At 56.1% G+C, this 57,671-nt stretch carries 49 protein-coding genes (2 of these 49 only partly in view); 34 read left to right on the top strand and 15 right to left on the bottom strand.

All coding sequences use genetic code 11. From position 1 onward, the window contains the following. From trmJ to sseB, 11 genes are all read left to right on the top strand, one after another. Positions 1-689, top strand: partial view of a tRNA (cytosine(32)/uridine(32)-2'-O)-methyltransferase TrmJ gene (gene trmJ, locus EDF81_RS08125; RefSeq protein ID WP_123347564.1) — the 3' portion only. The gene continues 43 nt to the left of window position 1, outside the view; the window shows 689 of its 732 coding nt (coding positions 44-732); the start codon falls outside the window, past its left edge; its stop codon occupies positions 687-689. 161 nt (positions 690-850) lie between these two features. Continuing rightward, positions 851-1,342: a Fe-S cluster assembly transcriptional regulator IscR gene (iscR, locus tag EDF81_RS08120; RefSeq protein WP_123347563.1), complete on the top strand. Its 492-nt coding sequence runs from the start codon at positions 851-853 to the stop codon at positions 1,340-1,342. Between the two features lie 158 nt (positions 1,343-1,500). Next, positions 1,501-2,715, top strand: coding sequence for a cysteine desulfurase (gene iscS / locus EDF81_RS08115; protein ID WP_123347562.1), 1,215 nt, complete (start codon positions 1,501-1,503; stop codon positions 2,713-2,715). Positions 2,716-2,742: 27 nt separating this feature from the next. Continuing rightward, on the top strand, positions 2,743-3,129 hold the full coding sequence (iscU, locus tag EDF81_RS08110) for a Fe-S cluster assembly scaffold IscU (protein ID WP_123347561.1): 387 nt from the start codon (positions 2,743-2,745) through the stop codon (positions 3,127-3,129). Between the two features lie 13 nt (positions 3,130-3,142). After that, positions 3,143-3,466, top strand: a complete 324-nt coding sequence (gene iscA, locus EDF81_RS08105; protein ID WP_123347560.1) for an iron-sulfur cluster assembly protein IscA — start codon at positions 3,143-3,145, stop codon at positions 3,464-3,466. A gap of 74 nt (positions 3,467-3,540) precedes the next feature. Continuing rightward, positions 3,541-4,056 (top strand): co-chaperone HscB, encoded by a 516-nt coding sequence (gene hscB, locus EDF81_RS08100; protein WP_123347559.1) that lies wholly within the window; start codon positions 3,541-3,543, stop codon positions 4,054-4,056. Positions 4,057-4,074: 18 nt separating this feature from the next. Beyond that, positions 4,075-5,925, top strand: coding sequence for a Fe-S protein assembly chaperone HscA (hscA, locus tag EDF81_RS08095; protein WP_123347558.1), 1,851 nt, complete (start codon positions 4,075-4,077; stop codon positions 5,923-5,925). 1 nt (position 5,926) lies between these two features. After that, positions 5,927-6,262 (top strand): ISC system 2Fe-2S type ferredoxin, encoded by a 336-nt coding sequence (fdx, locus tag EDF81_RS08090; RefSeq protein ID WP_123347557.1) that lies wholly within the window; start codon positions 5,927-5,929, stop codon positions 6,260-6,262. Between the two features lie 11 nt (positions 6,263-6,273). Then, on the top strand, positions 6,274-6,474 hold the full coding sequence (iscX, locus tag EDF81_RS08085) for a Fe-S cluster assembly protein IscX (RefSeq protein ID WP_123347556.1): 201 nt from the start codon (positions 6,274-6,276) through the stop codon (positions 6,472-6,474). A gap of 61 nt (positions 6,475-6,535) precedes the next feature. Further along, positions 6,536-7,822 (top strand): aminopeptidase PepB, encoded by a 1,287-nt coding sequence (gene pepB, locus EDF81_RS08080; protein ID WP_123347555.1) that lies wholly within the window; start codon positions 6,536-6,538, stop codon positions 7,820-7,822. A 51-nt stretch (positions 7,823-7,873) separates the two neighbouring features. Beyond that, positions 7,874-8,650, top strand: a complete 777-nt coding sequence (gene sseB / locus EDF81_RS08075; RefSeq protein WP_123347554.1) for an enhanced serine sensitivity protein SseB — start codon at positions 7,874-7,876, stop codon at positions 8,648-8,650. Between the two features lie 18 nt (positions 8,651-8,668). Here sseB and EDF81_RS08070 read toward each other — a convergent pair whose 3' ends face one another. Both EDF81_RS08070 and sseA read right to left on the bottom strand, forming a co-directional pair. Continuing rightward, positions 8,669-9,442 (bottom strand): MurR/RpiR family transcriptional regulator, encoded by a 774-nt coding sequence (locus tag EDF81_RS08070; RefSeq protein WP_123347553.1) that lies wholly within the window; start codon positions 9,440-9,442, stop codon positions 8,669-8,671. Continuing rightward, positions 9,442-10,287 carry a 3-mercaptopyruvate sulfurtransferase gene (sseA, locus tag EDF81_RS08065; protein ID WP_123347552.1) on the bottom strand — a complete coding sequence of 282 codons (846 nt, stop codon included), beginning with the start codon at positions 10,285-10,287 and terminating at the stop codon, positions 9,442-9,444. The genes EDF81_RS08070 and sseA overlap by 1 nt, the downstream gene beginning before the upstream one ends. Positions 10,288-10,687: 400 nt before the next feature. On the opposite strand from sseA, the gene EDF81_RS08060 reads away from it, so the two are divergent. Beyond that, the gene (locus EDF81_RS08060) at positions 10,688-11,359 is read left to right on the top strand and encodes a hypothetical protein (RefSeq protein WP_123362928.1); all 672 of its coding nucleotides are present in this window, start codon (positions 10,688-10,690) and stop codon (positions 11,357-11,359) included. Between the two features lie 14 nt (positions 11,360-11,373). Here the strand turns inward: EDF81_RS08060 and EDF81_RS08055 are convergent, their stop codons facing one another. Together EDF81_RS08055 and EDF81_RS08050 are read right to left on the bottom strand one after the other, a co-directional pair. After that, complete coding sequence (locus EDF81_RS08055) at positions 11,374-12,738, bottom strand: 6-phospho-alpha-glucosidase (protein WP_123347550.1); 1,365 nt, start codon at positions 12,736-12,738, stop codon at positions 11,374-11,376. A gap of 11 nt (positions 12,739-12,749) precedes the next feature. Next, entirely contained in the window at positions 12,750-14,285 is a 1,536-nt protein-coding gene (locus EDF81_RS08050) for a PTS transporter subunit EIIC (protein WP_123347549.1), read from the bottom strand. 243 nt (positions 14,286-14,528) lie between these two features. Here EDF81_RS08050 and EDF81_RS08045 point away from each other — a divergent pair, with 243 nt between their 5' ends. The 10 genes from EDF81_RS08045 to der all read left to right on the top strand — a co-directional run bounded on the left by EDF81_RS08045 (position 14,529) and on the right by der (position 30,955). Beyond that, the gene (locus tag EDF81_RS08045; protein WP_123347548.1) at positions 14,529-19,475 is read left to right on the top strand and encodes an alpha-2-macroglobulin; all 4,947 of its coding nucleotides are present in this window, start codon (positions 14,529-14,531) and stop codon (positions 19,473-19,475) included. A gap of 1 nt (position 19,476) precedes the next feature. Beyond that, positions 19,477-21,801 carry a peptidoglycan glycosyltransferase PbpC gene (gene pbpC, locus EDF81_RS08040; RefSeq protein WP_123347547.1) on the top strand — a complete coding sequence of 775 codons (2,325 nt, stop codon included), beginning with the start codon at positions 19,477-19,479 and terminating at the stop codon, positions 21,799-21,801. A gap of 157 nt (positions 21,802-21,958) precedes the next feature. Continuing rightward, a complete protein-coding gene (gene ndk / locus EDF81_RS08035; protein ID WP_123347546.1) occupies positions 21,959-22,390 on the top strand; it encodes a nucleoside-diphosphate kinase in 432 nt (143 codons plus the stop codon). Between the two features lie 161 nt (positions 22,391-22,551). Then, on the top strand, positions 22,552-23,718 hold the full coding sequence (locus EDF81_RS08030; RefSeq protein WP_123347545.1) for a bifunctional tRNA (adenosine(37)-C2)-methyltransferase TrmG/ribosomal RNA large subunit methyltransferase RlmN: 1,167 nt from the start codon (positions 22,552-22,554) through the stop codon (positions 23,716-23,718). A 295-nt stretch (positions 23,719-24,013) separates the two neighbouring features. Next, positions 24,014-25,000: a cytoskeleton protein RodZ gene (rodZ, locus tag EDF81_RS08025; RefSeq protein ID WP_123347544.1), complete on the top strand. Its 987-nt coding sequence runs from the start codon at positions 24,014-24,016 to the stop codon at positions 24,998-25,000. 26 nt (positions 25,001-25,026) lie between these two features. After that, positions 25,027-26,145: a flavodoxin-dependent (E)-4-hydroxy-3-methylbut-2-enyl-diphosphate synthase gene (ispG, locus tag EDF81_RS08020; RefSeq protein ID WP_123347543.1), complete on the top strand. Its 1,119-nt coding sequence runs from the start codon at positions 25,027-25,029 to the stop codon at positions 26,143-26,145. A gap of 94 nt (positions 26,146-26,239) precedes the next feature. After that, positions 26,240-27,514: a histidine--tRNA ligase gene (gene hisS, locus EDF81_RS08015; protein ID WP_123347542.1), complete on the top strand. Its 1,275-nt coding sequence runs from the start codon at positions 26,240-26,242 to the stop codon at positions 27,512-27,514. Positions 27,515-27,548: 34 nt separating this feature from the next. Further along, positions 27,549-28,169 carry a YfgM family protein gene (locus EDF81_RS08010; RefSeq protein WP_123347541.1) on the top strand — a complete coding sequence of 207 codons (621 nt, stop codon included), beginning with the start codon at positions 27,549-27,551 and terminating at the stop codon, positions 28,167-28,169. Between the two features lie 10 nt (positions 28,170-28,179). Continuing rightward, entirely contained in the window at positions 28,180-29,358 is a 1,179-nt protein-coding gene (gene bamB / locus EDF81_RS08005) for an outer membrane protein assembly factor BamB (protein ID WP_123347540.1), read from the top strand. A gap of 118 nt (positions 29,359-29,476) precedes the next feature. Continuing rightward, positions 29,477-30,955 (top strand): ribosome biogenesis GTPase Der, encoded by a 1,479-nt coding sequence (gene der, locus EDF81_RS08000; protein ID WP_123347539.1) that lies wholly within the window; start codon positions 29,477-29,479, stop codon positions 30,953-30,955. A gap of 80 nt (positions 30,956-31,035) precedes the next feature. Here the strand turns inward: der and EDF81_RS07995 are convergent, their stop codons facing one another. After that, entirely contained in the window at positions 31,036-32,397 is a 1,362-nt protein-coding gene (locus EDF81_RS07995) for a YncE family protein (protein WP_123347538.1), read from the bottom strand. 379 nt (positions 32,398-32,776) lie between these two features. On the opposite strand from EDF81_RS07995, the gene EDF81_RS07990 reads away from it, so the two are divergent. Further along, a complete protein-coding gene (locus EDF81_RS07990) occupies positions 32,777-34,318 on the top strand; it encodes a peptide MFS transporter (protein ID WP_123347537.1) in 1,542 nt (513 codons plus the stop codon). Positions 34,319-34,376: 58 nt separating this feature from the next. After that, on the top strand, positions 34,377-34,598 hold the full coding sequence (locus tag EDF81_RS07985; protein WP_123347536.1) for a zinc ribbon domain-containing protein: 222 nt from the start codon (positions 34,377-34,379) through the stop codon (positions 34,596-34,598). Here the strand turns inward: EDF81_RS07985 and EDF81_RS07980 are convergent. The 3 genes from EDF81_RS07980 to xseA form a co-directional block, all read right to left on the bottom strand. Further along, the gene (locus EDF81_RS07980; protein WP_123347535.1) at positions 34,595-34,945 is read right to left on the bottom strand and encodes a protealysin inhibitor emfourin; all 351 of its coding nucleotides are present in this window, start codon (positions 34,943-34,945) and stop codon (positions 34,595-34,597) included. The two genes, EDF81_RS07985 and EDF81_RS07980, sit on opposite strands and share 4 nt — an antisense overlap. Further along, positions 34,946-35,971, bottom strand: a complete 1,026-nt coding sequence (locus tag EDF81_RS07975) for a M4 family metallopeptidase (RefSeq protein WP_123347534.1) — start codon at positions 35,969-35,971, stop codon at positions 34,946-34,948. A gap of 83 nt (positions 35,972-36,054) precedes the next feature. Beyond that, positions 36,055-37,428: an exodeoxyribonuclease VII large subunit gene (gene xseA / locus EDF81_RS07970; protein ID WP_123347533.1), complete on the bottom strand. Its 1,374-nt coding sequence runs from the start codon at positions 37,426-37,428 to the stop codon at positions 36,055-36,057. Between the two features lie 170 nt (positions 37,429-37,598). On the opposite strand from xseA, the gene guaB reads away from it, so the two are divergent. From guaB to EDF81_RS07945, 5 genes are all read left to right on the top strand, one after another. After that, a complete protein-coding gene (gene guaB / locus EDF81_RS07965) occupies positions 37,599-39,065 on the top strand; it encodes an IMP dehydrogenase (protein ID WP_123347532.1) in 1,467 nt (488 codons plus the stop codon). 69 nt (positions 39,066-39,134) lie between these two features. After that, on the top strand, positions 39,135-40,712 hold the full coding sequence (guaA, locus tag EDF81_RS07960) for a glutamine-hydrolyzing GMP synthase (RefSeq protein WP_123347531.1): 1,578 nt from the start codon (positions 39,135-39,137) through the stop codon (positions 40,710-40,712). Between the two features lie 326 nt (positions 40,713-41,038). Beyond that, positions 41,039-42,076 carry an SIR2 family protein gene (locus EDF81_RS07955; RefSeq protein ID WP_123347530.1) on the top strand — a complete coding sequence of 346 codons (1,038 nt, stop codon included), beginning with the start codon at positions 41,039-41,041 and terminating at the stop codon, positions 42,074-42,076. Then, complete coding sequence (locus tag EDF81_RS07950; RefSeq protein ID WP_123347529.1) at positions 42,073-43,818, top strand: ATP-binding protein; 1,746 nt, start codon at positions 42,073-42,075, stop codon at positions 43,816-43,818. The genes EDF81_RS07955 and EDF81_RS07950 overlap by 4 nt, the downstream gene beginning before the upstream one ends. A gap of 215 nt (positions 43,819-44,033) precedes the next feature. Continuing rightward, positions 44,034-44,993: a DUF6896 domain-containing protein gene (locus tag EDF81_RS07945; RefSeq protein WP_123347528.1), complete on the top strand. Its 960-nt coding sequence runs from the start codon at positions 44,034-44,036 to the stop codon at positions 44,991-44,993. A 146-nt stretch (positions 44,994-45,139) separates the two neighbouring features. Here EDF81_RS07945 and EDF81_RS07940 read toward each other — a convergent pair whose 3' ends face one another. Further along, positions 45,140-45,382, bottom strand: coding sequence for a helix-turn-helix transcriptional regulator (locus tag EDF81_RS07940; RefSeq protein WP_123347527.1), 243 nt, complete (start codon positions 45,380-45,382; stop codon positions 45,140-45,142). A 133-nt stretch (positions 45,383-45,515) separates the two neighbouring features. Here EDF81_RS07940 and EDF81_RS07935 point away from each other — a divergent pair, with 133 nt between their 5' ends. Both EDF81_RS07935 and EDF81_RS07930 read left to right on the top strand, forming a co-directional pair. After that, positions 45,516-45,782, top strand: a complete 267-nt coding sequence (locus tag EDF81_RS07935; RefSeq protein ID WP_123347526.1) for a helix-turn-helix domain-containing protein — start codon at positions 45,516-45,518, stop codon at positions 45,780-45,782. Positions 45,783-45,894: 112 nt separating this feature from the next. Continuing rightward, complete coding sequence (locus EDF81_RS07930; RefSeq protein ID WP_123347525.1) at positions 45,895-46,146, top strand: helix-turn-helix transcriptional regulator; 252 nt, start codon at positions 45,895-45,897, stop codon at positions 46,144-46,146. A gap of 504 nt (positions 46,147-46,650) precedes the next feature. On the opposite strand, the gene EDF81_RS07920 is transcribed toward EDF81_RS07930, so the two are convergent. Next, positions 46,651-47,592, bottom strand: a complete 942-nt coding sequence (locus EDF81_RS07920; protein ID WP_311316597.1) for a lysozyme inhibitor LprI family protein — start codon at positions 47,590-47,592, stop codon at positions 46,651-46,653. 53 nt (positions 47,593-47,645) lie between these two features. Further along, positions 47,646-48,506 (bottom strand): excinuclease Cho, encoded by an 861-nt coding sequence (cho, locus tag EDF81_RS07915; protein WP_123347522.1) that lies wholly within the window; start codon positions 48,504-48,506, stop codon positions 47,646-47,648. Positions 48,507-48,776: 270 nt separating this feature from the next. Between cho and EDF81_RS24050 the strand changes: the two genes are divergently transcribed. Beyond that, entirely contained in the window at positions 48,777-48,932 is a 156-nt protein-coding gene (locus tag EDF81_RS24050) for a hypothetical protein (RefSeq protein ID WP_184999474.1), read from the top strand. A 341-nt stretch (positions 48,933-49,273) separates the two neighbouring features. Further along, on the top strand, positions 49,274-50,818 hold the full coding sequence (locus tag EDF81_RS07910; protein WP_123347521.1) for a PAS domain-containing methyl-accepting chemotaxis protein: 1,545 nt from the start codon (positions 49,274-49,276) through the stop codon (positions 50,816-50,818). 123 nt (positions 50,819-50,941) lie between these two features. Here the strand turns inward: EDF81_RS07910 and EDF81_RS07905 are convergent, their stop codons facing one another. Continuing rightward, a complete protein-coding gene (locus tag EDF81_RS07905; RefSeq protein WP_123347520.1) occupies positions 50,942-51,139 on the bottom strand; it encodes a YfgG family protein in 198 nt (65 codons plus the stop codon). A gap of 332 nt (positions 51,140-51,471) precedes the next feature. Here EDF81_RS07905 and EDF81_RS07900 point away from each other — a divergent pair, with 332 nt between their 5' ends. Further along, positions 51,472-53,709: an EAL domain-containing protein gene (locus tag EDF81_RS07900; RefSeq protein ID WP_123347519.1), complete on the top strand. Its 2,238-nt coding sequence runs from the start codon at positions 51,472-51,474 to the stop codon at positions 53,707-53,709. 4 nt (positions 53,710-53,713) lie between these two features. On the opposite strand, the gene ppx is transcribed toward EDF81_RS07900, so the two are convergent. The 3 genes from ppx to purN form a co-directional block, all read right to left on the bottom strand. Then, positions 53,714-55,255 carry an exopolyphosphatase gene (ppx, locus tag EDF81_RS07895; protein ID WP_123347518.1) on the bottom strand — a complete coding sequence of 514 codons (1,542 nt, stop codon included), beginning with the start codon at positions 55,253-55,255 and terminating at the stop codon, positions 53,714-53,716. 3 nt (positions 55,256-55,258) lie between these two features. Further along, positions 55,259-57,319, bottom strand: coding sequence for a polyphosphate kinase 1 (gene ppk1, locus EDF81_RS07890; RefSeq protein WP_123347517.1), 2,061 nt, complete (start codon positions 57,317-57,319; stop codon positions 55,259-55,261). 208 nt (positions 57,320-57,527) lie between these two features. Beyond that, positions 57,528-57,671 carry the final stretch of a phosphoribosylglycinamide formyltransferase gene (gene purN / locus EDF81_RS07885; RefSeq protein ID WP_123347516.1) on the bottom strand. 498 nt of this gene lie beyond the right edge of the window, so 144 of the gene's 642 nt are visible here — the last part of the coding sequence; its start codon lies off the right edge, out of view; its stop codon occupies positions 57,528-57,530.

The raw sequence follows: 57,671 nt of genomic DNA, 5'->3' as shown, positions 1-57,671 counted from the left end.
CCGGCAATATGGGCTCCGTAGCCCGCGCCATGAAAACCATGGGCTTAACCAATCTGTGGCTGGTCAATCCGCTGGTCAAACCCGACTCCCAGGCTATCGCCCTGGCGGCCGGCGCCAGCGATGTGATCGGCAACGCGCAGATTGTCGATACCCTCGACGAAGCGCTGTCCGGCTGTAGTCTGGTGGTGGGCACCAGCGCTCGCTCCCGCACGCTGCCGTGGCCGATGCTGGACCCGCGTGAATGCGGTCTGAAAAGCATTGGCGAAGCCGAACACGCGCCGGTGGCGCTGGTCTTTGGCCGCGAGCGCGTTGGCCTGACCAACGACGAGCTGCAAAAGTGCCATTATCACGTCGCCATTGCCGCCAACCCGGAGTACAGCTCCCTGAACCTGGCGATGGCCGTGCAGGTGATTTCCTACGAAGTGCGGATGGCCTGGCTGGCGAAGCAGGAAGCCGCGGAGCCTGAGGCGGAACCCGAAGCGCCGTATCCGCTGGTGGACGATCTGGAACGTTTCTACGATCACCTCGAACAGACCCTGCTGACCAGCGGGTTTATCCGTGAAAACCATCCCGGGCAGGTGATGAACAGGCTGCGCCGTCTGTTTACCCGCGCTCGCCCTGAAAGCCAGGAGCTGAACATTCTGCGCGGTATGCTGGCCTCCATCGAGCAGCAGAAGAAGCCGCGTTAAGGCTGCCTCGAGCGAAACGGCACGCATTGCCAAATACCTGACTAAAACAGTCAAGTAAATAGTTGACCATTTTAGTCAGGAATGTCATCCTTGCTCTCGCTATGCAACACCTTTAATTAATATAAAACCCCGGACAGGGGCGCGTTGAGGTTAAGTAAGACATGAGACTGACATCTAAAGGGCGTTATGCCGTGACTGCCATGCTGGACGTTGCACTCAACTCCGAATCGGGTCCGGTGCCGTTGGCTGATATTTCTGAGCGACAGGGAATCTCGCTTTCCTATCTTGAGCAGCTGTTCTCTCGTTTACGTAAAAACGGCCTGGTTTCCAGCGTCCGTGGTCCTGGCGGTGGTTATCTGCTGGGCAAAGATGCGTCAAGCATCGCCGTAGGTGAAGTGATCAGCGCCGTTGACGAATCGGTAGACGCCACCCGCTGTCAGGGTAAAGGCGGATGCCAGGGCGGCGATAAGTGCCTGACCCACGCGCTGTGGCGCGATCTGAGCGACCGTCTGACCGGCTTCCTGAACAACATCACCCTCGGCGAACTGGTGAACAACCAGGAAGTGCTCGATGTATCAGACCGTCAGCAGTCCCATGAGACCCACCGCTCTACCCGCTCGCAGGACACGATTAACGTTAAGCTGCGCGCATAAGATTTACCCGCCCGATGCGAACAGACGCGTCGGGCGTTAATGACATTATAAAATAAAGATTTCAGAATCAGGCGAGGGCAAAGCCCCACCCGAGCGGTTGTACATCCAGCCGGACGCCTGATTCCTTGCATTTGAGTGATGTACGGAGTTTAAGAGCAATGAAATTACCGATCTATCTCGATTACTCCGCAACCACGCCGGCGGACCCGCGTGTTGCTGAGAAAATGATGCAGTGCCTGACCCTGGACGGGAACTTTGGTAACCCGGCCTCCCGCTCACACCGTTTCGGCTGGCAGGCGGAAGAGGCGGTCGATATCGCCCGTAATCAGATCGCCGATCTGGTCGGTGCTGACCCGCGTGAAATCGTCTTTACCTCTGGTGCGACCGAATCCGACAACCTGGCGATTAAAGGTGCGGCCAACTTCTATCAGAAAAAAGGCAAGCACATCATCACCAGCAAAACCGAGCATAAAGCGGTGCTGGATACCTGTCGTCAGCTGGAGCGTGAAGGTTTCGAAGTTACCTACCTCGCGCCGAAAAGCAACGGCATTATCGACCTGAAAGAACTCGAAGCGGCGATGCGTGATGACACCATCCTCGTTTCCATCATGCACGTGAATAACGAAATCGGCGTGGTGCAGGACATCGCCACCATCGGCGAAATGTGCCGCGCTCGCGGTATCATCTATCACGTGGATGCCACTCAGAGCGTGGGCAAACTGCCTATCGACCTGAGCCAGCTGAAGGTGGACCTGATGTCCTTCTCCGGCCACAAAATCTACGGTCCGAAAGGGATCGGCGCGCTGTACGTGCGTCGTAAACCGCGTATCCGTATCGAAGCGCAGATGCACGGCGGCGGTCACGAGCGCGGCATGCGTTCCGGTACCCTGCCTGTCCACCAGATCGTCGGTATGGGCGAAGCCTACCGTATCGCGAAAGAAGAGATGGAAACCGAGATGGCGCGCCTGCGCACTCTGCGTAACCGTCTGTGGGACGGCGTGAAAGATATGGAAGAGGTCTACCTGAACGGTGACCTTGAGCAGGGCGCACCGAACATTCTCAACGTCAGCTTCAACTATGTTGAAGGCGAATCGCTGATTATGGCGCTGAAAGACCTGGCCGTTTCCTCCGGTTCTGCCTGTACGTCTGCAAGTCTTGAGCCATCCTACGTGCTGCGTGCACTGGGCATGACCGACGAACTGGCGCACAGCTCCATCCGTTTCTCTTTAGGTCGTTTCACTACCGAAGAAGAGATTGACTACGCCATCCAGCTCGTTCGCAACTCCATTGGCCGTCTGCGCGACCTTTCTCCGCTGTGGGAAATGTTTAAGCAGGGCGTGGATCTGAACAGCATTGAATGGTCACATCATTAATTCGGGAACCTGAGAGGAAAAATTACCATGGCATACAGCGAAAAAGTTATCGATCATTACGAGAATCCGCGCAACGTTGGCTCCTTTGACAACAGCGATGAATCCGTTGGCAGCGGCATGGTGGGTGCACCGGCCTGTGGCGACGTCATGAAACTGCAGATCAAAGTGAACAACGACGGCATCATCGAAGACGCGCGTTTTAAAACCTACGGCTGTGGCTCCGCCATTGCCTCCAGCTCGCTGATCACCGAATGGGTGAAAGGCAAGTCCCTGGACGAAGCGCAGGCGATCAAGAACACCGATATCGCCGAAGAGCTGGAGCTGCCGCCGGTTAAGATCCACTGCTCTATCCTGGCGGAAGACGCGATTAAAGCCGCAATCGCGGATTACAAAAGCAAACGTGAAGCTAAATAATTGAGGTAAAGGTATGTCGATTACCCTTAGCGACAGTGCTGCCGCGCGAGTAAATTCTTTCCTGACCAACCGTGGTAAGGGATTTGGCCTGCGTCTGGGCGTGCGTACGTCAGGCTGCTCCGGAATGGCCTATATTCTGGAGTTTGTTGATGAACCGGCGGTAGAAGATACCGTGTTCGAAGACAAAGGCGTCAAGGTTGTGGTCGATGGCAAGAGCCTTCAGTTCCTCGATGGCACTCAGCTGGACTTCGTCAAAGAAGGCCTGAACGAAGGGTTTAAGTTTACCAACCCGAACGTCAAAGATGAGTGTGGCTGCGGCGAAAGCTTCCACGTTTAGTCGCGGTTCCCGATAACCCCACCGCAGCCTGCTGCGCGTGGGGTTTGTTTTACGATGAAACCCCTGAGATTGTTATGGATTACTTCACCCTCTTTGGGTTGCCAGCCGGTTATCCGCTCGACACCCAGGCGCTCGCCGTGCGTTTTCAGGATCTGCAGCGTCAGTTCCATCCCGATAAATTCGCCAGCGGGTCGGCGGCCGAGCAGCTGGCGGCGGTACAGCAGTCCGCCACCATCAATCAGGCCTGGCAGACCCTGCGCCACCCGCTGTCCCGCGCCGAGTATTTGCTCTCGCTGCACGGCTTTGATTTAGCCAGCGAACAGCATACGGTTCGCGACACGGCGTTTTTGATGGAGCAGCTGGAACTTCGTGAGGAGCTGGATGAAATAGACCAGGCGCAGGACGCCGGGCGACTTTCAGCTTTTCAACAGCGGGTTGCACAGATGTACAAATCGCGTCTTCAGTTAATGACGGAACAGCTGGCGGGATCCAGCTGGGAGACGGCGGCGGACACCGTGCGCAAACTGCGTTTTCTCGATAAACTTCAAAGCTCGGCAGAACAATTAGAAGAAAAACTGCTCGACTTTTAATTTTTTTGGAAGCAAAACATGGCGTTATTACAAATTAGTGAGCCGGGCCTGAGCGCCGCGCCGCACCAGCGGCGTCTGGCGGCGGGCATAGACCTGGGCACCACCAATTCCCTGGTGGCTACCGTGCGTAGCGGCCAGGCGGAAACCCTTGTGGACAGCAAAGGTCGCGATCTGCTGCCTTCCGTGGTCCATTATCAGGCCGGAAGCCATATCGTTGGTGACGAAGCCCGTGCCCTTGCGGCACAGGATCCGGTCAACACCATCAGCTCCGTGAAGCGCATGATGGGCCGCTCGCTGGCCGATATTCAGGCCCGCTACCCGCACCTGCCTTACCAGCTACAGGCCAGTGAAAACGGCCTGCCGATGATTGCCACCCCTGCCGGTTTACTTAACCCGATCCGCGTCTCCGCCGATATTCTTCAGGCGCTGGCGGCGCGTGCGCGTGAAGCGCTGGACGGCGAACTGGACGGCGTGGTGATTACCGTGCCCGCCTATTTCGACGACGCGCAGCGTCAGGGTACCAAAGACGCCGCCCGACTGGCGGGTCTGCACGTCCTGCGCCTGCTGAATGAACCGACCGCAGCCGCTATTGCTTACGGTCTGGATTCCGGCCAGGAAGGCGTCATTGCCGTGTACGATCTCGGCGGCGGCACCTTTGATATTTCGATCCTGCGCCTGAGCCGCGGGGTCTTTGAAGTGCTGGCGACCGGCGGTGACTCCGCCCTCGGCGGCGATGATTTTGACCATCTGCTGGCGGACTTTATTCGTGAGCAGGCCGGGTTAGACGACCGCCAGGATAACCATCTTCAGCGTGCGCTGCTCGATGCCGCCATTGCTGCCAAGATCGCCCTGAGCGATGCCGACAGCGTGCGCGTTGAGGTCGCGGGCTGGCAGGGTGATATCACCCGGGCGCAGTTTGATGAACTGATCGGCACCCTGGTTAAGCGGACGCTGCTGGCATGCCGTCGGGCGCTGAAAGATGCCGGTGTGGATGCCGCTGAGGTGAGCGAAGTGGTGATGGTAGGCGGTTCGACCCGCGTACCGCTGGTGCGTGAACGCGTGGGTGAGTTCTTCTCGCGCCCGCCGCTGACCTCTATCGACCCGGACAAAGTGGTGGCCATCGGCGCAGCGATTCAGGCGGATATCCTGGTCGGCAACAAGCCGGACAGCGAAATGCTGCTGCTGGACGTGATCCCGCTCTCTCTCGGGCTGGAAACCATGGGCGGCCTGGTTGAGAAGGTGATCCCGCGTAACACCACCATTCCGGTGGCCCGCGCGCAGGAGTTCACCACCTTTAAAGACGGGCAGACCGCCATGTCTATCCATGTCATGCAGGGCGAGCGCGAGCTGGTTCAGGACTGTCGTTCGCTGGCGCGTTTCGCGCTGCGCGGTATTCCGGCGCTACCGGCGGGCGGGGCGCATATTCGCGTCACCTTCCAGGTGGATGCCGACGGCCTGCTGAGCGTCAGCGCCATGGAGAAATCCACCGGCGTGGAATCTTCTATCCAGGTCAAACCGTCCTACGGCCTGACCGATAACGAAATCGCCACCATGATTCAGGAATCGATGAGTTTTGCTGAACAGGATGTGAGCGCGCGTATGCTGGCCGAGCAAAAAGTCGAAGCCGCCCGCGTGCTGGAAAGCCTGAACGGCGCGCTCGTCGCCGATGCCGCGCTGCTCAGCGCCGCAGAGCGTCAGGTTATCGATGAGGCTGCCGCGCACCTGCAGACGGCCGCCCTCGGCGATGACGCTGATGCAATAGAACAAGCCATTAAAAACGTAGACAAACAAACCCAGGATTTCGCCGCCCGCCGGATGGACAAGTCAGTCCGTACCGCGCTGAAAGGCCATTCTGTGGACGAGGTGTAATATGCCAAAAATTGTATTTTTACCTCATCAGGACTACTGTCCGGATGGCGTAGTTCTGGAAGCGAATGTCGGTGAAACCATTCTTGATGTTGCCCTGCGCGGCGGCATCGAGCTGGAACATGCCTGTGAGAAATCCTGTGCCTGTACCACCTGTCACTGTGTTGTGCGCGAAGGGTTTGATTCCCTGGACGAAAGCACGGAAGATGAAGACGATATGCTGGATAAAGCCTGGGGTCTGGAACCGGAGAGCCGTCTGAGCTGTCAGGCGAAAGTCACCGATGAAGATCTGGTGGTCGAAATTCCGCGTTACACAATCAACCATGCACGCGAACATTAACAGAGGGTAGTATGGGACTGAAGTGGACCGACAGCCGCGAAATCGGCGAGGCGCTGTACGACAGCCGCCCGGATCTCGATCCGAAAACCGTACGTTTTACCGACCTGCATCAATGGATTTGCGATCTCGAAGAGTTCGACGATGACCCTCAGGCATCGAACGAAAAAGTTCTCGAAGCGATCCTGCTGGTCTGGCTGGACGAAGCTGATTAAATAAACGGGCGGCCCAAAGGCCGCCCGTTTCTGATTTATGCATGAACGAAAAGGGATAAATATGACAACACAAGCCATGAACATCGTTCTTTCGACGCAGCCTGCGGACGGCCGCTGGGGTGAAAAAGCGACGTACAGCATCAATAACGACGGCATCACCCTGCACCTGAACGGTAAAGATGACGCAGGCCTGATCCAGCGCGCCGCCCGTAAAATTGACGGGATGGGCATCAAGCACGTCACGCTCGCCGGTGAAGGCTGGGACGTAGAGCGCAGCTGGGCATTCTGGCAGGGTTATAAAGGCCCGAAAGGCACCCGTAAAGTCGAGTGGGCAACGCTTGATGCTGAGCAGCAGAAAGAGCTGGATAGCCGCCTGAATATCATTGACTGGGTGCGTGACACCATTAACGCCCCGGCGGAAGATCTGGGTCCGGAACAGCTGGCCCAGCGTGCGGTAGACCTGCTCTGCGGCGTGGCCGGTGAGAAAATGTCTTATCGCATAACCAAAGGTGAAGATCTGCGCGAGCAGAACTACCTTGGCCTGCACACCGTGGGTCGTGGTTCAGAACGCCCGCCGGTCCTGCTGGTGCTGGATTACAACCCGAGCGGTGATAAAGAAGCTCCGGTTTACGCTTGCCTGGTCGGGAAAGGTATTACCTTTGATTCCGGCGGCTACAGCATCAAACAGAGCGCCTTTATGGACTCCATGAAGTCCGATATGGGCGGCGCGGCGCTGATGACCGGCGCACTGGCCTTTGCGGTCACCCGTGGCCTGAACAAGCGCGTTAAGCTCTACCTGTGCTGTGCGGACAACCTGATCAGCGGCAACGCCTTTAAGCTGGGTGACATCATTCGCTATCGTAACGGTAAAACCGTTGAGATCATGAATACCGATGCGGAAGGCCGTCTGGTTCTGGCCGATGGTCTGATCGACGCCAGCGCGCAGAAACCAGAGCTGATCATCGATGCGGCAACCCTGACCGGTGCGGCGAAAACCGCGCTGGGCAACGATTTCCACGCGCTGTTCAGCTTTGACGATGCGCTGGCCGCCCGCTTTATGGCGAGCGCCCAGGCTGAAAACGAGCCGTTCTGGCGTCTGCCGCTGGCCGAGTTCCACCGCAGCCAGCTGCCGTCCAACTTTGCCGAGCTGAACAACACCTCCGGCGCCGCTAACCCGGCCGGGGCCAGCACCGCAGCGGGCTTTCTGTCCCACTTCGTGGAAAACTACCATGAAGGCTGGCTGCACATTGACTGCTCTGCGACCTACCGTAAATCCGCCGTGGATCAGTGGGCTGCGGGCGCAACCGGTCTTGGCGTGCGCGCTATTGCGAACATGCTGACCGCGTAATCATTGCGGCCCTCTTCAGACGAAGAGGGCCGGACTAACCTTGTGAAATCTATGTCCGATACCAAAAACGAATTAGAAACCCTGTTGGAAAAGGCGGCGACCGAGCCAGCTCACCGTCCGGCATTTTTCCGTACCCTTCTGGAATCCACCGTCTGGGTGCCCGGCACCGCCGCAGACGGCGAAGCGGTCGTTGACGACAGCGCGCTGGATATTCAGCACTGGGAAAAAGAGGACGGCACCACGGTGATCCCGTTCTTCACCTCGCTGGAAGCGTTGCAGCAGGCGGTGGAAGAGGAACAGGCGTTTGTGGTGATGCCTGCGCGCACGCTATTTGAGATGACCCAGGGCGAAGCGCTGTTCCTCAATGCTAAACTGCCGACCGGGAAAGAGTTTACCCCGCGTGAAATCAGCCATCTTATCGGTGAAGAGGGTAACCCGCTCAGTACCCGTCAGGTGCTGGAAGGCGGCGTGCCGCTGCTGCTCTCCGAAGTGGCCGAGCCACCGGCGCAGATGGTGGACTCCCTGACGACGCTGTTTAAGAGTATCAGGACCGTCAAGCGTGCGTTTATCTGCTCCATTAAAGAGCAGGCTGACGGCGAATCCAATCTGCTGATCGGCATCGACGCGGAAGGGGATATCGAAGAGATTATTCAGGCCGCGGGCAGCGTGGCGACGGATACTTTGCCGGGCGATGAGCCGATTGATATCTGCCAGGTCGTTGAGGGTGAGAAGGGCATCAGCCACTTTATGCTGGCCCATATCACGCCGTTTTATGAACGCCGCTGGGGCAGCTTCCTGCGCGACTTCAAACAAAATCGCATTATCTGAGGCTGACGGGGTGAGACGTCACCCCGTGGCTTCCAGCAGCAGTAAATCCATCAGCAGCACCAGATTTGACTCAAACGAGGTGACGCCTGCCGCCTCGGCGGCGAAGTGTACCGCTTCGTCATAAAGCGCAAAATGAAGATCCGCCAGCCCGGCGAGGGTATTGGCCGACGCGCGGGTAAAGGCGATGACCGTCATCCCGACATTGCGGGCAATACGCGCCTTATCCAGCACCTGCTCCGTTTCCCCGCTGCGCGATACCGCGATAAACACCTGATAGCGCGGCGCGTTGCTGAGAAAAATATTGCGGCTGTCGCCCGGCCCGGAAATAAAGGCCGTTTTACCCATAACCTGCAGCTTCTTACTGAGATAGTCGGCGAACAGCCAGGAGAACCCGGCCCCGTAAAGGAAGAAACTCTCTTTATCGCGCAGCAGCGCCGCAAACTGCTGACGCTTTTCCGTCGTTGCCCACTGAAAAGTCCGCTGATAGTTAGCGATAAAGGCGTCGAACGCGGCGGGAAAAACGTCCGGCGTGCTTTCGACCGGCGTTATCTGCGGTGGCGTATCCGATAACAGTTGTTTGCAGTGCCACGTCAGCTCACTAAAACCGCTGAAGCCGAGTTTCTGGCACAGTCGCATAATGGTCGCCGTCGAAACAAAGGTCGCCTGCGCCAGCTCGCGCACGGTGATATTGCCCACCAGCAGCGGATGCTCCGTCAGATGCGCAAGCACGCGGTACTCGGCGCGGGTCAGCGATTCCGCACGGGTGAGCAGCGGGGCCAGGCGACTGTCCATTATTGCGCAGGCTCGACGGGCAGGTCGGCGCGTGCGCCCCATTCGCTCCAGGACCCGTCATACAGGGTCACGTCCGGCGCGCCCAGCGTCGCCAGGGCCAGCGCAACTACCGCCGCCGTCACGCCGGAGCCGCAGCTAACGATAATGGGCTTGTCCAGTTCGACGCCCTGGCGCTCAAAGATCGACTCCAGCTCGTCGGTCGTTTTCAGCTCGCCGTTAAGGGTGATGTCGCCCCAGGGCACGTTACGCGCACCGGGAATATGACCCCGACGCAGGCCCGGACGCGGCTCGTCGGCTTCGCCATTAAAGCGCGGGGCCGGACGGGCATCGACTATCTGAGCGGTGCCTTCATGGCTCACCAGCAGCACGTCGGTCAGGCGCTTAACCTGCTGCGGGTCGAAGGTGGCGGTGAAATTACCTTCCGGCAGTGTCACGTCGCCCGTTTGCAGCAGGCGATCTTCGCGCTGCCATCCCGCAAGCCCACCTGCCAGAATCGACACCCGCTCAACGCCAAAGGCGCGCAGCATCCACCACGCACGCGGGGCGGAAAAGAGGTTGCCCTCATCGTAAATCACCAGATGTCTGTCATCCTGCACGCCCAGCTCGCGCATCGCCACGGCGAAAGCTTCCGGTCGCGGCATCATATGCGGCAGCGGATTGCTGTGGTCGGAGAGGGCTTCGATATCAAAAAACAGCGCGCCCGGCAGATGCCCGGCGCGGTATTCGGCGGCGACATCGCGGTGTTCCTGACCCGGCGGGGCCATCCGCGCATCGAGGATCTGGATTTCCGGGTCATCGATATGTTCGGCCAGCCAGTCGGCGGCAACGAAAAATGAGGTGCTCATAGGGACTCCATCTAGCTGCTTGCAGTTGTAATGGGATTGTCGATGTTTTCCTGCGGGCTGACAAGGGAGTGGGAGGGAAGATGCGAGGTGGATAGCTTATACAAACTTTCGGATGTTTTCCTGATGTTCACTGGCCAGCCGGGATGTGTCGGTCCGCAACCCTCTTGTCGCGGTTATCCAGCCTGCCCTGGAAAAAGACTACTCTTTTGAAGAATAAATATAAAAACATTGACGCGAAACATAGTTATTCTTAATAAGATTAATCTGATTATTTATTATTTCATTACTTTCTGAAACGAAATTTAACAGTTAAGTCCCGCACTTAAGTCGCATCTTTTACTAAAAATGACAATTGATTCAGGCATAAAATGAATCAACTTTTAATTATAATGTGCAGACTATGAAATTTGATGTTTCATTGCATAAAGACTTCCTCTTAGTCGCTATGCTCCCTTTGCTTTTTATTGCGGTGCGTTTATATGATATTTCGTTATTCGATGGCTTGCAGGTTCAGTATATAGAAACATTTCAGGCCGTATGGTTGTTATTTTGCAGTGTTTTTACACTGGTTTACATGAGGCCATCTCTGCTGAGCAGACCTCAGCTCCTGTTCTGGGTGTGGGCGGCGCTGTGGTGGTTTCTATTATTTGGACGCAGCATCAGCTGGGGGCGTGATTATTTTCCTGACGAACCTCGATGGATTTTCAGATTGTTATCCATTTTATGGATCTCACCCGTTTTCATCATGCTGTTCTTTCGGGATTTACGCGATGAAATCAAAAGCAAGCTTTCTGGTGTGGCATTTCCAATAACCTACTTTTCGCTGGCGCTGGTCTGTTTTTTGATTTCAGATACGATAGAACACAAGCGCGTTATGGCAATATTTTTCTTGAATGATCCCGCATATCAGGATTTAGTCGAGGAATTGTATGAAGTACCGTTTATGTTTGCACTGCTGTTGACGGCTCTGTATTTTATGAAAATTGACAGGCAACGTTCAGCAGAACCATGTATTACGCATGGGGGCGGGCTCCCTATACCCCCAAATACAAGTGCTAAAAACGCCGGCTAAGCCGGCGTCTGCATTTACTTCGCTACGTCTCCATTTTCCCAGGCCTGTTTAAGCTGCGGCCAGTAATCACGATTCGCCTCGATCATCTCATCGAGAATCGCTTTCGCATGCTGCATGGTCGGCACCGTGCGATTCAGGGTGAAGGCCTGCAATGCTTTTTCATAGCTGCCTTCGATAGTGGCTTCCACTAATAGCTGCTCTGAGGCCAGCTGCTGCTGTAAGAGCGTCTGGTGGAACAGCGGCACCTTGCCAACCCGCACCGGCTCCGGGCCTTCGGAGGTGATATAGGCCGGAACTTCGACCACCGCGTCGTAAGGCAGGTTGGTGATAGCGCCTCTGTTTTCGACCATCACCAGATGGCGCTGGCGCAGGTCAAACGCCAGAGAACGGGCGACATCGACGATAAACTCCCCGTGGACGCCAACGTGGAAAGCGTCGGGCAGAATGCCGGTGCGCTTATATTCGTCCGCGGCCGCAAACAGTTTTTTCTCGCGCCCGTTCATCACTTCGTTGGCGCGGGTATAGTCCGGGTCCTGATGCTCGACGATCTGGTTCGGCATCAGGTAGTACTGCAGATAAGGGTTCGGCAGATACTCCGGGAAGTTGTTCATCATCGGCTGGATATTGCGCCAGGTTTTCACCCATGACGGGTCCGAGTGCTGCGGGTCGGTTTTGGCCGCGTCTTCGGTCAGCAGGCCAAACTTCGCCACGTGGCGACGTAGCTCCGGGAGTCGGTCTTCCCCGTCGACCATCACGCGGGTAAACCAGCCAAAGTGGTTCAGACCGAAGTAGTCCACCTCCAGCTTATGGCGGTCAACGCCGAGGATCGCGCCCATATTGCGCATCGCCGCCACCGGCATATCGCAGATATTCAGCACCCGCGCGTCAGGGCGCAGACGGCGCACGCCTTCGGCAACGATAGCCGCCGGGTTGGAGTAGTTCACAATCCAGGCTTTCGGATGCGCATAGCGGGTGGCGAAGTCAATCAGCTCGACCATCGGCAGAATAGTGCGCAGGCCGTAGGCCAGCCCGCCCGGGCCGCAGGTTTCCTGGCCGACCACGCCGTGGCGCAGCGGGATTTTTTCATCCTGCTCGCGCATTTTGTACTGGCCAACGCGCATCTGGGCAAAGACAAAGTGCGCCCCGCTAAAGGCGGTTTCCGGGTCGCCGGTGACCGTAAAGCGGATGCTGTCGCTGTGGTCGCGGATGACTTTCTCAACCACCGGGGCGATGGTGTTCTGTCGGCCTTCATCGATGTCGTAGAGGCGAATTTCCGCCAGCGGGAAATCGGCCAGACGTACCATCAGGCTTTTCACGATACCCGGCGTATAGGTGCTGCCGCCGCCGGCGATGGCCAGAATAAATGGGGGTTTAAACATTACTGCCTCCTTCAGAGAAACATCTCAACGGCTTCTCGCATTTTTTTGACATGCAGCCCGTAGACCACCTGAACGTTATTACCTTGTTTGATGACGCCTTTTGCGCCGGTCGCCTTTAGCTGTGCCTCGTCGATCAGCGTGACGTCTTTCACCGTGACGCGCAGGCGGGTGTAGCAGTTGTCGACCACCTCAATATTGTCCCGTCCGCCAAGGCCGCTGATGATGGCTTCGCCCGGCGCGTCTTTGGCGGCGTAATCCTGTTTGCTGTAGAGGCGCGTCTCCTCTTCATCGTCCTCGCGTCCCGGCGTTTTCATCGAGAAGCGCAGGATCAGGAAGCGGAAGATGACAAAGTAGAGGACGAACATAATCAGCCCGACCAGGATGTACATCGGCCAGTTGGACTTCTCCGTGCCGAGCGGCAGGTTGTAGAGGATAAAGTCGATAATGCCGTTGGCACCGATGGCGTGGACCCCGAACAGGGAGAAGAGCATCATGCCGATACCGGTCAGCACCGCGTGGACCACAAACAGCAGCGGGGCGACAAACAGGAAGGAGAACTCGATAGGCTCGGTGACGCCGACCAGCAGAGAGGTCAGCGCTGCCGGGATCAGAATCGCTTTGGCCGCCGCTTTGCGTTCGGGTTTCGCGGTGACATACATCGCCAGCGCGGCGGCGGGCAGGCCAAACATCTTACTGATACCACGGGCATCCCAGACCACGGTGCTGCTGAGCTGCTGCACCTGGGTACAGGCCATCTCGGCAAAGTAGATATTGCGTGCGCCCTGATAGAGCGTACCGCAGACTTCCCGGCTGCCGCCCAGCTCCGTATACAGGAACGGGGTGTAGACCAGATGGTGCAGTCCGGTCGGAACCAGAATGCGCTCCATAAAGCCGTAGACGGCGACGCCAAATGGACCAGCACCTTTGATCGCCAGTGCCATCGCGCTGATCCCGTGCTGGGCGAAGGGCCAGAGTTCACTCATCACCACGCCGAGCACAATCGCCACCGGCAGCATAATAATGGCGACAAAGCAGTGCCCGGAGTAGATCGCCATCGCCCCGGAGAACTGCACCCCGGAGTAGCGGTTATAGAGATAGCCCGCCAGTGCGCCGGTGAGAATACCGCCAAAGACGCCGGTTTCCAGAACCTGAACGCCGAGCACCATACTCTGACCGGCGGCGCGCATCTGGTCCGCCGGTGCCAGCTCGCCCTGTAATTGCAGGGTGACGTTCATGGCGTTAATAAACACCACGTAGGCCACCAGACCGATCAGGGCGGCATAGCCTTTATCCCGTGCGGCGAGGCCGACCGGGATCCCGACCGCAAAGACCAGGGCCAGGTTCACCAGCACCGAAACGGCGGATTTGGCAATAAGCTGGCCGACGTTCTGAACGACAGGATGGCCGAGGAAGGGCAGGTACTCGGCCAGGTTGCCATTGCCCAGGACATTACCGAAGGCAATAAACAGACCGACAATCGGCAGGATCAGCACCGGACCATAGAGGGACTTACCAAAATTCTGTAGGGCATTAACGGCTCTTTTCATACTTTTCTCGCTTTATGAACCGCGCACCGTGAGTGCGATAACAAATTAACGTTAGCAACAGAATGACAATCTAATCCAGCTATCTGATTGTTTTAAAAACAGATGACGGTAAGAGTTACATGTAACCTTTAGCGGTGTGATCGGCGTAACAGGCGACTAATTATGGCTGTTGGTAAAACGCCGCGTTCCGCATGATAATAGGTCGACTAAATTGAGAGGCTTTCGGGCCAGAGGGGTTAAAGGATGAAACCGTTTCGAAAGGTGGCGCTAACCTGTGCGCTGTTGACCGCATTTGCGCTTGCAGGCTGTGATAATGACGATAAGCCTCAGGTAGCCAAACCCGCCGAGCCCGCAGCGGCGCAGCCTGCGCCTGCGAAGCCCGATGCGGCCGCGCTGGCAAAACTGACTGCGGCAAGCGAAGGCAAGGCGCTGACGCTGCTGGATGCCTCCGAAGTGCAGCTGGACGGCGCTGCCGCACTGGTGCTGACCTTCTCCATTCCCCTCAAGCCCGATCAGGATTTTTCCCGCGTGGTACATGCGGTGGATAAAAAAAGCGGCAAGATTGACGGTGCCTGGGAACTGTCACCTAATCTGAAAGAGCTGCGCCTGCGTCATCTCGAACCCAATCGGGAACTGATTGTGTCGGTCGATCGCGACCTGGCCGCGTTGAATAAAGCCACCTTCGAGATCGACTACCAGAAAAGCATTACCACCCGTGACGTACAGCCCAGCGTAGGCTTCGCCAGCCGTGGCTCGCTGCTGCCGGGCAAAGTGGTGGCCGGTCTGCCGGTGATGGCGCTGAACGTCGACCACGTTGACGTCAATTTCTTCCGTATCAAGCCGGAATCGCTGGCGGCCTTTATCAGCCAGTGGCAATACCGCAGCTCCCTGAGCAACTGGGAATCTGACAATCTTCTGAAGATGGCCGACCTGGTCTATACCGGCCGTTTTGATCTGCAGCCCGCGCGCAATACCCGCGAAAAACTGCTGCTGCCGCTGGCGGATATCAAGCCGCTGCAGCAGACCGGCGTCTACGTGGCGGTGATGAACCCCGCCGGACAGTATGCTTACAGCAACGCGGCGACGCTGTTTACCCTCAGCGATCTGGGCCTTTCCCTCCATCGCTATCACGACCGTCTTGACGTCTTTACCCAGAGCCTGGAAAACGGCGCGGCTCAGAGCGGGATCGAAGTGCTGCTGCTTAACGCCCGCGGCCAGACGCTGAATCAGGCCACCACCGACGGCCAGGGCCATGCGACTCTGAAAACCGATAAAGACGCGGCGCTGGTGCTGGCGCGTAAAGACGGGCAGACCACGCTGCTGGATCTTAAACTGCCGGCGCTGGATCTGGCGGAGTTTGCGATTGCCGGTGAGCCGGGCTACAGCAAGCAGCTGTTTATGTTTGGTCCCCGCGATCTCTATCGTCCCGGCGAAACGGTGATTTTCAACGCTCTGCTGCGCGACAGCGACGGCAAGCCGCTCGACGACCAGCCGATCCGCCTGGAAGTCGTGCGCCCGGATGGTCAGGTCGTGCGCACCCAGGTCAGCAAATCGGTTAACGGCCTGTACCAGTTTAACTGGCCGCTGGACGCGTCAGCCCCGACCGGAATGTGGCACATTCGCGCCATCACCGGGGATAACCAGTCCCGCGACTGGGATTTCCACGTCGAAGACTTTATGCCGGAGCGGATGGCGCTGAATCTTGATGTGCAAAAAACGCCGATTAGCCCGAAAAACGACGTGACCTTTAACGTCACCGGCTACTATCTCTACGGCGCGCCTGCCAGCGGCAACAGCCTGCAGGGTCAGCTGTATCTCCGTCCGCTGCGTGAAGCGGTGAAGGCGCTGCCGGGCTTCCAGTTTGGTGACGTGGCGGAAGAGAATCTCTCCCGCAGCCTGGACGAAGTGCAGCTGACGCTGGATGAAGAAGGGCGTGGTCAGGTGGCGACGTCCAGCCAGTGGCAGGAGAGCCATTCTCCGCTGCAGGTGATCCTGCAGGCCAGCCTGCTGGAGTCTGCCGGTCGTCCGGTGACGCGCCGTGCGGAACAGGCTATCTGGCCCGCAGCGGCGCTGGCGGGGATTCGTCCGCAGTTTGCCAGCAAGGCCGTGTATGACTACCGTACGGATACCACGGCCAACCAGCCGATGGTGGATGAAGGCAGCAGCGCCGGTTTTGACATCGTTTATGCCGACGCAGAGGGCAATAAAAAGGCCGTCTCGGGCCTGCAGGTCAGGCTGATCCGCGAGCGACGCGACTACTTCTGGAACTGGTCAGAAAGCGAAGGCTGGCTCTCTCAGTACGATCAAAAAGAGCTGGTTGAAGCGGAACAGTCCCTGGATCTGAAAGCGGGTGAAACCGCTAAAGTCGACTTCCCGGTGGACTGGGGCTCTTACCGTCTGGAGGTGAAAACCCCGGACAACACCATCAGCAGCGTGCGCTTCTGGGCGGGCTACAGCTGGCAGGATAACAGCGAAGGCAGCGGCACGGTGCGACCGGACCGCGTGACCATGAAGCTGGACAAACCGGCCTACCGACCGGGCGACACCATTAAACTGCGTATTGACGCGCCGACGGCCGGTAAAGGCTATGCGATGGTCGAATCCAGCGACGGGCCGCTGTGGTGGCAGGAAATTGACGTCCCGGCCGAGGGGATGGAGCTGAGCATTCCGGTGGATAAAGCCTGGAATCGCCACGATCTCTACCTGAGCACGCTGGTGGTGCGCCCTGGAGATAAATCCCGCTCCGCCACGCCGAAACGGTCGGTCGGGCTGCTTCATCTGCCGCTGGGCGATGAAAACCGTCGTCTGACGATGACCCTCGACGCGCCGCAGAAAATGCGTCCTAACCAGCCGCTAAAAGTGAAGATCAAAGCGGAGTCGAAAACCGGTGAGACGCCGGAAAAGGTCAATGTTCTGATCTCGGCCGTCGACAGCGGCGTACTGAATATTACCGACTATGTCACGCCGGATCCGTGGAAGGGCTTCTTCGGCCAGAAACGCTACGGTGCAGATATTTATGATATCTACGGCCAGGTGATTGAAGGCCAGGGCCGTCTGGCCGCGCTGCGCTTCGGCGGCGACGGTGATGAGCTGAATCGCGGCGGTAAACCGCCGGTTAATCACGTCACGATTGTGGCGCAGCAGGCTCAGCCCGTGGTGCTGGATGAAAATGGCGAAGGCGAGATCGCGCTGCCGATTGGTGACTTCAACGGCGAGCTGCGGGTGATGGCCCAGGCCTGGACCGACGAAACCTTTGGCAGTGCAGAAAGCAAAGTGACCGTTGCCGCACCGGTGGTGGTTGAACTGAACAGGCCGCGTTTCCTGGCCGGTGGCGACAGCACCCGTCTGACCCTGGATATCACCAACCTGACCGACCGCCCGCAAACCATGAATGTGCAGCTGGCCGCCAGCGGCATGCTCACCCTGTTGGGCTCACAGCCGGAGCCGGTAAATCTGGCCCCGGGTGCGCGTGCGACGCTGTTTGTGCCGGTGAGGGCGCAGGAGGGCTACGGCGACGGACAGATTACCGCCGCGATAGCCGGGCTGCAGCTGCCGGGTGAAACCTTCCCGCCGGAGCGTAAACAGTGGCTGCTCGGCGTGCGTCCGGCGTTCCCGGCGCAGACCGTGAACACCGGCGCCATGATCCAGCCGGGTGAAAGCTGGCATCTGCCGGCAGAAACGCTCAGCAACTTCTCCCCGGTGACCTTAGAGGGACAGCTGCTGTTGAGCGGTAAGCCGCCGTTAAACCTGGCCCGCTATATTCGAGAGCTGAAAGCCTATCCTTACGGCTGCCTTGAGCAGACCACCAGCGGGCTGTTCCCGTCGCTCTACACCAATGCCGCCCAGCTGCGGACGCTGGGTATTGTGGGCGACACGGACGATAAACGCCGCGCTGCCATCGATACCGGGATCGCACGCCTGCTGCAGATGCAGCGCGACGACGGCGGATTTGGCCTGTGGGATAAGAGCGGTCCGGAAGAGTACTGGCTGACGGCCTACGTGATGGATTTCCTGGTGCGTGCCGGTGAGCAGGGCTACAGCGTGCCTGCCGAAGCGCTGAATAAAGGCAACAACCGCCTGCTGCGCTATCTGCAGGAGCCGGGTCTGATGTCGATTCGCTACAGCGATGACGCCCAGGCCAGCCGCTTTGCGGTGCAGGCCTATGCCGGGCTGGTGCTGTCTCGTCAGCAGAAAGCGCCGCTCGGTGCCCTGCGTGAAATCTGGGAGCGTCATCGTCAGGCCCGCGCCGGTCTGCCGCTGATGCAGCTTGGCATTGCGCTGAAAAACATGGGTGACGCGCCGCGCAGTGAACAGGCGCTGCAGCTGGCCCTGACCACCTCGCGTAATGACAATTCCCGCTGGATGGCCGATTACGGCAGCAGCCTTCGCGACAATGCCCTGATGCTCTCCCTGCTGGAAGAGAATAAACTCCTGCCGGAGACGCGGAACAGCCTGCTGGGAACCCTGTCCGAACTGGCCTACGGTCAGCGCTGGCTCTCCACACAGGAAAGTAACGCGCTGTTCCTGGCCGGTCGTAATCTGCAGGATATGCCGGGCGACTGGCAGGTGCAGACTTCTCTCGACGCGCAGGCGCTGAGCGGAGACAAATCGCAGACCCGCAACCTGACCTCAGAGCAACTGGCGGACCTGCAGATCGTTAACACCGGTAATAAGCCCGTGTGGCTGCGCGTGGATACCAGCGGTTATCCGCAGTCTGCGCCACAGCCGGGAGGCAACGTTCTGCAGATTGAACGCCAGTATCTCAATAGCGAAGGGCGGGTGGCTTCACTCTCTTCCCTGCGCAGCGGCGAGCTGGTACTGGTCAGGCTGCTGGTGAAAGCCCGACAGAATGTGCCGGATGCGCTGGTGGTCGATCTTCTGCCTGCCGGGCTTGAGCTGGAAAACCAGAATCTGGCCAGCAGTAGTGCCAGCCTGGAAGAGAGCGCCCAGTCGGTCCAGGAGCTGCTGAGCCAGATGCAGCAGGCCGATATTCAGCATATCGAATTCCGCGATGACCGCTTTGTTGCGGCGGTGGCGGTGAGCGCTTATCAGCCGGTGACGCTGGTTTATCTGGCGCGTGCCGTGACGCCGGGAACCTATCAGGTACCGGTCCCGCAGGTTGAATCCATGTATGTTCCGCAGTGGCGGGCGACCGGTGCGGCCAATGGGCCGCTAATCGTTACGCCGTAAGATGCGGTTTGTGACCTGGCAAAAACCCCGCTGGCGCTGGCTGGCGGGGTTTCTTTTACTGCTGTGGCTGGCCGTGCTGGCTGCCGATCGCCTCTGGCCGCTACCGCTGCAGGAGGTGAAAGGGGCGCGAGTCGTGGTCGCCAGCGATGGCACGCCTCTGTGGCGCTTTGCCGATGCTCAGGGCGTCTGGCGCTATCCCGTTACCATTGAAGACGTTTCGCCGCGCTACCTTGAGGCGCTGATCCAGTATGAAGATCGCTGGTTCTGGCAGCATCCTGGCGTTAACCCGCTCTCGATCCTGCGCGCCGCCTGGCAGGACCTGACCTCCGGGCGGGTGATCTCCGGCGGCAGTACGCTCACCATGCAGGTTGCCCGCCTGCTCGACCCTCATCCGCGCACCTTCGGCGGCAAGATCCGCCAGCTCTGGCGGGCATTGCAGCTGGAGTGGCATCTCTCCAAACGTGAAATCCTCACCCTGTATCTGAATCGCGCTCCCTTCGGCGGCACGCTGCAGGGGATTGGGGCGGCCAGCTGGGCCTGGCTCGGAAAACCCCCGGCGCAGCTAAGCCATGCTGAAGCCGCGCTGCTGGCGGTGCTGCCTCAGGCGCCGAGTCGCTTACGCCCGGACCGCTGGCCGACGCGGGCCCAGGCCGCACGCGATAAAGTCCTGGAGCGCATGTTGAGTCAGGGCGTCTGGTCGGCGCAGGTGGTCAAAGAAGCGCAGGAAGAGCCGGTCTGGCTGTTCCCGCGCCAGATGCCGCAGCTGGCGCCGCTGTTTGCGCGCATGATGGCTAACCGGCAGGCCGGAGACAAAATCACCACCACCCTCGATGCGCCTCTGCAGCGGCAGCTCGAAGAGCTGGCGCTTAACTGGAAGGGCCGACTTCCGCCTCGCAGCTCGCTGGCGATCCTGGTGGTCGATCACCAGGATATGTCGGTCCGGGCCTGGGTGGGCTCGGCGGATATTGCCGACAACAGCCGCTTTGGTCACGTGGATATGGTCAACGCCATTCGCTCGCCGGGATCGGTCCTCAAACCCTTTGTTTATGGGATGGCGCTGGACGAAGGGCTGATCCATCCGGCTTCGCTCCTGCAGGATGTGCCGCGCCTGGCCGGGGATTATCGCCCCGGTAACTTTGACAGCGGTTTTCACGGCCCGGTCAGCATGAGCGATGCGCTGGTGCGATCCCTTAACCTGCCTGCCGTGCAGGTGCTGGAAGCCTATGGGCCAAAACGTTTTGCGGCCCAGCTGCGCAATGCCGGGCTACCGCTCTATCTGCCGGAAGGTGCCGAACCCAATTTATCCCTGATCCTCGGTGGCGCGGGCGCAAGGCTGAGCGATCTGGTGTCGGCCTACGCCGCGCTGGCGCGTCACGGCAAGGCGGCAAAACTGCGGATGACGCCGGAAGATAAAGTGGTGGAACGTCCGTTGCTTTCACCGGGATCGGCCTGGATTATCCGCCGTATTCTGGCCAATGGCGCGCAGCCGCTGCCGGACGATGCGCTACCCAAAACGGTGCCGCTGGCGTGGAAAACCGGTACCAGCTACGGCTATCGCGACGCCTGGGCCATCGGGGTCAACGCCCGCTATGTGATTGGCGTCTGGACCGGTCGCCCCGACGGGACGCCGGTTGCCGGGCAGTTTGGTTTTGCCAGCGCCATACCGGTCCTGAACCAGGTGAATAATCAGCTGCTTTCCCAGGACCGGAGTGGGCGATCCGGGCTGCCGGTCGATCCGCGTCCTGCGTCGGTCAGTCGGGCGACGATCTGCTGGCCAGGCGGACAGACCCTGGCGGCGGGCGACAGTAACTGCCGCCGCCGTCTGGCGACCTGGATTCTGGACAGCGGCCAGCCGCCGACGCTACAGCTCCCGGAACAGCAGAGTATTAACGGTATTCGTCTTCCCCTCTGGCTGGATGCGCAGGGACAGCGGGTTGCGGCGGATTGTCCCGACGCGCGGGAAAGCACGCTCCTGCTTTGGCCTCGCCCGCTGGAGCCCTGGCTGCCCGCAGGCGAGCGTGCAGGGGCAAGGCTGCCTCCCGCATCGGCTTCCTGCCCGCCGCCGGAGAGTCACGATCCGTCCCCGCTGCTGCTCTCGGGGATTCGCGACGGCGCGGTAATCAAACGTTTGCCGGGCCAGGATGCGGTTTCCCTGCCGCTGGTGGCACGCGGCGGGGAAGGGCGACGCTGGTGGTTTATCAACGGCGAGCCGGACGCCAGCGGCGCGCAAAACCTGACCGTCACCCTGGACAGGTCGGGAGATTATCAGCTGCTGGTGATGGATGAGGCTGGACAAACGGTAGCGGTGAGTTTTACCGTGCAGTAACCGGGTTTTTGTCTGGATTGTGATGATGTTGCTAAAAATAGTCTTATTTTAAAGAAATGTTATCTCCATCCATAGGCAAGGGACACTTTGCTCATTATAATCCGCGCCAGATTCAGGCCGCGTAAGCGCTATAACAGAACAACAGACAGAGGTCATCATGGCTATTGAACGTACTTTCTCCATCATTAAACCGAACGCGGTCGCCAAAAACGTTGTTGGCAGCATTTTTGCGCGTTTTGAAACCGCAGGGCTGAAAATCGTCGGCACCAAAATGCTGCACCTGACCGCCGAGCAGGCGCAGGGCTTCTATGCCGAGCACGACGGTAAGCCGTTCTTCGCAGGTCTGGTTGAGTTTATGACGTCCGGTCCGATCGTTGTGACCGCGCTGGAAGGTGAAGATGCCGTGCGTCGCCACCGTGAAATCCTCGGTGCCACCAACCCGGCTAACGCCCTGGCGGGTACCCTGCGCGCCGATTACGCCGACAGCCTGACCGAAAACGGCACCCACGGCTCTGATTCCGTTGAATCCGCAGCCCGCGAAATCGCATACTTCTTCGCTGAGAACGAAGTCTGCCCGCGTACCCGTTAATTCGCTTTACACTTTTATTTGATCAATGCCACGTGCAGACGTGGCATCTGTACGCCAGAATTTGTACAATGCGACGCCCCGGATGAGCATACCGCTACCGGGGCGTTTCTTTTTAACCCTTCAGAGGCCATAACGTGTAACAACGAGGCCGGAATACAACTATGTCTGAACAGATTGTCACGCCTGATACTGCCATCCCGGTAGTTGCTACTAAAGATGAAAAGATTAACCTGCTGGATCTAAATCGTCAGCAGATGCGCGAGTTTTTCAAAGACTTAGGTGAAAAACCCTTCCGCGCCGACCAGGTGATGAAGTGGATGTATCACTATTGCAGCGATGACTTTGATGATATGACCGACATCAACAAAGTCCTGCGCAACAAACTAAAAGCCGTCGCGGAAATCCGCGCGCCGGAAGTCGTCGAAGAGCAACGCTCCTCCGATGGCACCATTAAGTGGGCCATTGCGGTAGGCGATCAGCGTGTTGAAACCGTTTATATCCCTGAAGATGACCGCGCCACCCTGTGCGTCTCCTCCCAGGTCGGCTGTGCGCTGGAGTGCAAATTCTGCTCCACGGCGCAGCAGGGCTTTAACCGTAACCTGCGCGTGTCCGAGATTATCGGCCAGGTGTGGCGTGCGGCGAAAATCATCGGCGCTGCCCGCGTCACCGGCACGCGTCCGATCACCAACGTGGTAATGATGGGCATGGGCGAGCCGCTGCTCAACCTGACCAACGTCGTGCCGGCGATGGAAATCATGCTCGACGATTTCGGTTTTGGCCTGTCCAAACGTCGCGTGACCCTGTCCACCTCGGGCGTTGTGCCCGCGCTGGATAAGCTGGGCGACATGATCGACGTTGCGCTGGCGATTTCCCTTCATGCGCCAAACGACACGATTCGTGACGAAATTGTACCGATTAACAAAAAGTACAATATCGAAACCTTCCTCAACTCGGTACGCGGCTATATTGGCAAGTCCAACGCTAACCAGGGGCGCGTCACCATCGAGTACGTTATGCTGGATCACGTCAACGACGGAACCGAGCATGCGCATGAGCTGGCCGAACTGCTGAAGGATACGCCGTGTAAGATCAACCTGATCCCATGGAACCCCTTCCCGGGCGCGCCGTATGGCCGTAGCTCCAATAGCCGCATCGACCGTTTTTGTAAGGTGCTGATGAGCTATGGTTTCACCACCATCGTGCGTAAAACGCGTGGCGATGATATCGATGCGGCCTGCGGCCAGCTGGCGGGCGATGTTATCGACCGTACGCGCCGTACTATGCGTAAACGCGCACAGGGTGAGCCTATCGCGGTGAAGGCCGTTTGATGAAAAAAAACACGACGGAACGCGCAGAATGCGTTCTGTCGTGTAAAGATGTTGAATAATTCGGCGAAACACACTGATAGTCATAATTATTACTGTGCGTTTGACCCGACTTTAAGGCAGTATGTAACGATACAACAGCAGCTTAGCGCTTGCGCATAAGCTGTTCTGTCATCAGTGGCCCGGGCGTTGTTATACTGTACGTCTGAGTGTTACAGACAGAATTTCCCGGCGCGGGTGGGGAGTGCGACAGACCGGCGCCTGAACCTAATTTTTCACGTATCAGCAGTTGTAGCGAATGAATACAGAAGCCACCCACGATCAGCACGAAAAACATACCACTGGCGTTCGTCTGCGTAATGCCCGTGAGCAATTAGGATTAAGCCAGCAGGCCGTTGCAGAACGCCTGTGCCTGAAGGTTTCCACCGTTCGCGATATCGAAGAGGATAAAAATCCTAACGAACTGGCGAGCACCTTCCTGCGCGGCTATATCCGTTCTTATGCCCGTCTGGTGCATATCCCTGAAGAAGAACTGCTGCCGATGATCGAACAGCAGGTTCCGGCCAGAGCGGCGAAAGTCACTCTGAACCACGGGTATGCGTTAGGTAAACAGCGCAAAAAGCGCGACGGCTGGTTAATGAGCTTCACCTGGCTGGTGCTGATCGTCGTTATCGGCCTGACCGGCGCATGGTGGTGGCAAAACCACAAGGCGCAGCAGGCAGAGATCACCAGCATGGCGGACCACTCTTCCGCTGAGCAAACCGTCACCGAAGGTCAGAGCGTCCCGCTGGATACCGGTTCTGCAGCACCTGCAGCCGATAACGCGGTGAGCGTCCCTTTGCAGGCACCGGCGGCAGCGCCGGCACCTGAAGCCGCGCCTGCGGCAACGGCAAACACCCAGAACAATACCGTGGTTTCACCTTCGCAGGCGAACGTGGAAACCGTTGCCCCTGCGGCGACGACACCAACAACTGAAGCACCTCTGCCGACCGCAGAGGCCGGTGTTTCTGCGCCTGCCGCAGACGCTAACGCGCTGGTGATGAACTTCTCCGCCGACTGCTGGCTTGAAGTGACCGACGGTAGTGGAAAAAAGTTGTTCAGCGGGATACAGCGTAGCGGCGCGACGTTGAACTTAGCAGGTCAGGCGCCTTACCGACTGAAAATTGGTGCGCCGTCCGCAGTACAGATCCAATTCCAGGGTAAACCTGTCGATCTGAGTCGTTTTATCAGAAATAACCAGGTTGCGCGTCTGACCCTGAATGCCGAACAATCAGCGGCACAGTAACAGACGGGTAACGCGGGAGAGTTTTCATGCATAACCAGGCTCCTGTTCAACGTAGAAAGTCGAAACGCATTTACGTTGGCAATGTGCCGATCGGCGATGGCGCCCCTATCGCCGTACAGTCAATGACCAACACGCGCACCACGGACGTGGCTGCGACGGTTAATCAAATCAAAGCGCTGGAGCGCGTAGGCGCAGATATCGTCCGCGTTTCGGTTCCCACCATGGATGCGGCGGAAGCCTTCAAACTGATCAAGCAGCAGGTGGACGTTCCGCTGGTTGCGGATATTCACTTTGACTACCGTATCGCGCTGAAAGTTGCCGAATACGGCGTAGACTGCCTGCGCATCAACCCCGGTAATATCGGCAGCGAAGAGCGTATTCGCCAGGTGGTGGACTGCGCCCGCGATAACAATATTCCTATTCGTATCGGCGTGAACGCCGGTTCGCTGGAAAAAGATCTGCAGGAAAAGTACGGCGAGCCTACGCCGCAGGCGCTGATCGAATCGGCGATGCGTCATGTGGATCATCTGGACAGGCTTAACTTCGATCAGTTCAAAGTCAGCGTCAAGGCATCGGATGTGTTCCTCGCCGTTGAATCCTATCGTCTGCTGGCGGCGAAGATCGATCAGCCGCTGCATCTCGGGATCACCGAGGCCGGTGGCTTACGCAGTGGGTCGGTGAAGTCGGCGATTGGTCTGGGTCTGCTGCTGTCTGAAGGCATTGGCGATACGCTGCGCGTCTCTCTGGCGGCGGATCCTGTCGAAGAGATCAAAGTGGGCTTCGATATTCTGAAGTCCCTGCGTATTCGCGCCCGCGGCATCAACTTTATTGCCTGCCCGACCTGTTCCCGTCAGGAGTTCGACGTGATCGGGACGGTCAACGCCCTTGAGCAGCGCCTGGAAGATATCATTACGCCGATGGATGTTTCCATTATCGGCTGCGTGGTAAACGGACCGGGTGAAGCGCTGGTCTCCACGCTTGGCGTGACCGGCGGCAATAAGAAAAGCGGTCTGTATGAAGACGGCGTGCGCCGGGATCGACTGGATAACAACGACATGATCACCCAGCTCGAAGCGCGTATTCGCGCCAAGGCCAGTATGCTGGATGAAACGCGTCGTATTGATATCCAGCAAGTGGAAAAATAACCTGACTGGGAAGCGGCTGGCTTCCCGTGTATGATTGAACCCGCAGGGGATATTGCCCTGTGGGTCTATTTTTATATACAGAAAGAGAATAAACGTGGCAAAGAACATTCAAGCCATCCGTGGCATGAACGATTATCTGCCTGGCGAAACCGCCATCTGGCAGCGCATTGAAGGCACACTCAAACAGGTGCTCGGCAGCTACGGTTACAGCGAAATTCGTTTGCCGATTGTAGAGCAGACCCCGTTATTCAAACGCGCGATCGGCGAAGTGACCGACGTGGTTGAAAAAGAGATGTACACCTTTGAGGACCGCAACGGCGATAGCCTGACTCTGCGTCCTGAAGGTACGGCGGGCTGCGTACGCGCCGGCATCGAGCATGGTCTTCTGTACAATCAGGAGCAGCGGCTGTGGTATATCGGGCCGATGTTCCGTCATGAGCGTCCGCAAAAAGGCCGCTACCGCCAGTTCCATCAGCTGGGTGCGGAAGTCTTTGGCCTGCAGGGCCCGGATATCGACGCCGAACTGATTATGCTGACCGCCCGCTGGTGGCGTGCGCTGGGCATCTCTGAGCACGTCAGCCTGGAGCTGAACTCTATCGGTTCTCTTGAGGCGCGTGCTAACTATCGCGATGCGCTGGTGGCCTTCCTCGAACAGCATATCGACGTGCTGGATGAAGACTGCAAACGCCGTATGTACAGCAATCCGCTGCGCGTGCTGGATTCCAAGAATCCGGATGTGCAGGCGCTGCTGAATGACGCACCGGCGTTGGGCGACTATCTTGACGATGATTCCCGTGAGCACTTTGCAGGCCTTTGCGCTCTGCTGGACGCGGCGGGTATCGCCTATACCGTGAACCAGCGTCTGGTACGCGGTCTCGATTACTACAACCGCACCGTTTTCGAATGGGTTACCCGCAGCCTCGGCTCGCAGGGCACCGTCTGCGCGGGCGGCCGTTACGACGGCCTGGTAGAGCAGCTGGGTGGCCGCGCCACGCCGGCGGTTGGCTTTGCCATGGGCCTCGAACGACTTGTTTTGTTAGTTCAGGCAGTTAATCCGGAATTTAAAGCCGATTCCGTTGTCGATATATACCTGGTAGCCTCCGGGACTGATACCCAGTCTGCAGCGATGCAGCTGGCGGAGCAGATCCGTGATGCGTTACCCGGCGTTAAGCTGATGACCAACCACGGCGGCGGCAACTTTAAGAAGCAGTTTGCTCGTGCCGACAAGTGGGGAGCAACCCTCGCGCTGGTACTGGGCGAGTCGGAAATGGCTGACCGCAACGTGGTGGTGAAGGATTTGCGCTCAGGTGAGCAGACTACCGTGACGCAGGATAGCGTTGCCGCGCATTTGCGCACACTTCTGGGCTAATTCCCCGGGCATTATCGTTAAGGAGAAGGACTGCGTGGAAATCTACGAAAACGAAAACGACCAGGTTGGTGCACTGAAGCGTTTCCTTGCTGAAAACGGCAAGGCGCTGGTCGTTGGGGTTGTTTTAGGTATTGGCGGACTGCTGGGCTGGCGCTACTGGACCAGCCATCAGGCCGATGCAGCCAGTGCGGCTTCACTGTCTTATCAGCGTGCCGTTTCCACGCTGAGCGCTGATAAGCCTGAATCCCTGACTGCCGCACAGAAGTTTGCTGCGGACAATAAAAACACCTATGGCGCATTTGCGTCACTGGAGCTGGCGCAGCAGTTCGTTGATAAAAACGAGCTGGATAAAGCGGTGACTCAGCTCCAGCAGGGCCTCGCTGCGGCGCAGGATACCAATCTGCAGGCGGTGATCAATCTGCGCCTGGCGCGTGTTCAGCTGCAGTTAAAGCAGGCTGACGCGGCGCTGAAATCCCTGGAAGGTATCAAGGGTGAAGCCTGGGCGGCCATCGTTGCCGACCTGCGCGGTGAAATCCTGTTAAGCAAAGGCGACAAACAGGGCGCTCGTGCGGCCTGGGAAGCCGGTGTGAAAAGCGATGCATCGCCCGCGCTGAGCGAAATGATGCGCATGAAAATGAATAATTTGTCCATCTGAGAGGGACCCGATGCAATTGCGTAAATTACTTCTGCCAGGGCTGCTTTCTGTCACCTTATTAAGTGGATGCTCCCTGTTTAGTGGCGAAGAAGATGTGGTCAAGATGTCACCGTTACCGACGGTGACCAATGAATTCACGCCGTCCACCGCCTGGAGCACCTCTGTCGGTAACGGAATCGGTGATTTCTATTCAAACCTGCATCCGGCATGGGCGGACAACGTTGTCTATGCTGCGGATCGTCACGGTAAAGTGAAAGCGGTTAACGCCGACGACGGGAAAGAAGTCTGGTCCGTTAGCCTGGCCGAGAAATCCGGCTGGTTCTCTACCAGCCCGGCGCTGCTCTCCGGCGGCCTGACCGTTGCTGGCGGCCACGTTTACGTGGGCAGCGAGAAAGCACAGGTTTATGCGCTGAACACCAGCGACGGTACCGTTGCCTGGCAGACCCGCGTGGCCGGTGAAGCGCTGTCCCGTCCGGTCGTCAGCGACGGCATGGTGCTGATTCACACCAGTAACGGCCAGCTGCAGGCGCTGAACGAAACCGACGGTGCCGTGAAGTGGACCGTTAACCTGGATATGCCGTCCCTGTCCCTGCGCGGTGAGTCCGCGCCGGCCGTCGCCTTTGGCGCGGCAGTGGTCGGTGGCGATAACGGTCGCGTCAGCGCAGTGCTGATGGAGCAGGGGCAGATGATCTGGCAACAGCGTATCTCCCAGGCAACCGGTGCAACTGAAATCGACCGTCTGAGCGATGTAGATACCACGCCGATCGTTTCCAACGGCGTCGTTTACGCCCTGGCGTACAACGGCAACCTGACGGCGCTGGATCTGCGCTCCGGCCAGGTGATGTGGAAACGTGAGCTCGGCTCGGTCAATGATTTCGTGATCGACGGCGACCGTATCTATATGGTTGACCAGACCGACCGCGTACTGGCGCTGAGCACTGAGGGTGGCATTACCCTGTGGACGCAGAGCGATCTGCTTCATCGTGGCCTGACCAGCCCGGCGCTGTATAATGGTTATATCGTGGTGGGTGATAGCGAAGGCTACCTGCACTGGATTAACCTCAGCGACGGTCATTTTGTGGCTCAGCAGAAAATTGACAGCTCCGGTCTGCAGACCGAGCCGGTCGTGGCGGATGGCAAACTGTTTATCCAGGCCAAAGACGGCACGCTGTACGCGATTACCCGTTAATTCGGGCGGTCGTTAGCGGTGAAAAACGGCTCCTGTTCGACAGGAGCCGTTTTCCTGTTTTTAACAACGGCGCAAAACGGCGGCGTTGTGTAATGAAATTTTGAAAGAGGCTTTAAACATGGTACCTGTGGTCGCGCTTGTCGGGCGCCCTAATGTTGGAAAATCCACGCTCTTTAACCGTTTGACACGTACGCGGGATGCGCTGGTTGCGGATTTTCCGGGGCTGACGCGTGACCGTAAGTATGGTCGTGCCGAAGTAGAAGGACGTGAGTTTATCTGTATCGATACCGGCGGTATCGACGGAACCGAAGACGGCGTGGAAACGCGGATGGCGGAACAGTCGCTGCTGGCGATTGAAGAAGCTGACGTCGTGCTCTTTATGGTCGATGCCCGCGCTGGCCTGATGCCGGCGGATGAAGGCATTGCGAAGCACCTGCGCTCGCGTCAGAAGCCGACCTTCCTGGTGGCGAACAAAACCGATGGCATCGACCCGGATCAGGCGGTAGTGGATTTCTACGCGCTGGGTATGGGTGAGATCCACGCAATTGCTGCCTCTCACGGCCGCGGCGTGACCTCCCTGCTTGAGCAGGTCCTGGTGCCGTTCGTTGACGAGATCAATCCGCCGGAAGAGGTGGATGAAGAAGCGGAGTACTGGGCCCAGTTCGAAGCCGCGCAAAACGGTGAAGAAATTGAAGAGCCGGAAGACGACTTCAACCCGCAGGATCTGCCGATCAAGCTGGCGATTGTCGGTCGTCCGAACGTTGGTAAGTCCACGCTCACTAACCGTATCCTCGGCGAAGAGCGCGTGGTGGTCTACGATATGCCCGGCACCACCCGCGACAGTATCTATATCCCGATGGAACGCGACGAGCGTGAATTCATCCTGATCGATACCGCCGGCGTGCGTAAGCGCGGCAAAATTACCGACGTGGTCGAAAAATTCTCGGTGATCAAAACCCTGCAGGCGATTGAAGACGCCAACGTGGTGCTGCTGGTGATCGACGCTCGCGAAGGTATCTCCGATCAGGACCTCTCGCTGCTCGGCTTTATCCTGAATAGTGGGCGCTCACTGGTGATCGTGGTCAACAAGTGGGACGGTCTGTCGCAGGAAGTGCGTGAGCAGGTGAAAGAGACCCTGGACTTCCGTCTGGGCTTTATCGACTTTGCCCGCGTGCACTTTATCTCCGCGCTGCACGGCAGCGGCGTAGGTAACCTGTTCGAATCCGTGCGTGAAGCCTACGACAGCTCCACCCGCCGCGTCAGCACCGCCATGCTGACCCGTATTATGACCATGGCCGCTGAAGACCATCAGCCGCCGCTGGTACGCGGACGCCGCGTGAAGCTGAAATATGCTCACGCCGGTGGCTACAACCCGCCGATTGTGGTGATCCACGGCAACCAGGTGAAAGACCTGCCTGACTCCTACAAACGCTATCTGATGAACTACTTCCGTAAATCGCTGGACGTGATGGGTACGCCTATCCGCATCCAGTTTAAGGAAGGGGATAACCCGTTTGCCAACAAGCGTAACACCCTGACGCCGAACCAGATGCGTAAGCGTAAGCGTTTGATTAAGCATATTAAGAAAGGCAAGTAATCATTCAGCGCGAATTATTGCTTAGCTAAATGAAAAAAGCCCGCAATTGCATTGCGGGCTTTTTTATTGGACTCGTGTCGTTATTTGCTTGGGGTGATTTTCGTCACCGAGCCGGTTTGAGCCTTATCGCCGACTGTGCCATACATAGACACCAGATACACGGCACCATCCGGCGCGACGGCCAGGTGGTTAGGCGTATCATCCATCGGGATATTGGCAATCAATTTACCGTCCTTGTCCAGAACCGCAACGGTTCCGCCTGCGCGCGTGGCGGCGAAAGCGTGCGACGTCACCGTATCCCAGACCACAGAAACGCCCCCGGCACCGATGTAGGTATCCGCGAGAACCTTGCCATTCTTATCAAGAACCACGACATTGTTTGTCTCCTGTGACGCGACATACAGGCGGCCAGTCGCCGGATCGCGAGCGATGTCGGTCGCGCCTTGCGCCTCAGGTACTTTTACCGTCGTGCTCTTGCCCGTTTTGAGATCGATCCAGCCTACCCATGGGGTATCGCGGCTGACGCTATAGAGTTTCCCTCCGGCACTGTCGAGGGCAAGATCGGTGCTGTTAAACAGGTTTTTGCCACGCTCTACCACGAACTCCAGTTGGCCGACGTGTTCAAGTGTTTTTGTGTCATACACTTCGACAAAACCGGTCAGCGCTGCGCTGACATAGGCCCGATTGTTAGCTTCATCGATAATCACATCGCGTGGATGCGCGACCGAACCCTCCGGGAAGACTTTCACCACGGCAAGCGTTTTTGCGTCATAGACGGTCACCGTCTCGGCCAGGGTGTTGGTCGTCCAGACCTGACCATGGGCATTGTCGATACCGACGCCGAAGACACCAATCTGCTCACCCTTTTTGTCTTTAGGCAGCTCGGCCTCGGCTTCGACAGCCAGGGTTCCGGCGTTCAGTCTCATCAGGCGGCTGCCATCCTTCGGACCGCGTGCAGAGGTCACAAACAGCTTCCCGTCATTCGACACTGCCGACTGATACGCCCGCTCGCCGACGGATTTTTTTTGCAGGCTGTAAGCCTCTGCGTTTTGCGCAGGAACAATGCTGGACAATTTCAACATCACCTGCGAAACGCTGGCGGGATTTTTGGTGATCACGGTGAGTGGATGCAGGCCTGTCGCGGCATCGGCCGGAACGGTCAGCGGAATGGCGAGATTTCCCTTCCCGTCGGCGGTCAGTGGCTGAGGGGTCAGAACTTCAGTGCCATTCAGCATGGTGACGGTCGTGCCCGCCTGAAGGTTCTTAATCGCTATAGTGGTTTTGTCTCCGGGCTTAACAGGCACTTCCCGTGACCCGGCGCGGATACTGCCAGGAAACGTCGTGGAGGCGGCTTCCCATTGGCTATCGGCGTATGCCGCCGTGGCGGTTGACATCGCAATGGTGGAGGCCAACAGTACCGAACGGAATGAATGTCTTCTCATCGTATCTCCATAAATTGTATTGATGCTGAGTCTCCTTTTCCGCCATGAAAAACAAAGTCTCAACATGAGCGAATTGAATTTATCACATCAAATGCAAATAATTATCATTGTTATTTAAGTGGGAATATTAAACAGAGACCGCCTGCGCTCTCTGTGTGAAGTCAATCACTATTCACTTTTAACCACTTATAAATCCAGAAAAGTAGACAATCATCGAACTTTAATCTTAAAGTTCGGGGGTGGGTACTAGACAAAACTAGTGCATGGTTATCAAATGGTTAATTATTTTTTACCGCATGTAAAAAATCGATCGGATACATAACCGATCGGCGTACATGCCGGTGTTTACCAACACGACACATACCTCTTCGGGAGAATTATGCAATCCTCTGTTAATCACAAAGAGAGCCGAACTTTCTTCGGCCATCCTTATCCGCTCGGTTCGCTGTTCTTTACCGAAATGTGGGAGCGTTTCTCGTTTTATGGCATTCGCCCGTTACTGATCCTGTTTATGGCCGCCACCGTCTATGACGGCGGAATGGGGCTGGCGCGTGAAAACGCCTCGGCCATTGTCGGTATCTTTGCCGGTACCATGTACCTCGCCGCGCTGCCGGGTGGGTGGCTGGCGGATAACTGGCTCGGCCAGCAGAAAGCCGTCTGGTACGGTTCGATTCTGATTGCGCTCGGCCACCTGTCGATTGCGCTCTCGGCCTTTATGGGCAGTAACCTGTTCTTTATCGGCCTGATGTTTATCGTGCTCGGCTCTGGTCTGTTCAAGACCTGTATCTCGGTTATGGTCGGTACGCTGTATAAAAAAGGCGATGCGCGTCGTGACGGCGGTTTCTCGCTGTTCTATATGGGCATCAACATGGGGTCGTTTATTGCGCCGCTGATTTCCGGCTGGCTGATTAAATCTCACGGCTGGCACTGGGGCTTTGGTATCGGCGGTATCGGGATGCTGGTGGCGCTGATCATCTTCCGCATGTTCGCAGTTCCGTCGATGAAGCGCTATGACAGCGAAGTCGGCCTGGACTCCACCTGGAACAGCCCGGTGGTGAAACGCAATGGCGTGGGTGCATGGCTGCTGGCGCTGGCCGTGGGTGTCGCGGTTATCGTGACCCTGATTGCGCAGGGTGTGATTGTGATTAACCCGGTCGCCGTGGCCAGCGCGCTGGTGTATGTGATTGCGGCATCCGTGGCGCTGTACTTTATCTACCTGTTCCTGTTCGCAGGCCTGAACCGCAAAGAGCGCGCCAGACTGCTGGTCTGCTTTATTCTGCTGGTTGCTGCCGCGTTCTTCTGGTCCGCCTTTGAGCAGAAGCCAACCTCGTTCAACCTGTTTGCCAACGACTACACTAACCGCATGATTGGGGATTTCGAGATCCCGGCGGTATGGTTCCAGTCCATCAACGCCCTGTTTATTATTCTGCTGGCGCCGGTATTTAGCTGGGCATGGCCGGCACTCGCTCGCAAAAATGTGCGTCCGGGCAGCATCACCAAGTTTGTTATCGGTATCCTCTGTGCCGCGGCGGGCTTTGGCCTGATGATGCTGGCCGCGCAGAACGTGCTGAACAACGGTGGGGCAGGCGTGTCTCCGTTCTGGCTGGTGGGCAGTATTCTGATGCTGACGCTGGGCGAGCTGTGTCTGAGCCCGATTGGTCTGGCGACCATGACCGTGCTGGCACCGGAAAGAATGCGTGGGCAGATGATGGGACTGTGGTTCTGTGCCAGCGCCCTGGGTAACCTGGCGGCGGGCCTGATTGGGGGCCATGTGAAGGCCGATCAGCTGGATATGCTGCCGGCACTCTTCGAACGTTGCTCCATCGCGCTGCTGATTTGTGCGGCGGTACTGGCTGTTCTTATTGTTCCGGTGCGTCGTATGCTGGAAAATGTGCAGACTAAACCGGCTTCTGAAGCCTGATAACACTGCCGTTTGCCGGGGCCATTACTGTGCCCCGGCAAAGGTTACGGGAGAGTCCATGTCGATTAACTGTCCGGGTTGCCACGCAGCGCTGGAGCCGCAAAACGGTATCGCGCACTGCGACAGCTGCAATAAAGATATTCCCTTAGAGGCATACTGCCCGGAGTGCCATAAGCCGCTGGAGGTTTTAAAAGCCTGTGGCGCGGTGGACTATTTTTGCCGGAACGGCCACGGGCTGATCTCGAAAAAACGCGTGGAGTTTGTTCTGGCTGGGGCTTAATCGCACACGCAGCCTTCACCTTTTTGCCACAGCTCAACCAGCGACTCTGGCGCTTCCTGCTCAGGGACCAGCACAATAATATCGGCGTATTGCGCCTGATTATGCCGCGTCCGGATAATCTGGATGCGAAAATAACGCTGGTCACCGCGACCCGGTGAGGAGGGTTCTCCCGGCGGCTGACCGCGCGGGAAGGCTTGCTCCAGTATGTTCACCACGCGCTGGCGCTGCGTTTCGCTGAGTGACGACAGCGTAATTGTGCGCAGGCCGCTCAGCTTTGGAAAAAAGGCGACGCCGCCTTCCCGGGCCAGCTCTACAACGGCGTCATCTGTCAGTTCCGGGATCTGCATTCACAGTACTCCCACCTGTTCCCAGGCGTGTTTTATGGCCGCTGCGACCGCGCTACCGGCGCGTTTCTCTCCGTGGACGACTGTCAGTTTTGCAAAAGCCGCAAAATCTGCATTCTGTGCGAGGTTGCTATCGCACACCGTATCGTACCAGGCATAGCCGGCCTTTTCCCAGGCGTAGCCGCCGATCGCCGTCGCGGCCAGATAAAATGCCCGGTTAGGGATTCCGGAATTAAGATGCACGCCGCCATTGTCTTCACGCGTTTTGATAAAGTCTTTCATATGGCCTGGCTGTGGGTCTTTACCGAGCAGGGGATCGTCGTAGGCAGTTCCGGGTTCTGACATCGAGCGCAGCCCCTTGCCGTTGATGCCCTCCGCCAGTAGCCCTTCGCCGATCAGCCAGTCGGCCTGGTCCGCCGTTTGTTGCTTCTGATATTGCTTAACCAGCGCGCCGAAGACATCCGACAGGGATTCATTCAGCGCGCCGGACTGTTCAAAGTAGATAAGTCCGGCTTCCGTTTCTGTTACGCCGTGGCTGAGCTCGTGGGCCACCACGTCGATAGCGATGGTAAAGCGGTTAAAAATCTCCCCGTCGCCATCGCCGAAAACCATTTGCTCGCCGTTCCAGAACGCATTCTGATACTCATGGCCGTAATGAACGGTGCCGGTCAGCACCATACCTTCGTTATCCAGCGAGTCACGCTGCCAGTTCTTCCAGAAAAAATCATGCGTAATGCCGAGATAGTCCCAGGCTTCGTCCACGGCGATATCGCCGTTGGAAGACAGACCTTCGTAGCGCACCTGAACGCCTGGCAGCGTCTCTTTTTGCTGCGCATCGTAGATATCACGGGTGAGCTGGCCGGGTGCGGCGGCATGAGGCACGGCACGCTTGCCGTGGCTGTGGGCCATCAGGGTCTGGACATGGGTCAGGGTCTGGCGCGCGCAGCGCTGCTGTAGCTCGCTGCCGTGGTCGATGATACGGCGCAGAATATAGGGCGGGATAACGCCGGGACAGGTTCTGTTGTTCATGCGGCTCTCCTTAGTCGGGCACGGGTCCGTGCAGAAAAAGAACAGCTTAAGTATAGCGAGTCCGGGCGATCCGGGCGGCGGGATTAGTCGGTTTTACGCGCCCGGGCTTTACGCACCGGCGTGATACTTTTCACTTCGCTTTCCACCAGACCATCGGCAAGACGGGTGGTCAGCGTGTCGCCGCTTTTCACCTGTCGGGCCTTACGCAGTAGCTGACCATCAGAGGCGGTGGTCACGCTATAGCCACGGGCCAGCGTCGCCAGCGGGCTGACGGCTTCCAGATGGGCCACCTGATTTGAAAAACGTTCCCGGACCTGACCGAGCTGCGCCTGCATCATCTGCGTCATCCGGTATTCCAGCTGGCGAAGATGGGTCTGCATCCGATGAATACGCGGCTGCGGACTTTGCTGAGAAAGACGCTGCTCCATACGCTGCTGACGCTGCGCGGCCTGCTTTAAGCGGCTATCCATTTGCTGGCGCAGACGCTGTTGCAGGCGGTCGAGCTGGGTTTGCTGGCGTGCCAGCCGCAGCTGCGGATGCTGCTGTTGCAGACGATGGTGCAGCAGACTAAAGCGGCGGTTACCGCTGGCAAGGTAGTAATCCATCGCCATCTCCAGCCGCTGGCGAGCGGCCTGAATCTGGCGCTGAAGTTCGAGCTGGTTACGGCTGATCACTTCCGCAGCGGCAGACGGCGTCGGGGCACGCAGGTCGGCAACGAAATCGGCAATGGTCACGTCCGTTTCATGGCCGACGGCGCTGACTACCGGGATCTGACTGCCGAAGATGGCCCGCGCCACGCGCTCGTCGTTAAAACTCCATAAATCTTCCAGCGATCCGCCGCCGCGACCGACGATTAACACGTCGCACTCCTGACGGGCATTCGCCAGCGCAATCGCCCGGACAATCTGCCCTGGCGCATCATCGCCCTGAACCGTCGTCGGGTAAATTACCACCGGCAGAGAAGGATCGCGGCGTTTCAGGACCTGGAGAATATCGTGCAGGGCGGCCCCGGTTTTGGAGGTCACCACGCCGACGCAGCGGGCCGGGGAGGGCAGCGGCTTTTTCAGCGCCTGATCGAACAGCCCTTCGGCGGCCAGCTTGCTTTTCAGCAGCTCATACTTCTGCTGTAAAAGCCCTTCGCCCGCAGGCTGCATGCTTTCGACGATAATCTGGTATTCGCCGCGTGGCTCGTACATCGTGATACTGGCGCGAACCAGCACCTGCTGACCGTGCTGCGGACGGAACGTCACCCGGCGGTTGCTGTTGCGGAACATCGCGCAGCGCACCTGGGCCGTATCGTCTTTTAAGGTGAAGTACCAGTGACCGGAAGCGGGCTGGGTAAAGTTGGAGATTTCCCCGCTGATCCACACCTGGCCCATTTCGCGTTCCAGCAGCAGGCGAACCGTCTGATTCAGGCGGCTAACGGTAAAAATTGCGTTGGTCTGAGAAGGTAACATGTGAGCTGGATCAAATTCTAAATCAGCAGGTTAATCAGTCGATAGTACCCTGCTGAAGGGCGATCGCAAGTTTTTTCTCAAAAAAGGTATGGAAGCAATCGGTTTCGTTCTGTATAATGCCACGGCAATATTTTATCTGTTCTCACTAACCCCCAGGTTGAGATATTGCCATGCTACGTATCGCTAAAGAAGCACTGACGTTTGACGACGTTCTCCTTGTTCCCGCTCACTCTACCGTTCTGCCGAACACTGCCGACCTCGGCACTCAGCTGACCAAAACCATTCGCCTGAACATTCCTATGCTGTCTGCAGCTATGGACACCGTGACCGAAGCGCGTCTGGCGATTGCGCTGGCGCAGGAAGGCGGCATTGGCTTTATTCACAAAAATATGTCCATCGAGCGCCAGGCGGAAGAAGTTCGCCGCGTGAAGAAACACGAGTCTGGCGTGGTCACTGACCCGCAGTCCGTGCTGCCGACCACCACCCTGCGTGAAGTGAAAGAGCTGACCGAACGTAACGGCTTTGCCGGTTACCCGGTAGTGACCGCGGACAACGAACTGGTCGGTATCATCACCGGCCGTGACGTGCGTTTCGTGACCGACCTGAGCCAGCCTGTCACCGTCTATATGACCCCGAAAGAGCGTCTGGTGACCGTCCGTGAAGGCGAAGCCCGCGATGCGGTATTCGCAAAGATGCACGAAAAACGCGTTGAGAAAGCGCTGGTTGTGGACGATAGCTTCCACCTGATCGGCATGATCACCGTTAAAGACTTCCAGAAAGCCGAACGTAAACCGAACGCCTGTAAAGATGAGCATGGTCGTCTGCGCGTCGGTGCGGCAGTCGGTGCCGGAGCCGGTAACGAAGAGCGCGTTGACGCCCTGGTTGCCGCAGGCGTTGACGTTCTGCTGATCGACTCCTCTCACGGCCACTCTGAAGGCGTTCTGCAGCGTATTCGTGATACCCGCGCTAAATATCCTGACCTGCAGATCATCGGCGGCAACGTCGCAACCGGCGCTGGTGCGCGTGCCCTGGCGGAAGCGGGCTGCAGCGCGGTGAAAGTGGGTATCGGTCCTGGCTCCATCTGTACCACCCGTATCGTCACCGGCGTGGGCGTTCCACAGATCACCGCCGTGTCTGACGCGGTTGAAGCGCTGGAAGGCACCGGGATCCCGGTTATCGCCGACGGCGGCATCCGTTTCTCCGGCGATATCGCTAAAGCGATTGCCGCCGGTGCGAGCGTGGTGATGGTGGGCTCTATGCTGGCCGGTACCGAAGAGTCTCCGGGTGAAATCGAACTGTTCCAGGGCCGTTCCTACAAGTCCTACCGTGGTATGGGCTCGCTGGGCGCGATGTCTAAAGGCTCCTCCGACCGTTACTTCCAGACCGATAACGCCGCTGACAAGCTGGTGCCGGAAGGTATCGAAGGTCGCGTAGCCTATAAAGGCCGCCTGAAAGAGATCATCCATCAGCAGATGGGCGGCCTGCGTTCCTGTATGGGCCTGACCGGCTGTGGTACTATCGACGAGCTGCGTACTAAAGCGGAATTTGTACGCATCAGCGGTGCGGGCATCCAGGAAAGCCACGTCCATGACGTGACCATCACCAAAGAGTCCCCGAACTACCGTATGGGTTCCTGAACCTGATTTACATCGCCCGGCTTGAGCCGGGCGTTTTGATTTGTTTCACTTGCCTCGGAACTAGTGTCAATGACCGAAAATATCCATAAGCATCGCATTCTTATCCTCGACTTCGGCTCCCAGTACACCCAGCTGGTTGCGCGCCGCGTGCGTGAACTGGGCGTCTACTGTGAACTCTGGGCCTGGGACGTTACTGAAGCACAGATCCGTGAATTTAATCCGAGCGGCATCATCCTCTCCGGCGGCCCGGAAAGCACCACCGAAAACAACAGCCCGCGTGCGCCGCAGTACGTCTTCGAAGCCGGTGTACCGGTCTTTGGCGTCTGCTACGGTATGCAGACTATGGCGATGCAGCTGGGTGGCCACGTTGAAGGCTCTAGCGAACGCGAGTTCGGCTATGCACAGGTAGAAGTCAAAGCGCAGAGCGCTCTGATCCGCGACATCGAAGATGCCCTGACCGCCGACGGCAACGCGCTGCTCGACGTGTGGATGAGCCACGGCGACAAAGTCACCGCTATCCCGGCAGACTTCGTCACCGTTGCCAGCACCGAGACCTGCCCGTTTGCCATTATGGCCAACGAAGAAAAACGCTTCTACGGCGTGCAGTTCCACCCGGAAGTGACCCACACCCGTCAGGGCCAGCGTATGCTGGAGCGTTTTGTTCTGGATATCTGCCAGTGTGAAGCTCTGTGGACCCCGGCAAAAATCATCGACGATGCCGTTGAGCGCATCCGCCAGCAGGTGGGCGACGATAAAGTGATCCTCGGCCTCTCCGGCGGCGTGGACTCCTCCGTTACCGCGATGCTGCTGCACCGCGCTATCGGCAGCAACCTGACCTGCGTGTTCGTGGATAACGGCCTGCTGCGTCTGAACGAAGCCGAGCAGGTAATGGATATGTTCGGCGACCACTTCGGTCTGAACATCGTCCACGTGGAAGGCGAAGAGCGCTTCCTGACCGCGCTGGCCGGCGAGAACGATCCGGAAGCCAAACGTAAAATCATCGGCCGCGTATTTGTTGAAGTGTTCGACGAAGAAGCGCTGAAGCTGCAGGATGTGAAGTGGCTGGCACAGGGCACCATCTACCCTGACGTTATCGAATCCGCTGCGTCTGCGACCGGTAAAGCACACGTCATCAAATCTCACCACAACGTGGGCGGCCTGCCGAAAGAGATGAAGATGGGCCTCGTCGAGCCGCTGCGCGAGCTGTTTAAAGACGAAGTGCGCAAAATCGGTCTCGAACTGGGCCTGCCGTACGCCATGCTCTACCGTCACCCGTTCCCGGGTCCGGGCCTCGGCGTGCGCGTGCTGGGCGAAGTGAAGAAAGAGTACTGCGACCTGCTGCGCCGTGCCGACGCTATCTTTATCGAAGAGCTGCATAAAGCCGACCTCTACAATAAAGTCAGCCAGGCCTTCACCGTCTTCCTGCCGGTCCGCTCCGTCGGCGTCATGGGCGACGGTCGTAAATACGACTGGGTCGTCTCCCTGCGCGCGGTCGAAACCATCGACTTTATGACCGCCCACTGGGCGCATCTGCCGTATGACTTCCTGGGTCGTGTGTCTAACCGCATTATCAACGAAGTTAATGGGATATCGCGCGTGGTGTACGACATCAGCGGGAAGCCACCGGCGACGATTGAGTGGGAATAAGTTCTCGCTAAATCAAAATATAATATATTTTAGCCCGCTTAATAGCGGGCTTTTTTTTAACTGCAATTCAGCATTGTTTAACGAGTCCTTGAAATCGCAAAATATCTTGCCTACATGATATTGTAATAATGAGATCCAAATCTAATACTCGATTTTTTACGTGATATGGGGATGATTACAAATTTTTTTTATGATATTAAAATTAAATTAACTGGGGTGGGGAAGTAGGAATAAACTAAGATTCCAATGAAAGTAATTTCATACAGTCTAAGAATCGCTGAGGTATCTTTCCTGTGGATATAGTGCTGCGACTAAGGTAGGAGCCAGTGGAACTAAGTGCATTGAAAAAACAACTGCAAGAACATCTTGGTGATGGACTCGTTCTGATTATTGGCTCCGGACTATCCTGTGCAGAGGGCGTGCCCGGGATGAGAGAACTGGCTGACCATCTCATCAATTATCTCCCTTCCCGCCTTTCTTCAGATGACATAAGGCTGTGGAAAAAGATACATCCGCATATCAAAGCAGACGGTTTGGAGGCTGCTTTACTAAAACATGCACCTACACCTACGCTTGAAGCGGCTATTGTACAAAGTACTGGCGATTTTATAGCTATTGCTGAAGCTAACATCATTTCAGAAGTTTTTAATCATAAGAAAACACTTCGACTAACAAAGCTAATCCCTCACTTATTGAGTCCAGATTCAGGCATACCAATTGTGACAACCAACTATGACCGCCTTGCCGAGATTGCGTGTGAGGAAGCTGGTTTGGGAGTTGATACAATGTTTTGTGGCCATTTTGCTGCGAGACTAGAACCGCAGGGGAGCTCTTGGAGTTTTTGCCGTAATGTAAAATTGGTAGGTAAAAATGTACGTTACAAGTTCGCGTCTAAGGTGAATATTTTTAAGCCGCATGGCAGTCTTGATTGGTACTATCGTGAGGGTAATCCAGTACGCTATGCAGGAGCTTTGCCTCTCCCACGTCTAATTATCACTCCAGGATTAAACAAATTTCGTAGTGGCTATGAGAGTCCTTTTGATAAGCATCGTGAGAAGGCTAATGATGCGATTGACAAGGCTCGCCGCTTTTTCATTATTGGATATGGTTTCAATGATGATCATCTGGAAACCCATCTAACTCCTCGTATTAAATCAGGAGTAAAAACAGTTATTTTAACTTTCACTCTCTCTCAGAAAGCGAGAAATATTGCTATCAATAACAAGAACGTGATTGCAGTTGAGTTCTGTGAAGAAGATGGAACTAAAGGCGCACGCTTCATCATAGATGGGGCCGAAATATTTTACCCCAGTATAGACTACTGGGATCTCGAAGGATTTGTTAAGGGAGTTTTATCTGTATGACTAGCCCAGCTCTCAAGTTTAATGAAAATGATCAAATCGGTCGTGTAGCTGGTGTTGACACCAGTCGGGTGGCTATTGATGTTACCAATTCCGAGATGTTGACCCGTGTGGGAATCGGCCAGCTTATTGCTATCAAGGGAGCGACGCAGGCGGAGTTTTTGATTGGAATGACAGACCGTGTAACACGTTCTCTTCGCGAAGAACTGCCTGATCCGGAAAACGGGGAGTTTGGAGCACTAACGATCTCACCCACAGATCATATGCAGGCATTTGTCATAGGCACCTATCGTACTGTCGATGGAGAAAAATCCGACACCTTTAAACGTGGCGCAGATAGTTTCCCCCAAATTGATCGAGACTGCTTTGTGATCGAAGGGGGAAATTTGCAACGTTTCATGGGCATATTGGGGGCAGGATTATCTGACGAAGAGCGGCTGAAGTTGGGAACTTTTGTTGCAGATCAGAGTGCTGAAGCCATAGCCAGTGGTGACAGATTTTTCCAACGACACGCCGCCATTCTAGGCAGTACCGGTTCTGGTAAAAGTTGGGCAGTTGCTCTGATTCTTGAACGAGCGGCCAAGTTGAAATTCCCTAATATTGTTGTGTTTGATATGCACGGTGAATACAAACCTTTAGCTGATACTAGTGAAGGCGGTTTTGCACAACGTTTCCGGATTGCTGGTCCAGGAGATCTTGCCGCACCTAAGGACGATACGCTCTTTCTCCCGTACTGGCTACTAAACCGCGACGAGATGCTATCGATGATTTTAGATCGCAGTGATCAGAACGCACCGAACCAAGCTTCTCGCTTCACCATGCATGTTCGGGAACTTAAAGGAGCAACCTTAGATAAGTTTGGCAAAGTAAAAGTCAAAGAAACCTTTACAGTCGATTCACCTATCCCGTATGCGATTTCTGACCTAGTGACACACCTAAAAACGGATAATACTACCAAAGGTGTGGGGAAAAATGGGAGTGCAGTAAAAGGGGATTGGGAAGACAAGCTGACACGCTTTATATCGCGTTTAGAAGCTAAGCTTGAGGATCGCCGCTATGGTTTTATGTTCTCCCCTCCACCCGTTGCACTAAATTATGACTGGCTCGCTATGCAAATCATAAAGTTACTTCGAGCAGATTCTGGCAACGGTATCAAAATTATTGATTTCTCTGAGGTACCACCTGATGTGTTGCCTGTTGTCACTGGAACATTGGCCCGTCTACTCTATGATGTTCAGTTTTGGATGAAGGCAGATGCACGCACACCGGTCACTTTACTATGTGATGAAGCGCATCTCTATTTACCGGTTAAAGATGATGCAGATTCTGTACAAAGACAGGCTCTATGGTCTTTTGAGCGTATTGCTAAGGAAGGTCGTAAGTACGGTTTCTCTTTGCTTGTTGTTAGTCAGCGACCTTCGGATGTGAGTCGGACGATCCTTTCTCAGTGTAATAACTTCTTGGCCCTCAGGTTGACAAACGACAGTGACCAAAGCGTTATTAAGAGACTAATGCCGGATTCGCTCGTTGGTTTAACAGCAATGCTTCCCTTACTTGATACCGGCGAGGCACTGTTGCTGGGTGATGCGGTTCTTCTACCAACTCGGATAAAATTAGATAAGCCAAAAGTTAAGCCTGATAGTGCAACGCGAGATTTCTGGAAAGAATGGGGATCTCTTATACCTGATTGTAAGTTGCTTGAGGCTGCAGTCGAATGTTTGAGGAGTCAGTCACGGGATAATTGATCTGGCTTGAGGGGGGATGTTCAAGCCATGTAATAAATTGCACCTCGCGATTGTCTCATCTGACTTAGTGAGGTGTTTTTTAATTATAAGTATAAAATTAGTATTATGTTTTGTTCCTTTCTTTATGCTCCTCGCTAAAGTCATCAGGGATGAAATTGTAAATAGTTGAAGTATGAGGGAGGTAAGGATTTGATCAGCGTGTGGAAGGTTATTAAATGAATGAGCTCACTTTTTTAATTAATGACTATCAAAAAAGTGTTTATGCTGCGGTAATAACTATGTACCGCTCCGGAATTCTTATGCCATCCAGTCGATATGATTGGATTAATGCAGATATACCCTTTTATGGAGAGCTTGAGGACGGTTCGAAATATTATAAACATGGTGCAGGATGTCTGGTTGTTTTTGAAATCGGAGATATTGATTTCGATTTTGGTGAGCAAGGTGAATTTGGGGGATTCAATTCATGGTGGCTTACTCGATTTGCAGGTGATAACCTACCAAATTACGGTTTTTCTGATATACACGAAGTGGCTGAATGCTTAAAGGAAGCATATGAAGCAGGACAACTGAACCATCTAGGTAATGACCTCTACTATGTTTCCACCACACCACTAAAATATGCATCGGATGTGTATTTTAGGCATGAAGGTGACATACTTCCCGGTCGTAACCATGACCATGTTTTTGTACTCCAGTCGCACTATTTTCAAGCTGCCGAACTTATGCTAAAAAACCACCAAAAGCTGAATGATAAATGGCAAAGAAATGATCGTTTAAATCAGCGTGAAATGATTGATAATGGCATTTATCTCTCAACCTGGCTCGGTTTTTTAGCTGTGACTTGTGAGGGTTTTAGAAAACTTAATATGCGTATTTTGTTACAAATTGAGCGGCCAGAAGAATTTAAAGAATTGGTTTCAATATCAGATAAAGTTGGCAGGCTAATGAAGCAGCATGCAGATGCTCTAAGAAAATTCAGGAACGATGTGTTTCACCTTCGTGAAAGTCAAGAAGTAATTCGTGGCTTTTTCGACAGGGATTCAATTCGGCTTGATTGGGCTCATGAGCTACATGTCGCGTTGCGCGATTTTTTCTCTGCATATCGTATAAAATGCGAGGTCTATTATATTATGCATGATCGAAAAGGAGAGAGTTGTTTTGGGAAAAAATAAATATTAATCGTAGTGTAATGTTATTACCATTTTTATATAGGAAGAGATAGCATTAATTGACTCTTCCTATTTGATTTGTCTAGGGTGTTAGTATTAATAATTTATATATGCAGGCTACAGATTCGAACTAAGTATCGTCATATTTTTTATATTACTTTCCTCGGAACCCGTTCACTTCCAGCCCCAGCATACCTTTCCGGCCAAATCTCCCCCGGATGCAGTTCTAACGCAGTGGCAATCAGCCATTCCCCTTTCGGCCACGGTCTGGTCAACGTATTTGCCAGTGTGGAAGAGGCCAGTCCAGCCTCACGCGAGAGTTTTGCCATGCTGGTGCCACGTTTGTGTAGCGCAGCGATAATGTCGGCTTTGTGCCAGTCTTTCTGAGTCATTTCCATTTCCTCGAATTAAAAGACTTCAATTAGCTTGTTAAGGTTTTGCTCGTTATCTTTAGTAACTCTAAAGGTGCCTCATCTTAAGGAATGCTAAAGATGCTGTCAATGTAACCACTTAAAGGATCGGGTTATGGTGCCAGCACGTCTTAGAGTTGCGAGAGAGCTAGCAAATATGTCGCAAGAGGAACTAGCGACTGCAGCAGGAGTGAGTGAAGAAACGGGGTATTCGCGCATGTCTCATTATGAAAATGGCAGGCACAAACCTAAGTATGAGCTGGTTTGCCGCTTTGCTGAGGTACTCAATGTGCCGGAAGGGTATTTCTATACTCGTGACGATCGTTTTGCCGAGGCGATGCTGAAGTTGTATGCAGGAGAGAATGTTAAGTGGGAGGAGTAGACCAGAATCATTGCTGTCTTCATGCTTTTAAAGCCCATCTTTATGAACTCTAAAGATAAGCGTTCTTGAGCAATGCTAAAGATTACCGTGAATTTCTCACAGGGAGCACGGTATGATCGCCAGAAGGTTGAAGGAAGCACGCTTGCAGGCAAAGCTGACTCAGGAAAAGCTGGGTGTGATGGCGGGCATTGAAGAAGCGACGGCCTATTCTCGTTTATCCCATTACGAAAACGGTACCCATAAGCCGACATATGAGCTGGTCTGCGAATTTGCCAGAGTTCTGGATGTGCCGGAATGCTACTTCTATATCCGTGACGATAAATTCGCGGAAGATGTTTTGGCACTGTACAGAAGTCAGAAGTAGCCCCTGATTGCCAGGCGGCGCTGGTTTAAAGAGTCACCAACGCCCAGCCCCATTTGCTCCGGCACCTCGCTCTCTTTTTCGCTATTTATTGAGGCTGTTATGGATCCTTGGCGTAAATCCTTTGCCTCTGGTGCGGGTTTTCCTCCGCCCGAGTCGATACGGATGCAGCAGATTAGAACGAATTGGGTGGATGCGTAGAGTAAGGTAAAAAGGCCGCCGAAGCGGCCTTAATTTATCAATTCCCGCCTGGGCGAGAGTCAGCAGAGCGACCGCCACAGCGAGAACCATCCGATGCGCGATCGTCCGGGCTTTGGCAGTTTCCTGCGTAAGACTGCGAGATAGAACCCAGAGACAACAAAACAAACAGCACTGCGAATGCCTTCTTCATCTTTTGGTATCCATAAATATGCCACGGTTTTGTGGCCTTAATAGGGTATTCCTTAAAGGTAGCCGTGTTTAGAACTCAGTTGCGTTCTTTGTGAGCGACCGCACATGGCTGCGGTGTCATTCCGGCGTCTTCACTTCTTTTTCCCTGACCTGCCATTTTCCGTTAACCAGCTTACGGGTAGTGATTGTCATCTTGTCCGGGAGGTTCGGGTTTGTGGCATCTTCGGTGATTTCCTCAATCAGCACCGGCTGGTTGTTCTCGACTTTCCAGACGCTGGACTGGTGCCAGCAGCAGCCGCTTTTGGTCCAGGTTGTCAGCGTTTTCCGCTCCGGGTCCACGCCGAACAGCCCCAGATTCTCACTGCCCAGCTGGGTTAGCGCGTCGCTTAGCACAAAGCGTTTAGACACGGACTGATAAAGATACACGTCATAAGACGGGCCGCCGTAGGCGCCCTCGTTGCCGGCGCGCAGGGCGATATCGTCGTGGCCATCAAAATTCATATCATCGATGACCAGGCCGCTGTTATTGTCGCCATACATTTCGACCAGGTTTGTTGTGGCTTTGCCGGTGCTGTCCAGTTCGAGAAATACCGTGCTGAGCGGCAGGTGTTGAACCAGCTTTCCGCTCCCTTTGGCAAAGACATCCAGCATGCCCGATCCTTCACATCTGGGGTATGAATCTTCCGGGTTGCAGCCGGAGGCGGAGAGGACAAAGTCCCACTGCTTTGAGGCGTTATGGATAACGGAAATATTCTCGACGGCGGCCAGGGTTTTTATCCGCCCAATATAGCGGTTTCCCAGGCAGGTAGTATCGTCCCCGCACTGCTGGCGCGATTTGAGCCAGTCGAGCTGCGCGTTTTTTAACTGCTCTTTATCGGTTTGCTGTCGCGCCAGGGCATAGCTTTTATTCAGAACGGCATCCAGCTGGAGCAGAGTGGGGCTATGGCAGATCGCAATCTCATCTTTCTGAGTGGCTTTTGTGCAGTCCATTGCCAGTGCCGACGCGGGGAGCGTCAGCAGCGCCATTGCGGTAAGGGTACGGCTAAAATTAAACATCATTTATTCCCTTAAAAAGAGTGACGCCGGGCGACTAAAATCCTTTTGTCACGAAGTCACAACTCTATCACTTCCACATCTCCAGTTAGCAGAGGCTTGCATAATATTTTATAGCCGTCGTGGTCGAACCCGGCGGGCAGGCGGCACAGGGTTTCAGTCTCTTCCAGGGACTCCACCGTTCCCAGCCACAGCCAGTTGCGGATGATATGGTACTGAGTGAGATCGCCGCTTTGCTCCTGCAGGGCGATGGCACCTTGCCAGGGCCAGCACACCAGCTGGAGCTGGGCGAGGGCATCCATCAGCCGCTGCTGGTGGGCCTCAATGCTTTCTCTGCCGCAGCAGGCCCCGGCGCAGCGTTTTAGCGCGGAACGAAAACAGCCCCGGCCGTGGGTGAGTGACTCCAGCCCCAGCAGTCCGTAGCAAAGCTGATGCTCGTCGGCGATGCTTTGCAGCGCCTGCAGTGCCGCACGGCGGTTGGCAAACAGCCCGTACAGGCCCGGCTGGCAGGAGAAATCGATCTCTTTGGCGTAGACGATCTGCGGCTGGCTGCCCGTCAGCAGCAGGGAGCAGAGCTGTCGGTTGCGGCGCAGACGCTTATTAAACAGCGGCTGCTGCTCTTTGATCATTTTCGCTTCCAGCAGCAGCGCGCCGACTTCACCGGCCGTGCGGATCCAGGTGATGCGTCGGGACTGGCGCAGCATGGCGGCTTCATCCTGGGTACGCAGGTGCGACAGCACGCGGCTGCGCAGATTGACGCTTTTGCCGATGTACAGCGGGAGGGTTTCGCTATCGCTGTGAAACACATAGACGCCGGGCAGGGAAGGGAGCGCTTCCAGCCAGGGCCGCAGATGTTCGGGGTATTCATAAATTTCCGCGGCTTCAACACGTCGGTGGGTGGCGGACTGACGTCGTACCATAATCTCTCTTTGATGCTGTATTTTCATACAGTATAGCAGTGCGACTGGAGAGGAAAAAGGGGGCGCAGAGAGGAGAGGATCGCCACGCTGATATGCCGTTAATAACAGGTGAGTTTTTGCGTCGCTGACCGCACTTTTAAATGAATAGTCAGTTCGATATAGCGAAAAATGGAACCGTTGCTGTACTTCCGCTATCTGGCAGAAATAAAGTATTTAACTCTGTTTTTGTAGGGGTATTATTCCGGGACATTCATTTTCCGGAGGTGATAAATGGAGAAGGTCAGACAGCTAAAAAGCGATCATAACCCGCCGCATCCTACACCCGTTGAAGATGACTGGGATGACTGGTTTGAAGGGGAGGACGTGACGGATGATTTTATCGAGTCGCGTGAACAGGGTGGCGAACAGCGTCGGGACTCGCTCTGACATGCTGCAGTTTTTGCTTTACCGTCCAGGCCGCTTGCCCGATAAAGCTCCAGGTTGGGGCTTTTAAACGTTACTCAAAACGCTAACACCAACTTCCATTTTCCCGTCCACGATCTTATTTTTTATCAACATTTCGTCAGTCAATATCCCGAATAACCCCCACCTTCTTTTTCCATCGGCTACGCTTTATAACAAGCTCAAAATCATACCGAAGTCAGAAGAATATATCGCATATTTCAAATGCTTATCACATACAAAAAATAAAGTTGCTTTGGAATATGCCGTTAACAGAAATACCTCTCCAGGATCTTTTCGTTTTCATTTGTTCGGGAATTATAACTATGCGCATTAATGAGCCTGTTACGCATCAAGAGTACGCTTTCGACAATGACGCAACCCTGATGTCCACGACCGATCCCAATAGCTATATCAATTACGCCAACGACGCGTTTATTGATGTCAGCGGTTTTACCCTGGATGAAATCAAGGATCAGCCCCACAACCTGGTGCGTCACCCGGATATGCCTAAAGAAGCCTTCGCCGATATGTGGGCGACGCTGAAGCAGGGCGAGCCCTGGACGGCGCTGGTCAAGAACCGCCGTAAAAACGGCGACCATTACTGGGTGCGCGCCAACGCCATCCCGGTGATCCGTCAGGGGCAGGTCAAGGGCTATATGTCCGTGCGCACCTGTCCTTCTGCGGCTGAGGTGTCCGCGACGGAAGAGCTGTATCGCCAGTTCCGCAAGGATGAGGCGGGCAGCCGACGTTTCCATAAGGGGCTGATTGTCCGTACCGGCCTGATGCGCTGGCGGTCGATGTTTGTCACCATGTCGCTGCGCTGGCGGCTGCGATCGACAATGATTGCTACGCTGCTTCTCGGCGTGCTGCTCGGCTGGGCAAGCGGGCTGGCGGTCGGGGAAGTGGGGCTGTTTAGTGGGTTCCTGGCGCTGCTGTTGCTGGTGGCGACGCTCTGGCTGGAAGCGCAGATTGTGCGTCCGGTCGAGCGTCTGCGCGAGCAGGCGCTGAAGGTCGCCAGCGGCGAACTACAGCAGGTCGATTTAATGAATCGGGTGGATGAAGTGGGCGTTACCCTGCGCGCCATTAACCAGCTCGGGCTGATGTTCCGCTGGCTGATTGATGACGTCAGCGGCCAGGCGGTGAGCGTCCTGAAATCCTCTAACGCGCTGCGGGAAGGTAATAACGACCTGAGCGCGCAAACCGAGCAGGCCGCGTCCAACGTTCAGCAGGCGGCGGCGACGATGAACCAGCTCACGGCCACCGTCAAGAGCAATACTGAAACGGCTGCCGAAGTGCGTACGCTGTCGCAGAAAACGCGCGATGCGGCACAAGAGGGCGGTCAGGTGATGGATAAGATGATCGATATGATGGCCGCCATCGCCGACAGTTCCCGACAGATAGCCAGCATCACCAGCATTATCGACAGCATCGCCTTCCAGACCAATATCCTGGCGCTAAACGCGGCCGTTGAAGCGGCGCGGGCAGGGGAGCAGGGGAAAGGGTTTGCGGTGGTGGCGGGCGAAGTCCGCAGCCTGGCACAGCGCAGCGCCCAAGCCGCCAGCGAGATCAAACAGCTCATCGAGACCAGCGTCGGGCACGTGGATTCCGGCAGCAATCTGGCGGACGATGCGGGCAAAACGATGCAGGAGATCGTCAACCGCGTGCAGAACGTCACCCTGCTGATCGCGCAGATCAGCGCTGCAACGGCGGAGCAGGCCACGGCGCTGAGCGAGGTGAGTCTGGCCGTCGAGGATCTGGATAAGATCACCCACCGTAACGCGGCACGGGTGCAGGAAGGGGCCAGAGCCTCGGGAAATCTGACGCATCAGGCGACGCGTCTGGCGGAGGCCATCTCGGTATTCCGTTAGTCTTTATTCAGGTCATATAAGAGGCCGGTAGCCTGTGCTGCCGGTTTTTTTTTGCCGCAATGCAGTGAAGGCCGCGCGTCGTCTGTCGCCGCAGATATCAGGTGATGTTGATTGACGGTCTCGTTAAGGCTGGCGCTGCGTGGTGCTGTCCACCGTCAGGCTGGTCTGCTGTGACTCTTTTTTGTCCTGATGATGATACCAGGCACCAATAGAAGAGTAGACAAAGCGACCGAAGAAAAAGAGGAAGCTGATAAGAAGTATGATACGGGTCATGCGGCCGTTAAATTGCCGTCTGTTTCGCATACTGGTTGCCTGACTCACGCAAAGTTTCCTGAGATACCCACCGGGGGCGAGAAGGATATTAAGGCACAGCCCGTGGCTGGGGTCAATTCGCCGTAGTGTAAAATTCCGTCAAAACAAATGCGCCATGCGAATATATTCAAAAGATATATTCATGTTAATTATTGGTTAATGACTAAATCCGTTACGTTTAGCGTTTAGTGAGTATTCGAGTTGGTTTTCTTGACTTAAGTCAAACAATTGCGGCGGGTGAACATTAAAATGCGAATCGCTATGTCTATTTTTTAACAGCCATTGTCAGGCAGGACGCTGTCTGAATACCCTGCGGGAAGTGGGTTTTCTGTAGAGTATTTATGACGTTAATTCGTATTTATAAAAAATATTGCGATAAATGGTGGGCGCTTCCGCTCTTTTTACCCCCGCTGCTATTACCGCTCCTTCGCCACGCTGATACCTTCGCTTACATCGAAGGCGGCACGGTCATTCTTTATTATCTGCCGCTGGCGCTGATGATGAGCATGATGCTTTTCTACGGCTGGAAGGCGCTGCCGGGGATGATTCTCGCGCTGTGGCTGCATTTTCACGGCAGAATACCTGAAGTAGAAGTCATTATTGCCATTGCCCATTTTATTATCCCGGTGATCTTCTGCTGGGGCGGGTACAGGTTATCGGTGCCCCGTCGCTATAAAGTCTCCTATGGCCATGAACAGCTTATGTACCGTCGTCTGTTCTGGCAGGTGTTTTGCCTGTCAACGTTGTTTATGGTTCTGCTGGAAATCGCGCTTAGTCTGGGGATTTACCGTAATTTCCGCGATCTGGCGGGCAGTAATCCGCTCAACGTCCGTACCCTGATTAGCTATCAGGCCATGCTGGTCGGGGGGCTTACCGGAATTCCGCTGTGCTATACCCTGATCCGGGTGATTCGCAACCCGTTCTATATCCGCAGCTTTGTTTCCCAGCTGCGTGCGCAGTTTGACCCCAAAATTAAACGTCAGGAAGTCATTGTCTGGTCCTGTCTGCTGGTAGGGCTGGTGGCCATGCTGCTGCTGCCTCTCAATGAGCACAGCACATTGTTCAGTACCAACTACACGCTTTCGCTGGTGCTCCCGGTGGCTCTGTGGGGGTCGATGCGCTTTGGTCATCGTTTTATGTCACTCCTGTGGGCGCCGGTCCTGATTGTGACGATCAATTTTCACTCCAGCTATCTCCCCTGGTCCCCGGTTTACAGTCGGCAAATGGCGATCACCTCATCCAGCTATCTGGTGTTCTCATTTACCGTGATTTATATGGCCATGCTGTGCACGCGCCAGCGCCAGGCCAATGAGCGCTCGCGTCGGCTGGCGCTTCTGGACCCGCTGCTGCATATGCCAAACCTGCGGGCGCTAAACCGTGCGCTGGGCAATGCGCCCTGGTCGATACTGTGCCTGCTGCGGATTCCGGATCTCGAGCCCTTAGGACGTAACTATGGCCTGATGCTGCGGATCCAGTACAAACAGTGGCTGGCGGACTGGCTGACGCCGCTGTTGCAGGAGGGCGAGTGTGTTTATCAGCTTTCCGGCTATGACCTGGCTATCCGGCTGAATACCGAGTCGCATGAGTCGCGTATCGATGAGCTGGATGCACGCATTAAGTCGTTTCGTTTTCTGTGGGACGATGTTCCCCTGCAGCCGCCGGTCGGAATGAGCTACTGCTATGTGCGATCGCCGGTAAGCCATCTCTATCTGCTGCTCGGGGAGCTGAGCACCATTGCCGATGTGTCGCTGGTGACAAACCATCCCGAAAGCCTCCAGCAGCGTGGGGCGACCCATTTACAGCAGGTGCTGAAGGGAAAAGTGAGTTTGATGAACCGCCTGCAGCAGGCGCTGGATAACGATCGCTTCCAGCTATTTGTCCGCCCGGTCGAAGGTATGCGCGGAGACAGCTACTATGAAGTGCTGCTGCAAATGACGGATGAAGACGGGAAAACGATGGGGGCGGATACCTTTATGCCGGTGGCGCACGAGTTTGGCCTGTCGTCTCGCATTGATATGTGGATGATCGAGCACGCGCTGAAGGAGATGGCACGCCTGCGCGGGACGCTGTCCGGTCTGCGGCTGGCGCTGCCGCTCTCTTCTGCGTCGGTGAGCCGCGCACGCTTACCGCAGCAGGTCGAGGCGTTGATCGCGCAGTACGCGATCGAGCCGTGGCAGTTAATCTTCAGGGTTGATGATACGCTGCACCTGGAGATGTCCCATGTCAATCAGACCATGGAACAGCTGCAGAAACTGGGCTGCCGCGTGGCCGTTGATGCCTTTGGCTCAGGCTGCGCCAGCTATGCCCGCCTGAAAGATGTCCATGCCGATATTCTGAAGATCGAAGGGGATTTTATCCGCAATATGGCGGTTAACAGCGTTGATTATCAGATCGTGGTTTCCATCGGCCTTCTGGCGCGCGCGCAGAATATGATGGTGACGGCAGGCGGCGTTGATAGCGAGGAAATACGCAGCGCCGTGTCGGCGCTGGGTATCGATTACTGGCAGGGAAGCATGATGGGTAAACCGGTGCCGCTGGCAACGCTGGGCGCGAAGCAGCGGCTGGCAGAACCGGCCTGAGTCGTCAGGCGACGGCGACCGGCGCGTCTTCCTCTTTGATCTTCAGCAGCCAGCCGGTAACGGCTTCCCAGAACTGCTGTTCGCGTTCCAGATCCAGCAGCACCAGCGCATTCTGGCTAAACCAGTCGTGCGGGAAGCTCAGGGTCCAGTGATGATCGTCAGTTTTCAGGGTAAGCGTCGGCGGCGTGGTGGTCGCCTGGCGCTGGTTATTCAGCAGTACGCCGAGGCGCAGGATCTGAATCAGCGGCAGGAACTGCTTTTTCTTGTACAGGGTAAAGCGCGGCAGATCGTCAAGCTTGATGGCTTTACGGTGGTAGCGCACCAGCGTGGCCATCATCGCCTGCTGCTCCTGATTGAAGCCGGGCAAATCACTGTTTTGCAGAATATAGGCTGAATGGCGGTGCATCCCGCTGTGATTGATATTCAGCCCGACCTCATGCAGCATCGCCGCCCACTTCAGCAGCGCCGCCAGCGGCGGGGTCGCCAGCTTCGGATTCTGCGCCTGCCACTGTTCGTAGATCAGGGTCGTGGTCTCCAGCACCCGACGGGCCTGGTCACGGTCGATATTGTACTGGTTCGCCAGGCTTTGCGCGGTGCGGCTGCGAATATCCTGGTGGCGGAAGCGGCCTTCCATTTCATACAGCACGCCTTCACGCAGCGCGCCGTCAGAGAGACGCAGCTCGCGGATCCCCAGGGCATCGAACACGCCGCAGAGGATAGACAGCCCCGGCACAAAGACGGCTTTACGCTCTTCCGACAGGCCCGGCAGGCTGAGTGCGTCGAAGTTTTGGTGCTTTAGCACCTCTTCGACCAGCATTTCCAGACGTTCCGGCGTGATAAAACCGTCTTTCTCGCCCATCTCAACCAGCACTTCATGGGCCGCCTTGATGGTGCCAGAGGCGCCCAGCGCCACGTTCCAGCCCTGAATGCGATACTGCCAGGCCAGGTTTTCCAGCTGCTGTACCGCCGACAGGCGTGCGCGCTGGAAGTTTTCCCGGTTGATGGTCCCGCCCGGGAAATAGAGCTGGGCAAAGCTGACGCAGCCCATACGGCGGCTTTCCACCAGACGCGGCTCGAAGTCTTCGCCGATCACCAGCTCCGTCGAGCCGCCGCCGATATCGATAACCAGCTTGCGGCCACGCTCCGGCTGCGTATGTTCAACGCCCATAAAAATCAGACGCGCTTCTTCATTGCCGGAGATAATTTCAATCGGGTAGGGGATCACTTTCTCCGCCCGCTTGAGAAATTCTGCGGCATTCGTCGCCTGGCGCAGCGTATGCGTCCCGACGATACAGACGCTGGACGGTTCAAACCCCTGCAGACGTTCGGCAAACAGCGACAGGCAGCTCAGCCCACGCTCCATTGCCTCTTCGCTCAGTCGGCTGTTTTTGTCCAGGCCATCAGCCAGATGTACGCGCTGTTTCAGGCGTCCGATGATCTGCATTGCGCCATCCACGACGCGGGCAATGACCATATGAAAACTGTTCGAACCGAGGTCCACCGCGGCAAATTCCTGTGGCCGCGGGATATTTTCGTTTATCGGCATAGATTAGTCGGGTTGCTCAAGTGATTTGATATAGTCGTAAATCGCCAGTTGGGCGCGTACTTTACGACGATTCCCGCGTGGTACATAGCGGTTACTGAGTTCTTTATCCAGATAGCGCGCTTTTACCGTGTCGTTTAACTGCATATCGATAATCGTCAGCAGCTGCTGCTTCAGACGCGGATCGAGCAGCGGCGCGGCCACTTCAATACGGTAGTCGATATTGCGCGTCATCCAGTCTGCGGAGGAGAGCCAGACGTTTTTCTCGCCGCCGCTTTCAAAAATATAGATGCGATCGTGCTCAAGGTAACGGTCAACGATGCTGATCACGCGAATATTTTCACTGAGTCCTTCCACCTGTGGCAGCAGCGAGCACATGCCGCGCACCAGCAGGTTCACCGGAACACCCGCGCCGGATGCGGCATACAGCCGATCCACCAGGCCTTTATCGACCAGGTTGTTGAGCTTCAGGGTGATCCCGGACGGCAGGCCGTTCTGGGCGTTGCTGATTTCTTTGTCGATCATCTTATACAGCAGAGGACGCGAGTTCTGCGGTGAAACCAGCAGGTAGTCAAAGCTTACCGGGCGGTACGGGTTCTCAATAAAGTTGAATACCCGACGCACTTCGTTGGTGATGCGCGCATCGGCGGTCAGCAGCGAGTAGTCCGTATAGATGCGGGCGGTTTTCTCGTTAAAGTTACCGGTGCCGATATGCGCGTAGCGCACGACCTCGTCGCCTTCTTTACGCGAGATCAGGAACAGCTTGGCGTGGATTTTCAGGCCCGGCGCGGAGAAGATCACGTGCACGCCGGCTTCGGTGAGTCGCTTCGCCCAGTGAATATTGGCTTCTTCATCGAAGCGCGCCTGCAGCTCGACCACCACCGTCACTTTCTTGGCGTTGTGCGCGGCGTGGATCATGGCATCGATAATGCGCGAGTCTTTTGCCACGCGGTAGATGTTGATCTTAATCGCCAGCACGCTCGGGTCGAAGGAGGCCTGACGCAGCAGTTCCAGCACGTGCTCAAAGGTGTGGTACGGATAGTAGAGCAGCACGTCGCGTTCGCGAATGGCGTCAAAGCCGTTGCGGAACTTATCGAACCAGATATGCCGCAGCTGCGGCAGCGGCTTATTGACCAGGTTGGCTTTGCCGACGTTCGGGAAGCCAATAAAGTCTTTGAAGTTGTGGTAGCGGCCGCCGGGAATAATGGAGTCGTAGCGGGAGATACTCAGTTTCTCACGCAGCATTTCGACCATCGCATCCGGCATATCGCGCTGGTACACAAAGCGGACCGGCTCCGCCGTCAGGCGCTGTTTCAGGCTCGACGACATGAGCTCCATCAGGCTGGATTCCATCTCGTGGACCAGGTCATATTCGGCGTCGCGGGTCATCTTCATCGAGTAGGCGTTCAGCGCGTCATAGTCGAAGAAGCCTTTGAAGATGTCGTCCAGGCAGTAGCGCAGGATGTTATCGAGCAGGATCATCGGCTTGCGACGGCGCGGCGCTTCCGGCGGCAAATTGACGAAGCGCGGGACTTTATCCGACGGGATTTCCAGCAGCGCGTAGCGAATCGCATCGCCGCGAATAATCTCGACCGCCAGATAGGTGTAGTCGTCTTTAAGGAACTCAACCAGATTGGTTTCGCGGTTGATCAGAATCGGCGTGATGTGCTGGCGCAGATGGTGCTTAAAGTAATGATGCAGCCAGTTCTGCTGGTTTTCCGAGAGCTGACGCTCGTTGATCAGGAAGATCTGATTGCGGGCCATTTCGAGCAGCAGCTCGTTATAGAGGCTGTCGAACTCCTGATCGGCTTTCAGAACGCGGGTCTGGATCTTACCAAGAAGGTGACGAGAGTGATCCGTAATACCCTGCTCCGCGTTGATGATCATGCGGCGCTTTAATTCGGCAAACCGGACCTTGTAAAACTCGTCAAGGTTGTTGGAATAGATGCCCAGAAAGCGCATCCGCTCAATCAGCGGGTTCGCTTTATCCGCCGCTTCCTGCAGGACGCGCTCGTTGAACGATAACCAGCTGAGTTCTTTCTCGATATAAAGTTTTTCCTGACCCATTACTACTCACACTCCAGTTCATTCACAGGACGTGGCAAATCCGTCTCGACTGTATTATGGCGAGCTTTGCCATGATATGTCCAACTGTGCCAGAAAAGTATGACACTTAAGCGAGGAATAGCGCATTTATATGTAGATATGACAACGATTTGCAGCGTTAAACGCAGGGGAAAAAAAAGCCGCCGCCCGAACGGGGGACGGCGGGAGATTACTCTTCTGCCGCATAACCTTCGGCTGACAGCGGTGCACCGTCAAGCCAGGCGGCGCCGTCGCGCATCTGCAGACGGCCTTCGATAAACCAGCTTACCACCAGCGGATAAATAGCGTGCTCCTGGGCCTGAACTCGCGCCTG

Source organism: Enterobacter sp. BIGb0383, from assembly GCF_003751845.1.
Lineage (GTDB): Bacteria > Pseudomonadota > Gammaproteobacteria > Enterobacterales > Enterobacteriaceae > BIGb0383.
This window is presented reverse-complemented; position numbering and strand designations above follow the sequence as displayed.

Bases quoted from the DNA above. Each gene is read 5' to 3' on its own strand.
- der (WP_123347539.1), top strand. From the start codon at position 29,477: ATGGTACCTGTGGTCGCGCTTGTCGGGCGCCCTAATGTTGGAAAATCC.
- iscX (WP_123347556.1), top strand. From the start codon at position 6,274: ATGGGACTGAAGTGGACCGACAGCCGCGAAATCGGCGAGGCGCTGTAC.
- cho (WP_123347522.1), bottom strand. From the start codon at position 48,506: ATGGTACGACGTCAGTCCGCCACCCACCGACGTGTTGAAGCCGCGGAA.
- EDF81_RS07935 (WP_123347526.1), top strand. From the start codon at position 45,516: ATGGTGCCAGCACGTCTTAGAGTTGCGAGAGAGCTAGCAAATATGTCG.
- EDF81_RS07920 (WP_311316597.1), bottom strand. From the start codon at position 47,592: ATGATGTTTAATTTTAGCCGTACCCTTACCGCAATGGCGCTGCTGACG.
- EDF81_RS07900 (WP_123347519.1), top strand. From the start codon at position 51,472: ATGACGTTAATTCGTATTTATAAAAAATATTGCGATAAATGGTGGGCG.
- EDF81_RS07985 (WP_123347536.1), top strand. From the start codon at position 34,377: ATGTCGATTAACTGTCCGGGTTGCCACGCAGCGCTGGAGCCGCAAAAC.
- EDF81_RS07910 (WP_123347521.1), top strand. From the start codon at position 49,274: ATGCGCATTAATGAGCCTGTTACGCATCAAGAGTACGCTTTCGACAAT.
- bamB (WP_123347540.1), top strand. From the start codon at position 28,180: ATGCAATTGCGTAAATTACTTCTGCCAGGGCTGCTTTCTGTCACCTTA.
- EDF81_RS08060 (WP_123362928.1), top strand. From the start codon at position 10,688: ATGAAATTTGATGTTTCATTGCATAAAGACTTCCTCTTAGTCGCTATG.
- EDF81_RS08055 (WP_123347550.1), bottom strand. From the start codon at position 12,738: ATGTTTAAACCCCCATTTATTCTGGCCATCGCCGGCGGCGGCAGCACC.
- iscA (WP_123347560.1), top strand. From the start codon at position 3,143: ATGTCGATTACCCTTAGCGACAGTGCTGCCGCGCGAGTAAATTCTTTC.
- xseA (WP_123347533.1), bottom strand. From the start codon at position 37,428: ATGTTACCTTCTCAGACCAACGCAATTTTTACCGTTAGCCGCCTGAAT.
- iscS (WP_123347562.1), top strand. From the start codon at position 1,501: ATGAAATTACCGATCTATCTCGATTACTCCGCAACCACGCCGGCGGAC.
- pbpC (WP_123347547.1), top strand. From the start codon at position 19,477: ATGCGGTTTGTGACCTGGCAAAAACCCCGCTGGCGCTGGCTGGCGGGG.
- pepB (WP_123347555.1), top strand. From the start codon at position 6,536: ATGACAACACAAGCCATGAACATCGTTCTTTCGACGCAGCCTGCGGAC.
- EDF81_RS08045 (WP_123347548.1), top strand. From the start codon at position 14,529: ATGAAACCGTTTCGAAAGGTGGCGCTAACCTGTGCGCTGTTGACCGCA.
- EDF81_RS07950 (WP_123347529.1), top strand. From the start codon at position 42,073: ATGACTAGCCCAGCTCTCAAGTTTAATGAAAATGATCAAATCGGTCGT.
- fdx (WP_123347557.1), top strand. From the start codon at position 5,927: ATGCCAAAAATTGTATTTTTACCTCATCAGGACTACTGTCCGGATGGC.
- sseA (WP_123347552.1), bottom strand. From the start codon at position 10,287: ATGAGCACCTCATTTTTCGTTGCCGCCGACTGGCTGGCCGAACATATC.
- ndk (WP_123347546.1), top strand. From the start codon at position 21,959: ATGGCTATTGAACGTACTTTCTCCATCATTAAACCGAACGCGGTCGCC.
- hscA (WP_123347558.1), top strand. From the start codon at position 4,075: ATGGCGTTATTACAAATTAGTGAGCCGGGCCTGAGCGCCGCGCCGCAC.
- EDF81_RS07940 (WP_123347527.1), bottom strand. From the start codon at position 45,382: ATGACTCAGAAAGACTGGCACAAAGCCGACATTATCGCTGCGCTACAC.
- hscB (WP_123347559.1), top strand. From the start codon at position 3,541: ATGGATTACTTCACCCTCTTTGGGTTGCCAGCCGGTTATCCGCTCGAC.
- iscU (WP_123347561.1), top strand. From the start codon at position 2,743: ATGGCATACAGCGAAAAAGTTATCGATCATTACGAGAATCCGCGCAAC.
- ppx (WP_123347518.1), bottom strand. From the start codon at position 55,255: ATGCCGATAAACGAAAATATCCCGCGGCCACAGGAATTTGCCGCGGTG.
- rodZ (WP_123347544.1), top strand. From the start codon at position 24,014: ATGAATACAGAAGCCACCCACGATCAGCACGAAAAACATACCACTGGC.
- iscR (WP_123347563.1), top strand. From the start codon at position 851: ATGAGACTGACATCTAAAGGGCGTTATGCCGTGACTGCCATGCTGGAC.
- EDF81_RS07980 (WP_123347535.1), bottom strand. From the start codon at position 34,945: ATGCAGATCCCGGAACTGACAGATGACGCCGTTGTAGAGCTGGCCCGG.
- EDF81_RS08070 (WP_123347553.1), bottom strand. From the start codon at position 9,442: ATGGACAGTCGCCTGGCCCCGCTGCTCACCCGTGCGGAATCGCTGACC.
- guaA (WP_123347531.1), top strand. From the start codon at position 39,135: ATGACCGAAAATATCCATAAGCATCGCATTCTTATCCTCGACTTCGGC.
- ppk1 (WP_123347517.1), bottom strand. From the start codon at position 57,319: ATGGGTCAGGAAAAACTTTATATCGAGAAAGAACTCAGCTGGTTATCG.
- EDF81_RS08030 (WP_123347545.1), top strand. From the start codon at position 22,552: ATGTCTGAACAGATTGTCACGCCTGATACTGCCATCCCGGTAGTTGCT.
- guaB (WP_123347532.1), top strand. From the start codon at position 37,599: ATGCTACGTATCGCTAAAGAAGCACTGACGTTTGACGACGTTCTCCTT.
- EDF81_RS07995 (WP_123347538.1), bottom strand. From the start codon at position 32,397: ATGAGAAGACATTCATTCCGTTCGGTACTGTTGGCCTCCACCATTGCG.
- EDF81_RS08050 (WP_123347549.1), bottom strand. From the start codon at position 14,285: ATGAAAAGAGCCGTTAATGCCCTACAGAATTTTGGTAAGTCCCTCTAT.
- EDF81_RS07975 (WP_123347534.1), bottom strand. From the start codon at position 35,971: ATGAACAACAGAACCTGTCCCGGCGTTATCCCGCCCTATATTCTGCGC.
- EDF81_RS07990 (WP_123347537.1), top strand. From the start codon at position 32,777: ATGCAATCCTCTGTTAATCACAAAGAGAGCCGAACTTTCTTCGGCCAT.
- EDF81_RS24050 (WP_184999474.1), top strand. From the start codon at position 48,777: ATGGAGAAGGTCAGACAGCTAAAAAGCGATCATAACCCGCCGCATCCT.
- sseB (WP_123347554.1), top strand. From the start codon at position 7,874: ATGTCCGATACCAAAAACGAATTAGAAACCCTGTTGGAAAAGGCGGCG.
- EDF81_RS07945 (WP_123347528.1), top strand. From the start codon at position 44,034: ATGAATGAGCTCACTTTTTTAATTAATGACTATCAAAAAAGTGTTTAT.
- EDF81_RS07930 (WP_123347525.1), top strand. From the start codon at position 45,895: ATGATCGCCAGAAGGTTGAAGGAAGCACGCTTGCAGGCAAAGCTGACT.
- ispG (WP_123347543.1), top strand. From the start codon at position 25,027: ATGCATAACCAGGCTCCTGTTCAACGTAGAAAGTCGAAACGCATTTAC.